Annotated in this window: 47 protein-coding genes and 1 tRNA gene (1 of these 48 running past the window's edge); 19 read left to right on the top strand and 29 right to left on the bottom strand. The window is 63.2% G+C overall.

Annotation, left to right across the window (positions count from 1 at the left end; all coding sequences use genetic code 11):
• Positions 1–64 precede the first annotated feature (64 nt).
• The 5 genes from OZ911_RS10070 to OZ911_RS10050 form a co-directional block, all read right to left on the bottom strand.
• Positions 65–547, bottom strand: a complete 483-nt coding sequence (locus OZ911_RS10070; protein WP_016485955.1) for a copper chaperone PCu(A)C — start codon at positions 545–547, stop codon at positions 65–67.
• Positions 548–1,156, bottom strand: coding sequence for an SCO family protein (locus tag OZ911_RS10065; protein WP_016485954.1), 609 nt, complete (start codon positions 1,154–1,156; stop codon positions 548–550).
• A gap of 221 nt (positions 1,157–1,377) precedes the next feature.
• Complete coding sequence (gene nfuA, locus OZ911_RS10060; protein ID WP_012271640.1) at positions 1,378–1,962, bottom strand: Fe-S biogenesis protein NfuA; 585 nt, start codon at positions 1,960–1,962, stop codon at positions 1,378–1,380.
• Between the two features lie 58 nt (positions 1,963–2,020).
• On the bottom strand, positions 2,021–3,055 hold the full coding sequence (locus OZ911_RS10055) for an acyltransferase family protein (protein WP_016485953.1): 1,035 nt from the start codon (positions 3,053–3,055) through the stop codon (positions 2,021–2,023).
• A 207-nt stretch (positions 3,056–3,262) separates the two neighbouring features.
• Entirely contained in the window at positions 3,263–5,563 is a 2,301-nt protein-coding gene (locus OZ911_RS10050) for a fatty acid cis/trans isomerase (RefSeq protein WP_016485952.1), read from the bottom strand.
• Positions 5,564–5,739: 176 nt separating this feature from the next.
• Between OZ911_RS10050 and metH the strand changes: the two genes are divergently transcribed.
• Together metH and OZ911_RS10040 are read left to right on the top strand one after the other, a co-directional pair.
• Positions 5,740–9,447, top strand: a complete 3,708-nt coding sequence (gene metH / locus OZ911_RS10045; RefSeq protein WP_016485951.1) for a methionine synthase — start codon at positions 5,740–5,742, stop codon at positions 9,445–9,447.
• A 167-nt stretch (positions 9,448–9,614) separates the two neighbouring features.
• Positions 9,615–9,830, top strand: coding sequence for a DUF2970 domain-containing protein (locus tag OZ911_RS10040; protein WP_016485950.1), 216 nt, complete (start codon positions 9,615–9,617; stop codon positions 9,828–9,830).
• Between the two features lie 377 nt (positions 9,831–10,207).
• On the opposite strand, the gene OZ911_RS10035 is transcribed toward OZ911_RS10040, so the two are convergent.
• Positions 10,208–11,284, bottom strand: a complete 1,077-nt coding sequence (locus tag OZ911_RS10035; protein WP_016485949.1) for an ABC transporter substrate-binding protein — start codon at positions 11,282–11,284, stop codon at positions 10,208–10,210.
• Between the two features lie 213 nt (positions 11,285–11,497).
• Between OZ911_RS10035 and OZ911_RS10030 the strand changes: the two genes are divergently transcribed.
• The 6 genes from OZ911_RS10030 to OZ911_RS10005 all read left to right on the top strand — a co-directional run bounded on the left by OZ911_RS10030 (position 11,498) and on the right by OZ911_RS10005 (position 17,549).
• The gene (locus tag OZ911_RS10030) at positions 11,498–13,150 is read left to right on the top strand and encodes a nitrite/sulfite reductase (RefSeq protein WP_016485948.1); all 1,653 of its coding nucleotides are present in this window, start codon (positions 11,498–11,500) and stop codon (positions 13,148–13,150) included.
• Entirely contained in the window at positions 13,134–13,628 is a 495-nt protein-coding gene (locus tag OZ911_RS10025; protein ID WP_016485947.1) for a DUF934 domain-containing protein, read from the top strand. The genes OZ911_RS10030 and OZ911_RS10025 overlap by 17 nt, the downstream gene beginning before the upstream one ends.
• A gap of 249 nt (positions 13,629–13,877) precedes the next feature.
• Positions 13,878–14,681: a 2,5-didehydrogluconate reductase DkgB gene (gene dkgB, locus OZ911_RS10020; RefSeq protein WP_023047804.1), complete on the top strand. Its 804-nt coding sequence runs from the start codon at positions 13,878–13,880 to the stop codon at positions 14,679–14,681.
• Between the two features lie 215 nt (positions 14,682–14,896).
• A complete protein-coding gene (locus tag OZ911_RS10015) occupies positions 14,897–15,361 on the top strand; it encodes a nuclear transport factor 2 family protein (protein WP_023047803.1) in 465 nt (154 codons plus the stop codon).
• Positions 15,362–15,509: 148 nt separating this feature from the next.
• Entirely contained in the window at positions 15,510–16,739 is a 1,230-nt protein-coding gene (locus tag OZ911_RS10010; protein ID WP_016485944.1) for an MFS transporter, read from the top strand.
• Between the two features lie 36 nt (positions 16,740–16,775).
• Positions 16,776–17,549: an AraC family transcriptional regulator gene (locus OZ911_RS10005; protein ID WP_016485943.1), complete on the top strand. Its 774-nt coding sequence runs from the start codon at positions 16,776–16,778 to the stop codon at positions 17,547–17,549.
• 45 nt (positions 17,550–17,594) lie between these two features.
• On the opposite strand, the gene OZ911_RS10000 is transcribed toward OZ911_RS10005, so the two are convergent.
• Together OZ911_RS10000 and OZ911_RS09995 are read right to left on the bottom strand one after the other, a co-directional pair.
• Positions 17,595–18,557: an aliphatic sulfonate ABC transporter substrate-binding protein gene (locus OZ911_RS10000; protein WP_060518820.1), complete on the bottom strand. Its 963-nt coding sequence runs from the start codon at positions 18,555–18,557 to the stop codon at positions 17,595–17,597.
• Positions 18,558–18,571: 14 nt separating this feature from the next.
• The gene (locus tag OZ911_RS09995) at positions 18,572–19,528 is read right to left on the bottom strand and encodes an ABC transporter substrate-binding protein (RefSeq protein WP_024717708.1); all 957 of its coding nucleotides are present in this window, start codon (positions 19,526–19,528) and stop codon (positions 18,572–18,574) included.
• Between the two features lie 324 nt (positions 19,529–19,852).
• Here OZ911_RS09995 and OZ911_RS09990 point away from each other — a divergent pair, with 324 nt between their 5' ends.
• Entirely contained in the window at positions 19,853–21,766 is a 1,914-nt protein-coding gene (locus tag OZ911_RS09990) for a tyrosine-protein phosphatase (protein ID WP_060518822.1), read from the top strand.
• A 58-nt stretch (positions 21,767–21,824) separates the two neighbouring features.
• Here OZ911_RS09990 and OZ911_RS09985 read toward each other — a convergent pair whose 3' ends face one another.
• A complete protein-coding gene (locus tag OZ911_RS09985; RefSeq protein ID WP_016485939.1) occupies positions 21,825–22,796 on the bottom strand; it encodes an AraC family transcriptional regulator in 972 nt (323 codons plus the stop codon).
• A 183-nt stretch (positions 22,797–22,979) separates the two neighbouring features.
• On the opposite strand from OZ911_RS09985, the gene OZ911_RS09980 reads away from it, so the two are divergent.
• Entirely contained in the window at positions 22,980–24,128 is a 1,149-nt protein-coding gene (locus OZ911_RS09980) for a M14 family metallopeptidase (protein WP_023049351.1), read from the top strand.
• A gap of 117 nt (positions 24,129–24,245) precedes the next feature.
• Here OZ911_RS09980 and OZ911_RS09975 read toward each other — a convergent pair whose 3' ends face one another.
• The 7 genes from OZ911_RS09975 to OZ911_RS09945 all read right to left on the bottom strand — a co-directional run bounded on the left by OZ911_RS09975 (position 24,246) and on the right by OZ911_RS09945 (position 30,587).
• Positions 24,246–25,220 (bottom strand): Csu type fimbrial protein, encoded by a 975-nt coding sequence (locus OZ911_RS09975; protein WP_023049350.1) that lies wholly within the window; start codon positions 25,218–25,220, stop codon positions 24,246–24,248.
• Positions 25,211–27,508: a fimbria/pilus outer membrane usher protein gene (locus tag OZ911_RS09970; RefSeq protein WP_070086771.1), complete on the bottom strand. Its 2,298-nt coding sequence runs from the start codon at positions 27,506–27,508 to the stop codon at positions 25,211–25,213. The genes OZ911_RS09975 and OZ911_RS09970 overlap by 10 nt, the downstream gene beginning before the upstream one ends.
• 108 nt (positions 27,509–27,616) lie before the next feature.
• Positions 27,617–28,393: a fimbrial biogenesis chaperone gene (locus OZ911_RS09965; RefSeq protein WP_016485935.1), complete on the bottom strand. Its 777-nt coding sequence runs from the start codon at positions 28,391–28,393 to the stop codon at positions 27,617–27,619.
• A gap of 40 nt (positions 28,394–28,433) precedes the next feature.
• Positions 28,434–28,937 carry a Csu type fimbrial protein gene (locus OZ911_RS09960; RefSeq protein ID WP_016485934.1) on the bottom strand — a complete coding sequence of 168 codons (504 nt, stop codon included), beginning with the start codon at positions 28,935–28,937 and terminating at the stop codon, positions 28,434–28,436.
• 3 nt (positions 28,938–28,940) lie between these two features.
• Positions 28,941–29,474, bottom strand: coding sequence for a Csu type fimbrial protein (locus OZ911_RS09955; RefSeq protein ID WP_016485933.1), 534 nt, complete (start codon positions 29,472–29,474; stop codon positions 28,941–28,943).
• 18 nt (positions 29,475–29,492) lie between these two features.
• Positions 29,493–30,029 carry a Csu type fimbrial protein gene (locus OZ911_RS09950; RefSeq protein WP_016485932.1) on the bottom strand — a complete coding sequence of 179 codons (537 nt, stop codon included), beginning with the start codon at positions 30,027–30,029 and terminating at the stop codon, positions 29,493–29,495.
• A 30-nt stretch (positions 30,030–30,059) separates the two neighbouring features.
• Complete coding sequence (locus OZ911_RS09945) at positions 30,060–30,587, bottom strand: Csu type fimbrial protein (RefSeq protein ID WP_016485931.1); 528 nt, start codon at positions 30,585–30,587, stop codon at positions 30,060–30,062.
• Between the two features lie 269 nt (positions 30,588–30,856).
• On the opposite strand from OZ911_RS09945, the gene OZ911_RS09940 reads away from it, so the two are divergent.
• From OZ911_RS09940 to OZ911_RS09930, 3 genes are read left to right on the top strand one after another with little or no spacing between them, the layout of a single operon-like run.
• On the top strand, positions 30,857–33,103 hold the full coding sequence (locus OZ911_RS09940) for an ATP-binding protein (RefSeq protein ID WP_060518826.1): 2,247 nt from the start codon (positions 30,857–30,859) through the stop codon (positions 33,101–33,103).
• A 15-nt stretch (positions 33,104–33,118) separates the two neighbouring features.
• The gene (locus tag OZ911_RS09935; RefSeq protein WP_016485929.1) at positions 33,119–33,580 is read left to right on the top strand and encodes a response regulator; all 462 of its coding nucleotides are present in this window, start codon (positions 33,119–33,121) and stop codon (positions 33,578–33,580) included.
• Positions 33,581–33,593: 13 nt separating this feature from the next.
• Positions 33,594–35,981: a hybrid sensor histidine kinase/response regulator gene (locus tag OZ911_RS09930; RefSeq protein WP_023048722.1), complete on the top strand. Its 2,388-nt coding sequence runs from the start codon at positions 33,594–33,596 to the stop codon at positions 35,979–35,981.
• Positions 35,982–36,198: 217 nt separating this feature from the next.
• Here the strand turns inward: OZ911_RS09930 and OZ911_RS09925 are convergent.
• Positions 36,199–36,273 (bottom strand) — tRNA-Gln (locus OZ911_RS09925).
• A 259-nt stretch (positions 36,274–36,532) separates the two neighbouring features.
• Between OZ911_RS09925 and OZ911_RS09920 the strand changes: the two genes are divergently transcribed.
• Together OZ911_RS09920 and zapE are read left to right on the top strand one after the other, a co-directional pair.
• Positions 36,533–36,775, top strand: a complete 243-nt coding sequence (locus tag OZ911_RS09920) for a hypothetical protein (protein WP_016485928.1) — start codon at positions 36,533–36,535, stop codon at positions 36,773–36,775.
• 127 nt (positions 36,776–36,902) lie between these two features.
• Positions 36,903–37,973, top strand: coding sequence for a cell division protein ZapE (gene zapE, locus OZ911_RS09915; protein WP_070086768.1), 1,071 nt, complete (start codon positions 36,903–36,905; stop codon positions 37,971–37,973).
• A 125-nt stretch (positions 37,974–38,098) separates the two neighbouring features.
• Here zapE and OZ911_RS09910 read toward each other — a convergent pair whose 3' ends face one another.
• Complete coding sequence (locus OZ911_RS09910) at positions 38,099–39,988, bottom strand: propionyl-CoA synthetase (protein WP_070086769.1); 1,890 nt, start codon at positions 39,986–39,988, stop codon at positions 38,099–38,101.
• Between the two features lie 178 nt (positions 39,989–40,166).
• Here OZ911_RS09910 and OZ911_RS09905 point away from each other — a divergent pair, with 178 nt between their 5' ends.
• Positions 40,167–41,033, top strand: a complete 867-nt coding sequence (locus OZ911_RS09905; protein ID WP_023049247.1) for a LysR family transcriptional regulator — start codon at positions 40,167–40,169, stop codon at positions 41,031–41,033.
• Here OZ911_RS09905 and OZ911_RS09900 read toward each other — a convergent pair.
• The 5 genes from OZ911_RS09900 to OZ911_RS09880 form a co-directional block, all read right to left on the bottom strand.
• Positions 41,007–42,161, bottom strand: a complete 1,155-nt coding sequence (locus OZ911_RS09900) for an HPP family protein (RefSeq protein WP_023049246.1) — start codon at positions 42,159–42,161, stop codon at positions 41,007–41,009. The two genes, OZ911_RS09905 and OZ911_RS09900, sit on opposite strands and share 27 nt — an antisense overlap.
• Before the next feature lie 270 nt (positions 42,162–42,431).
• Positions 42,432–43,751: an ATP-binding protein gene (locus tag OZ911_RS09895; RefSeq protein ID WP_016485923.1), complete on the bottom strand. Its 1,320-nt coding sequence runs from the start codon at positions 43,749–43,751 to the stop codon at positions 42,432–42,434.
• Positions 43,748–44,416, bottom strand: a complete 669-nt coding sequence (locus OZ911_RS09890) for a response regulator transcription factor (protein ID WP_016485922.1) — start codon at positions 44,414–44,416, stop codon at positions 43,748–43,750. The genes OZ911_RS09895 and OZ911_RS09890 overlap by 4 nt, the downstream gene beginning before the upstream one ends.
• Positions 44,417–44,731 carry a PepSY domain-containing protein gene (locus tag OZ911_RS09885; RefSeq protein ID WP_016485921.1) on the bottom strand — a complete coding sequence of 105 codons (315 nt, stop codon included), beginning with the start codon at positions 44,729–44,731 and terminating at the stop codon, positions 44,417–44,419.
• Positions 44,731–45,039: a PepSY domain-containing protein gene (locus OZ911_RS09880; RefSeq protein ID WP_016485920.1), complete on the bottom strand. Its 309-nt coding sequence runs from the start codon at positions 45,037–45,039 to the stop codon at positions 44,731–44,733. Before OZ911_RS09880 ends, OZ911_RS09885 begins: the two co-directional genes overlap by 1 nt.
• Before the next feature lie 193 nt (positions 45,040–45,232).
• Between OZ911_RS09880 and OZ911_RS09875 the strand changes: the two genes are divergently transcribed.
• Entirely contained in the window at positions 45,233–46,312 is a 1,080-nt protein-coding gene (locus OZ911_RS09875; protein ID WP_016485919.1) for a patatin-like phospholipase domain-containing protein, read from the top strand.
• Positions 46,313–46,365: 53 nt separating this feature from the next.
• Entirely contained in the window at positions 46,366–46,722 is a 357-nt protein-coding gene (gene queD, locus OZ911_RS09870; protein ID WP_012271598.1) for a 6-carboxytetrahydropterin synthase QueD, read from the top strand.
• 10 nt (positions 46,723–46,732) lie between these two features.
• Here the strand turns inward: queD and OZ911_RS09865 are convergent, their stop codons facing one another.
• Positions 46,733–47,215, bottom strand: coding sequence for a DUF1289 domain-containing protein (locus OZ911_RS09865; protein WP_161775554.1), 483 nt, complete (start codon positions 47,213–47,215; stop codon positions 46,733–46,735).
• Positions 47,216–47,621: 406 nt separating this feature from the next.
• Here OZ911_RS09865 and acnB point away from each other — a divergent pair, with 406 nt between their 5' ends.
• Positions 47,622–50,231, top strand: coding sequence for a bifunctional aconitate hydratase 2/2-methylisocitrate dehydratase (acnB, locus tag OZ911_RS09860; protein WP_016485917.1), 2,610 nt, complete (start codon positions 47,622–47,624; stop codon positions 50,229–50,231).
• 74 nt (positions 50,232–50,305) lie between these two features.
• Here acnB and prpD read toward each other — a convergent pair whose 3' ends face one another.
• From prpD to prpB, 5 genes are all read right to left on the bottom strand, one after another.
• Positions 50,306–51,790, bottom strand: coding sequence for a 2-methylcitrate dehydratase (gene prpD / locus OZ911_RS09855; RefSeq protein ID WP_016485916.1), 1,485 nt, complete (start codon positions 51,788–51,790; stop codon positions 50,306–50,308).
• Positions 51,791–51,862: 72 nt separating this feature from the next.
• Positions 51,863–53,053 (bottom strand): 2-methylaconitate cis-trans isomerase PrpF, encoded by a 1,191-nt coding sequence (prpF, locus tag OZ911_RS09850; protein ID WP_070086792.1) that lies wholly within the window; start codon positions 53,051–53,053, stop codon positions 51,863–51,865.
• A 150-nt stretch (positions 53,054–53,203) separates the two neighbouring features.
• On the bottom strand, positions 53,204–55,792 hold the full coding sequence (gene acnD, locus OZ911_RS09845; protein ID WP_060518837.1) for a Fe/S-dependent 2-methylisocitrate dehydratase AcnD: 2,589 nt from the start codon (positions 55,790–55,792) through the stop codon (positions 53,204–53,206).
• A 193-nt stretch (positions 55,793–55,985) separates the two neighbouring features.
• Positions 55,986–57,113 carry a bifunctional 2-methylcitrate synthase/citrate synthase gene (gene prpC, locus OZ911_RS09840; RefSeq protein WP_016485913.1) on the bottom strand — a complete coding sequence of 376 codons (1,128 nt, stop codon included), beginning with the start codon at positions 57,111–57,113 and terminating at the stop codon, positions 55,986–55,988.
• A 58-nt stretch (positions 57,114–57,171) separates the two neighbouring features.
• Positions 57,172–57,671, bottom strand: the 3' portion of a protein-coding gene (gene prpB / locus OZ911_RS09835) for a methylisocitrate lyase (RefSeq protein ID WP_016485912.1). It continues 391 nt past the right edge of the window; only the last 500 of its 891 coding nucleotides appear in the window; the start codon falls outside the window, past its right edge — the gene reads right to left on this strand; the stop codon is at positions 57,172–57,174.

Raw genomic sequence — 57,671 nt, 5'->3', positions numbered from 1 at the left:
GGCACCGGCTTTGCCGGTGTTCGCGGGGCAAGCCCGCTCCCACAGGCTGCCCCGTTCAACGTTATCAGTGCTTCATGTGCATGTGGTCATGCCCACCGCCGGCCTCGGCGTTGAGCGGACGCACTTCGGCCTGCACGTCGAGGGTTTCCTTGGCCCCTTTGGCATCCTCGATGGTAAGGGTCAGCGGCACTTTATCGCCTTCCTTCACCTGTTCGTTCAGGCCCATCAGCATCACATGCAGGCCATTGGGGTCCAGGGTCACGGCCTTGCCGGCCGGCAACTCGACAGCCTTCACCTCACGCATGCCCATCACGTCGCCGTTCATGGTCATTTCGTGCACCTGCACGGTCTTGGCCACGGGCGAAGCCACGCTCACCAGCTTGCTGTCGCTGCTGGCGGTCAGGGTCATGAAGGCACCGGTGGACTGCTGGTGCGGCACGCTGGCACGGACCCAGGCATCGCTCACGGTAGTCTGGGCCAGGGCCGGCAGGGCCAGACCCATCAGTGCCAGGGCAGCCAGGCCGCGTTTGATCGGTTGCATCGACATTCAGCAGATCTCCATCAGGGTAACCAGGTCTTCGGCGCATTCCTTGGCATTCAGGGAATGGCCCAGGCTCAGGCGCAGGGTGCCACGCGTATCGTAGACGTAGCTGGTGGACGAGTGAGAAATCGTATAGGTGTCACCGGCCGGGACCTTCTCGTAGAACACCTTGAACTCCTTGGCCACTGCGGCGATTTCTTCCGGGGTGCCGGTGAGCGCGGTGAACGTGGGGTCAAAGGCCTTGACATAGGCATCGAGCACCTCGGGGGTGTCGCGCTCCGGGTCCAGGGTGATGAACACTACCTGGAACAGGTCGCGGTCGCGGCCTCTGAGCAGCTTGCGGATTTGTGCCGCGCGCGCCAGGGTGGTCGGGCAAACCGCCGGGCATTGGGTGAACCCGAAGAAGATCATCGGCATGCTGCCGTAGAAGCTCGACAGGGTGCGCACGTTACCTTGCGGGTCTTTGAGGCTGAACTTGCGCCCGAGGATTTCGTTGCTCATGTTCTTGCCGTACTTGAACTCGAGCCCCCGGGCCGGGCTGCAGCCTGCCAGCAGGCCAAGCCCGAGAACGCCCATCCCGGCGACAACGGCGCGCCGGGTGTATAGATCATTCATGAAACCATCCTTTACAGGGAAGGTGCCGACCCTCGGGACGGGCCGGCTGAAAAACCGGGGCATTCTGGCATGACACCCCAAGGGGTTCTACCCGACGAAGGCGGGGATGGCCTGCAGCCCTTTGAAACCGGGCTGCGGCCTGTTGTCGCAGGGGTTGAAACCGTAACAGTTTGTTGCTAAGAGAGCCGCATTTACGCGAACCCTACAGGAGCGCGTCGACGTCAGTAGTAGGCGTTCTCTTTCTGGGTGTGGTCAGTCACGTCACGCACGCCCTTGAGCTCCGGAATACGCTCGAGCAGGGTGCGCTCGATGCCTTCCTTCAGGGTGACATCTGCCTGGCCACAACCCTGGCAGCCGCCACCGAACTGCAGCACGGCAATGCCATCGTCGACCACATCCACCAAACTGACCTGGCCACCGTGGCTGGCCAGCCCGGGGTTGATCTCGGTCTGCAGGTAATAGTTGATACGCTCGTTGATCGGGCTGTCTTCGTTGACCATCGGCACCTTGGCGTTAGGCGCCTTGATGGTCAGCTGGCCACCCATGCGGTCGGTGGCGTAGTCGACCAGTGCGTCTTCCAGGAACGGCACGCTGACTGCGTCCAGGTAAGCGGTGAAGCTCTTCAGACCCACGGCGGTGTCGTCAGGCTTCTCTTCGCCCGGCTTGCAGTAGGCAATGCACGTCTCTGCGTACTGGGTGCCAGGCTGGGTGATAAAAATGCGAATGCCGATGCCAGGCGTATTCTGCTTGGAAAGCAGATCGGCCAGGTAATCATGGGCGGCGTCGGTAATGGTTATAGCGCTCATGTAGGTTCCTCACAGACTTGCGGCCAAGTGTACGCCAACCCGGCCCTTGAACAAAGTCCTAGTAATTGACTCGGGAAAGCGCATATTCACGGGATGGCCCCCGTGGCGCCGCCAGCCAGGCCTGCATGCGCCGGTACAGGCCGCGCTCCAGCCACCGGTAGCTGAACCACGACATTAGTCCAATGGACGGCACGCACAGGGCAAATACCAGATACGGGTTCAGATGCAGGCGCTGGCTGGCGAACCAGCCGGCATACAGCACCAGGACATGAATCAGGTACACCGAGTACGAACAATCGCCAAGGGCCTTGAGCAGCCGATTGCCTTGGAACAGTGGCTCCAGGGCCACAAAGGCCAGCACGATCATCGCACTTGGCACCCCCCAATGCAGCAAGCGCTGGGAAGCGTCCAGGTGGTAGATCGCCAGGCTGGCCACGCCCAGCAAAGCCAGCGGCAACCACCTGCCCTGGCGGATCATCCCGCGACGGTACAGCACGCCCACACCGATGCCGAGCAGGAACTCGTAGATGATGTCGTTGTTGTAGAAGCGGCTGACCACACCCATGCGCCCCAGTACCTCGCTGACCAGTAGCAGAGCAACGGTAACCAACAGCAAGTGATGCCGTTGGCGTACCAGGAAGGCCAGGCCGAAAAGCAGGTAGAAAAACATCTCGAAGTTCAGCGTCCAGCCCACGTTCAGGGTCGGGTACAGGCCATAGCCTCCGGGGTTCTCCGCCGGGATGAACAACATTGACAAGAGCAGGTGATGCCAGGCGAATTCCTGATGCGGCATCCATTGGCTGAAGGCCAGCAGCAACGCGGCCATCAATGCGGTGTAGAACCAGTAGGCAGGAACAATACGCAGCACCCGATTGAGCAGGAACTGGCGCGGTTCGATGGTTTTGTCGCGGGTCGACAGGTAGATGACCAGCCCGCTGATGACGAAGAAGATGTCGACCCCCACGGCGCCACGGTCGGTGAGCAGTTGGCCGATGGGGCCGGTGGCGTGGAAGTCGAAGAAGATCTGCATGAAATGGTGGCAGACCACCACCCAGGCGGCGAACGCCCGCAGTGCCTGAAGCGAATACAGCATGAAATACCCTGCGCTTGCCGGTGTATTGAGGCCTTCGGGAGCGCTTTACGCTCCATCGCCGGCACGCCAGCTCCCACAAAAACCGCGCACGCCTGAGCACTACGCAGGCCTGTGGGAGCTGGCTTGCCGGCGATTGGGCTGCATAGCAGCCCCCGGACCACCCACCATTTCCGACCGCAGGGTACTCGGAAAGGTCAGCCTACCCGATCAGAGGTTCTCATAGCGGTTCATGTCCAGCACACCCGCCTCGACCGGCGTGGTCTCCTTGATGAAGCTGTTCAGGTCATGGAAGTAGCGCCAGAACTCAGGGTGACTGCGGCGCACGCCCCAGCGCATGACGATGCGCTCGAACCTGGCTGCATCGTCTTTCGCATATTCCAGGTCCTCGACAAACTCCGCCACATCCTTGGTCGGCACGTTGAAGATGAAGTTGGGATAGCTGCTGAGCACGCCCGGGTACAGGGTCAGGGTATCCAACCCGGGCTGGTAGCGGTACGCCTCACCCAGCAGGAACGCCACGTTGCTGTGCGCGCGGTTGCGCAGCAGGCTGTACACCTGGCGCTGGCCGCCCTGCCCTTCGATGCGCAGCATGGTCGCTTCGGGCAACTGGTTGATCACCTTCAGCCCCGCAGCCGGGCGCGACACCAGGCGGCTGAGCGACTGCTCGGCATTGCGGAACTCTTCGCTCACCTGCGGTCGTGAGCAGAAGGCGCCCTGGCAGCGGTTTATCGGGTCGGGCGCAGCATTCAGGCTGCCGGTGCGCTGCAGCAGTTTCAGGCCAAAATCGCGCTTGGGGTTACGCGCGTCCAGCGAGATGCCACTGGGCGTGTCGGTGTCGATGTCTTCATAATCCATCCACATCTTCACCTTGCCGCTGTTCTGGTACCAGTCGCCGAGGATGTCCTTGCGCTTTTCGGCCGGCATCAGGCGCAAGAAGTTGACTTCGGCGCCATTGCGGATCAAGTCAAAATAAAGGCGCGTCTGCAACTGGTGCGAAACATTGCCGTACACATCGAAGTTGACCGCCAGCTGGTAGTAGGTGCGCTCGAACAGCGGGTAGTCGAACAACCACATGGTCAGCGGCACATCACCGATCAGGCCCTTGGTCACCGAGGCACTGTCGAAATGGCGGAAGATACTGAGCAGCGCGTTGTCGTTACCGGCCCACAGCGTCGACCACCCTGGCGCCGGCATGTCGGCATAGGCGTCGCGACGCAGCTTTTCGTACTCGTTGCGCTTGTCGCGGTAGGCGTGCCACAGGCTCAGCACGCTGCCCACATCATCGATCTGCCCAGGCATGGCCAGCAGCGGGGTGGCCTCGCCACGGTACTTGGCATCCGTGATGTAGCGGTCGAAGGCGGGCTCCTGGAACAGTGCCCAGAAGTTGTCGCGGATCACGTCGGTAGCAATCTGCCCGCGGCACACCGGGCCACGGATGAACGTACGCACGAAGTACTCGGCGTTATCCAGCATGAACTGGTAGCGCGCCACTGCCGGGATTGCCTCGAACGTTTCAAACGGGTTGGCGCGGTGACGCGGGCCGTAGCCTGGCAGCGCGGTAGCATGCCAGTCACCGGCGTAGAACAGCTGCTTCACCCGCTTGAGCTTCTGCGGCCCCATCGGGTAGGTGATGTGCGTCTTGTGCACGATCACGCCCTGCACCGGGATCAGGCGGTAATAGAAGTCGGTGCCGGGTGGGTCGTTGGGGCGACGCGTGGCAATGATGTCGGCCGGCTGGCCGCTGGGCGTGCGTGACCGCACCCACTGGAAGAAGTGGCCCTGCTCGCCGCCGACGAAGTAGATGTGCGCCAGGAACAGGTGCTCGTAAAGCCAGCGGCCGACCAGGGCCTCGGTGGAACCCGGGCGGTTGAGCAGTTCTTCCCACTCGGCGATCTGCCTGGCTTCGGTTTCGCTTGGCTTGATCGGTTGATACTCAACAGGCGCCCCGGCCGCCAGCCAGCGGCGCATGGTGTCGTATTCCTTGTCGGTCAGCCCGGTAACGGCCAAGGGCATGCCCTCCTTGGGATGGGCACCGGCATAGGCGTCGAACTCATGGGGCAACGGGCACATGTTGTTGCGGCTCAGGCCCAGCACAATGTCCTCGGGCAGTTTGGCATTGGGCGTGAGTGGGGTCTTGTGCCCCAGCTCCAGCATGCGCGCCATCAGCGCGGCCTGGCTGCCCTGGTTGTCGAGCACCGAGTAAAAGCCTTTCTTGCGCCATTGCTCCTCGCTATGGGCGTCGTAGAACAGCCGCGTGGTAGGCACCGCCTTGCTGCGGTCGCCCTCGTAAACCGGGACCTTGCTGGCACCGCGTACCGCGCCTTCCGGGCTTTCCAGCTTCAGCTGGCAGGCGGCGTCGTTGCAGGCGTGGCAGGCCACGCATTTCTCGGTGAAGATCGGCTGAATGTCCCGGGTATAGGAAATGGCCGGGCTCGACTGGGGGGCTTGCCCGAACACCACGCTGCTGATGAGCAGAGCGAAGGCGCCGGCAAGAATACGATGCACCATGTGCGAAAAGTCCTGGGTCCTGAAAGCTGTCACTGTTGTTGCCTGGTCGTCTTTGGGTGCTGTTAATCGCGCCAGCAACATGAGCAGTTTTCATGCAAATGGGCGGTGCGCCTAAAAACCGCGCAACTTTGATATGATTCTGCACCTTCTGATATTTGCCCGACCAGGTAGTTCCTATGTCCGACCGCAGCGCTCGTCTCCAAGCACTCCAGAACGCCCTCAAAGAGCGCATCCTGATCCTCGACGGCGGCATGGGTACTATGATCCAAAGCTACCGTCTCGAGGAACACGACTATCGTGGCACGCGCTTCGCCGATTGGCCAAGCGATGTAAAGGGTAACAACGACCTGTTGCTGCTCAGCCGCCCGGACGTGATCGCCGCCATCGAGAAAGCCTACCTCGATGCCGGTGCGGATATTCTAGAAACCAACACCTTCAATGCCACGCAGATTTCCCAGGCCGACTACGGCATGGAGTCGCTGGTCTATGAGCTGAACGTGCAAGGCGCGCGCATTGCCCGCCAGGTAGCCGATGCCAAGACCCTGGAAACGCCCGACAAGCCGCGCTTCGTCGCAGGTGTACTGGGCCCTACCAGCCGCACCTGCTCGATTTCCCCGGACGTCAACGACCCCGGCTACCGCAACGTCACGTTCGATGAGCTGGTAGAGAACTACATCGAGGCCACCCGTGGCCTGATCGAGGGCGGCGCGGACCTGATCCTGATCGAAACCATTTTCGACACCCTCAACGCCAAGGCGGCCATTTTTGCCGTGCAGCAGGTGTTTGAAGACGACGCTATCGAACTGCCGATCATGATCTCCGGCACCATCACCGACGCCTCTGGCCGCACCCTGTCGGGCCAGACCACCGAAGCGTTCTGGAACTCGGTGCGCCACGCCAAGCCGATTTCCGTGGGCCTGAACTGCGCCCTCGGCGCCAAAGACCTGCGCCCTTACCTGGAAGAGTTGTCGACCAAAGCCGACACCCACGTTTCCGCCCACCCCAACGCCGGCCTGCCGAACGCCTTCGGCGAGTACGACGAAACCCCGGCCGAAATGGCTGCGGTGGTCGAAGAGTTCGCAGCCAGCGGCTTCCTCAACATCATCGGGGGTTGCTGCGGTACCACCCCGGGCCACATCCAGGCCATTGCCGAGGCCGTGGCCAAATACAAGCCACGCGAGATCCCGGAGATTGCCAAGGCCTGTCGCCTGTCCGGCCTGGAACCGTTCACCATTGATCGCCAGTCGCTGTTCGTCAACGTCGGCGAGCGCACCAACATCACCGGTTCGGCCAAATTCGCCCGGCTGATCCGTGAAGAAAACTACACCGAAGCCCTGGAAGTCGCCCTGCAGCAGGTCGAGGCCGGCGCCCAGGTGATCGACATCAACATGGACGAAGGGATGCTCGATTCCCAGGCGGCCATGGTCCGTTTCCTCAACATGATCGCTGGCGAGCCGGACATTTCCCGCGTGCCGATCATGATCGACTCCTCCAAGTGGGAAGTGATCGAAGCCGGCCTGAAGTGCATTCAGGGCAAAGGCATCGTCAACTCCATTTCCATGAAAGAAGGCGTCGAGCAGTTCAAGCACCATGCCCGCCTGTGCAAGCGCTACGGTGCCGCCGTGGTGGTCATGGCCTTCGACGAAGTCGGCCAGGCCGACACCGCCGCGCGCAAGAAGGAAATCTGCAAGCGCAGCTACGACATTCTGGTCAACGAAGTGGGCTTCCCGCCGGAAGACATCATCTTCGACCCGAACATCTTCGCCGTTGCCACGGGTATCGAAGAGCACAACAACTACGCCGTCGACTTCATCGAGGCCTGTGCCTATATCCGTGACCACCTGCCCCATGCGCTGAGCTCGGGCGGTGTGTCCAACGTGTCGTTCTCGTTCCGTGGCAACAACCCGGTGCGCGAGGCGATCCACTCGGTGTTCCTGTTCCACGCCATCCGCAACGGCCTGACCATGGGTATCGTCAACGCCGGCCAGCTGGAGATCTACGACGAGATCCCGGCCGAGCTGCGTGAAAAGGTCGAGGACGTGGTGCTCAACCGCACGCCGGAAGGGACCGATGCCCTGCTGGCCATTGCCGACGACTACAAAGGCGGCGGCGCCACCAAGGAAGTCGAAAACGAAGCCTGGCGTTCGCTGCCGGTCGGCAAGCGCCTGGAGCACGCACTGGTCAAAGGCATCACCGCGCACATCGTCGAGGACACCGAGGAGTGCCGCCAGCAATGCGCACGCCCCATCGAGGTCATCGAAGGCCCGCTGATGAGTGGCATGAACGTGGTTGGCGACCTGTTCGGTGCAGGCAAGATGTTCCTGCCCCAGGTGGTCAAATCGGCCCGCGTGATGAAGCAGGCGGTGGCGCACCTTATCCCGTTCATCGAAGCCGAAAAAGGTGACAAGCCAGAAGCCAAGGGCAAGATCCTGATGGCCACGGTAAAAGGTGACGTGCACGACATTGGCAAGAACATCGTCGGCGTGGTGTTGGGCTGCAACGGCTATGACATCGTCGACCTCGGCGTGATGGTGCCGGCCGAGAAAATCCTGCAAACCGCCCGCGACGAAAAATGCGACATCATCGGTCTGTCCGGCCTTATTACCCCGTCGCTTGACGAGATGGTCCACGTTGCCCGCGAAATGCAGCGCCAGGGCTTCGAACTGCCCCTGATGATCGGCGGCGCCACCACGTCCAAGGCGCACACCGCAGTCAAGATCGAACCCAAGTACAGCAACGACGCCGTCATCTACGTCACCGATGCCTCGCGGGCGGTCGGCGTGGCCACCCAGTTGCTGTCCAAAGAGCTCAAGCCGGGCTTCGTCGAGAAAACCCGCCTGGAATACGTGGATGTGCGCGAGCGCACCGCCAACCGCAGCGCCCGTACCGAGCGCCTGAGCTACGCCCAGGCCATCGCCGCCAAGCCGAAGTACGACTGGGCCGGTTACCAGCCAGCAGTGCCTTCCTTCACCGGCGTCAAGGTACTGGAAGACATCGACCTGCGCACCCTGGCCGAATACATCGACTGGACCCCGTTCTTCATTTCCTGGGACCTGGCCGGCAAGTTCCCGCGCATTCTCACCGACGAGGTGGTCGGTGAGGCTGCCACCGCGCTGTACAAGGATGCCCGCGAGATGCTCGACAAGCTGATCGACGAGCAGCTGATCAGCGCCCGCGCGGTGTTCGGCTTCTGGCCGGCCAACCAGGTGGCCGATGACGACATCGAGGTGTACGGCGAGGACGGCCAGGCGCTGGCCACGCTGCACCACCTGCGCCAGCAGACCATCAAGCCCGACGGCAAACCCAACTGGTCGCTGGCTGACTTTGTCGCGCCAAAAACCAGCGGCGTCACCGACTATGTGGGCGGGTTCATCACCACTGCCGGCATTGGTGCAGAGGAAGTGGCCAAGGCTTACCAGGACAAAGGCGACGACTACAGCTCGATCATGGTCAAGGCCCTGGCCGACCGCCTGGCCGAAGCCTGCGCCGAGTGGCTGCACGAGCAGGTGCGTAAAGAGCACTGGGGCTATGCCCGCGACGAACACCTGGACAACGAAGCGCTGATCAAGGAGCAGTACCGCGGCATCCGCCCGGCACCGGGCTACCCGGCCTGCCCCGACCACACCGAAAAAGAAACCCTGTTCCGCCTGCTCGACGGCACCGCCATCGGCGAAACCGGGCCGAGCGGTGTGTTCCTTACCGAGCACTTTGCCATGTTCCCGGCGGCGGCGGTGAGTGGCTGGTACTTTGCCCACCCGCAGGCGCAGTACTTTGCCGTTGGCAAGGTCGACAAGGACCAGATCGAGCGCTACAGCGCGCGCAAAGGGCAGGATGTGAGCGTAAGCGAGCGCTGGCTGGCACCGAATCTCGGGTACGACAGCTAAGACTGTGCCGGCTTCCTCGCGGGCAAGCCCCCCACAGGTAAATCACTGCCCTGGCGGTTTGTGCCGAACCTGTGGGAGCGGGCTTGCCCCGCGAAGAGGCCGGCACAAGCAACCTTAGCGCCATTGCCTACACTGTTCCTGATTGCCTCTGATCTTCAGGAGCTACCATGGATGATTCCAGCCAGGGCAAACCCCCAACCTTCTGGCAGATGCTGCACAGCATCCTCGCCGCCGCCTTCGGCGTGCAAAGCGGCAAGAACCGCACCCGCGACTTCACCCACGGCAAAGCCAGCCATTTCATTGCACTGGGGACGCTCTTCACCCTGATTTTCATCATGGTGCTGATCGGCCTGGTGCAACTGGCCCTGCACCTTACCCGCTAGCCTGTCCCGGCCTCATCGCCGGCAAGCCAGCTCCCACAGGTTTTCTGCAGCCTCAGGGCCTGCGCTGTACCTGTGGGAGCTGGCTTGCCGGCGATGAGGCCGGGACAGGCCACACAAAAACGCCCGCAGGACATCCCCCCGCAGGCGCTGTTGCTACATCACGGTCTGAAAGAGAAGTCTACTGGTGGCTGACCCAATACACGGCAGTGACCACCACCAGGACGATCAGGCAGAGGATCGCCCAGGCGTCGACACTGCTGTCAGCTTTGCGGACCTTGGTTGAGTTTCCCATTGCATTGCCTCTTGTAGTGGTTATGGGAATGCACTTCACAACCAGCAGTTAAGACGAGCAATGCCCTTCCCTCAAGCAGGGTCTTTCAATACTCGACCGGTGACGTCAGGAACGGGTACTGGTAACTGGCCGGCTGCCCTTCGGCGCTGTAATTCAGAAAATCGACGCCGTAGTCGTCCCGCTCCAGCAGTTTCAGCCACCGCCTGGCCTTGGCCTGATCGATCGCCTGCAACACCGGGGCACTGTGCACACGCTGGCCGTCGCGGTTCAGCGCCACCCCGTGGGCATCATCGTGCAGCATCACCATGGCCCAGCCACCCAGGGTGAAATGCCCACCCATCAGCACGCTCAAGCGCCCATCGATGCGCGCACGCAAGGCCTCAGGCGAACTGTTGACGACGCCGAACAGCACATCACGCCCCGGTGTGTGCCCTGCTTCCTCGAACGCCTGCATGGCGCCAAAGCCCATCTCGTCGTTGGCCGACCACACCAGGCGGGTGGCCGGGTAACGCTCCAGCAATTGCTGCGCCTGTTCATAGGCACGCTGGCGGCTCCAGCCGCCGTATACCACCTGACGCAGGCGCACCTGAGGGAAGTCGGCCAGGGCGCGGCGCATGCCCTCCTCGCGCAACTGCGAGGCCGGTGTGGTCTTGAGCCCGGCAAAGGCCACCAGGTCCACCGGCCCTGCGTCGCGAGGCAGTTGCGCGACCATCAGGCGCAACATCTGGAAGCCCGCCTGCTCATCGTTGCTCATCAGGGTACCCAGGGGCTCGGCGTACTTGTCCGGCTGGGCCTGTATGCTACGGGCCTGGCTGGCGGTCAGGCCGTTGTTGACCAGCAACAGCTTGACCCCGGTACCACGCGACAGGCGCAGGATTTCCGGTGCCACGTACTGCTCATTGACCAGCACCAGGTAGTCTGGCCGCTGCGCCCCACTCAAGATCGCGCGGGCCTGGGTCAGCACCCGGTCGGCTCGGCGCTCGCTGTACTCAACGCGCAGGGACATGCCCAGTTCGTCCGCAGCGGCCTGCATGAAGCGGGTGTAGCTGGTCCAGAATGTCTCGGTGGACAGCCCCGGATTGAGGAACACCACCGAGGCCGGCTGCGCATTTGCCGCCAGTGGCAGGGCAAGACACAAGCTTTGGCACAGGGCCTTGAGCATGGGGTCACATCTCTGCGAAGCAAACGCCGGATTATAACCGCCTGGCTGCGCCCGGCGTACAAATGGCAGTCAGTCTCACATAGTCCATTTGGTTCTTTTCATATGCAAAAACATCACTTTAGCGCATAACCGCAACCTGATATCGTTCCACGGCTCCGTACCGGAGTGCGCGGCCGTGCGCGCGAATAGCTGCATGCCTGAGACAGGACTTTTATGTACGTATACGACGAGTACGATCAGCGGATCATCGAGGACCGCGTCAAGCAGTTCCGTGATCAGACCCGCCGCTACCTGGCCGGTGAGCTGAGCGAAGAAGAATTCCGCCCTCTGCGCCTGCAGAACGGCCTATACATCCAACGTTTCGCACCAATGTTGCGTGTCGCCGTGCCGTACGGCCAGCTGAGCGCCCGCCAGGTCCGCACCCTGGCGAAGATCGCTCGCGACTACGACAAAGGCTACGCGCACATCTCCACGCGCCAGAACGTGCAGTACAACTGGCCGGCACTGGAAGACATTCCGGACATTCTCGCCGAGCTGGCTACCGTGCAGATGCATGCGATCCAGACCAGCGGCAACTGCCTGCGCAACACCACCACCGACCAGTTCGCCGGTGTGGCCGCAGACGAAATCATCGACCCGCGCCCATGGTGCGAGATCGTCCGCCAGTGGACCACCTTCCACCCGGAATTCGCCTACCTGCCGCGCAAGTTCAAGATCGCCATCAACGGCTCGCAGGAAGACCGCGCCGCCATCGAAGTGCACGACATCGGCCTGGAGCCGGTGCGCAACGCTGCTGGCGAACTGGGCTTCCGCGTGCTGGTTGGCGGCGGCCTGGGCCGTACCCCGGTGGTCGGCTCGTTCATCAACGAATTCCTGCCGTGGCAAGACCTGATCAGCTACCTGGACGCCATCCTGCGCGTGTACAACCGTTACGGTCGCCGTGACAACAAGTACAAGGCGCGGATCAAGATCCTGGTCAAGGCGCTCACACCTGAAGTGTTTGCCGAGAAGGTCGAGGCCGAAATGGTCCACCTGCGCGGCGGCAGTACCACCCTGACCGAAGACGAAGTACAACGCGTATCGCGCCACTTCGTCGACCCGGAGTACCTGGCCCTCGACAATGTCGACTACGCCGCCCAGGACGCAGAAAACCCAGGCTTCGCCCGCTGGCGCTCGCGCAATACCCGCGCCCACAAGCGCCCTGGCTACGTGGCCGTGACCTTGTCGCTCAAGCCTACCGGCGTTGCCCCGGGCGACCTGACCGACAAGCAGCTGGACGCCGTCGCCGACCTGGCCGAGCGCTACAGCTTCGGTTTCCTGCGCACCTCGCACGAGCAGAACATCATCCTCGCCGATGTCGAGCAGCGTCAGTTGCATGCGCTGTGGCTGGAGCTGCGCGAAAGCGGCTTCGCCACCCCGAACATCGGCCTGCTGACCGACATCATCTGCTGCCCGGGCGGTGACTACTGCTCGCTGGCCAACGCCAAGTCGATCCCGATCGCCGAGTCCATCCAGCGCCGTTTCGACGACCTGGACTACCTGTTCGACATCGGCGAAATCGACCTCAACATCTCTGGCTGCATGAACGCCTGCGGCCACCACCACGTGGGCCACATCGGCATCCTCGGCGTGGACAAGAAGGGTGAGGAGTTCTACCAGGTGTCGCTGGGCGGCAATGCTGCGCGCGGCGCAAGCCTGGGCAAGATCCTCGGCCCGTCCTTCGCCCAGGATGCCATGGCCGATGTGATCGAGAAGCTGATCGCCGTGTACGTCGAGCAACGTACCGAGGAAGAGCGTTTCATCGACACCTACCAGCGTATCGGCATCGACCCCTTCAAGGAACGCGTCTATGCAGCGAATCATTAAGAACAACCAGATCGTCGACGAAACCTGGCACTTGCTGCCCAAGGAAACCTCGTTCGACGAGCTGACCAACTGCGACGACTACATCGTGCCGCTGCAGCTGTGGCGTGACCACGCCCATGTGCTCAAGGCCCGCGACGGCGGCCTGGGCGTGTGGCTGGACAGCGACGAAGAAGCGGAAGAAATCGGCGAAGACGTGCAGTACTTCCAGGTGATCGCGCTCAACTTCCCGGCCTTCACCGACGGGCGCAGCTATTCCAATGCGCGCCTGTTGCGTGACCGCTACAAGTTCAAGGGCGAGCTGCGTGCCATCGGCGACGTACTGCGCGACCAGCTGTTCTTCATGGCCCGCTGCGGTTTCGATGCGTTCGCCATCCGGGCCGACAAGGACCCGGAAGACGCGCTGCAAAGCCTCAAGGACTTCTCGGTGACCTACCAGGCCGCCACCGACGAGCCGCTGCCGCTGTTCCGCCGCCGCTGATCGTCCCGCTCCAGCGAACAGCCCGCCACCCGGCGGGCTTTTTCGTTCCTGGCCCCTGGCGTTGAAGGGCCTTACGACTCGAATCAAGTTAAACCTGCCGTTGCGCTACCTCACGCTCTGAACAGATGTGCGCGGAATCATTCTTGCCTACAGTTCAAATGACTTTGACGCAGCAGCGGCTTATTCGCTGCCTTGCGAACCTGCACACTGGCCGTCACATGATTTCCCCCACTATTCAGGAGTAACTCAATGAGCGTTCCTTCCTTCGGGCTCGGCACCTTCCGCCTCACTGGCCAAACTGTCATCGACTCGGTCAAGTCGGCCCTGGCGCTGGGCTACCGCGCCATCGACACCGCACAGATCTACAAGAACGAAGCCGAAGTCGGCCAGGCCATCGCCGAAAGTGGCGTGCCGCGCAACGAGCTGTTCATCACCACCAAGATCTGGGTCGACAACTATGCCGCCGACAAGCTGATTGCCAGCCTGCGCGAGAGCCTGGAGAAGCTGCGCACCGACTACGTCGACCTGCTGCTGATCCACTGGCCGGCGCCGGGCAACGGCGTGGAACTGCGCGAATACATGACTGCGCTGGCCGAAGCGAAGAAGCTGGGGCTGACACGCCAGATCGGTGTGTCCAACTTCAATATCGAGCTGACCCGCCAGGCCATTGATGTAGTCGGCAAAGGCGAAATTGCCACCAACCAGATCGAGCTGAGCCCGTACTTGCAGAACAGCAAGCTGGCAGCATTTCTGAATGAACAGGGCATTACCGTGACTTCGTACATGACCCTGGCCTACGGCAAGGTTCTGAAAGACCCGCTACTGGCCGAAATAGCAGCCAAGCACAAGGCCACCGTCGCCCAGGTTGCGCTGGCCTGGGCCCTGCAGCTGGGCTACGCGGTCATCCCGTCTTCGACCAAACGCGAAAACCTGGCCAGCAACCTGCTTGCCCGTGACCTGAAGCTGGGCGCCGACGACATGGCACGCATCGCCACACTCGAACGCAATGGCCGAGAAGTCAGCCCTGACGGCCTGGCGCCGGTCTGGGACTGACACCCCAACTTTTCAGCCTTGATACAGGCATTGAGGGCCGCCTTGCGGCCCACTGCCGCACAGCCAGGCCCGACTGCGCGCGGCAAGGCCATGGCTTCGTTCACAAGCCTGTATTGTTCCACGCACCGCAATTATGAAGTGTCGCGCACATCCATTCTCTGTCCAGGCACCGGCAGCTAACCTGCTAAAAACCAAACGACCTGAGGAGTACGCCGATGTCCCGACCACCACTACCGCCCTTCACCCACGAAAGTGCCATCGAAAAGGTGCGCCTGGCCGAAGATGGCTGGAACGGCCGCGACCCGGCCAAAGTCGCCCTCGCGTATACCCCTGACACGGTCTGGCGCAACCGCGTCGAGTTCCCCCGTGGGCGTGCCGAGGTCGAGGCGTTCCTCACCCGCAAATGGGACCACGAACTGGAGTACCGCCTGATCAAGGAGCTGTGGGCCTTCACCGGCAACCGTATTGCCGTGCGCTATGCCTATGAGTACCACGACGACAGCGGACAATGGTTCCGCGCCTACGGCAACGAGAACTGGGAGTTCGCCGACGATGGGCTGATGCACAACCGCCACTCGAGCATTAACGAACACCCCATCAGCGAAGCCGAGCGCAAGTTCCACTGGCCGCTGGGGCGGCGCCCGGATGACCACCCCGGGTTGAGCGAGCTGGGTCTCTGAGCCACCCAGCGGGGGTTGGAACAGCGGTGCGGGCACGGATGCCCGAAACGCGACAGTGGCTGCCTGTTCGGCGGGAGACAGGCAACCTGGGTACTGGCTAACCTGCGGCGGCAATGCCTTGTTCCCTTGCCACAGAAGAACCTTGCCCATGACAACTTCCGCCGCCTTGGCCGCCGCCCCGCCTGCCGACCAACCTCAGGGCTTTGTAGTCCGTATCGTCGGTGCTGCCGCTTTCGCCCACCTGCTGAACGACCTGATCCAGGCCGTACTGCCGTCGATCTACCCGATGCTGAAAAGCGACTTCGCGTTGAGCTTTGCCCAGATCGGCTGGATCGCCCTCGTCTACCAGGTAACAGCCTCTCTGCTGCAACCCTGGGTCGGGATGTACACCGACAAGCACCCGCAACCGTACCTGTTGCCAGCCGGTATGCTGGTGACATTGGCGGGCATCGCCCTGCTCGCCTTCGCGGGCAGCTATGAAATGCTGCTGGTGGCTGCTGCGGTGGTCGGCGTAGGTTCGGCAACCTTCCACCCCGAAGCTTCGCGGGTGGCCCGCATGGCCTCAGGCGGGCGCTTCGGCACCGCCCAGTCGACCTTCCAGGTGGGTGGCAACACAGGCTCCGCCCTCGGCCCGCTGCTGACCGCTGCCATCGTCATACCACACGGCCAGCCGGCCATTGCCTGGTTCATGCTGGCGGCTGCGCTGGCCGTGCTGGTGCTGCTGCGGGTGACCGGCTGGAGCATGCGCCACGGCCAGGCCCGGCTCAAGCGTTTCGCCGGCCAGCAGGCCCCCGGGCTGTCGCGGGGCGCCATGTGGCGCGCCGTGGTGGTGGTCGCCGTACTGATGTTCGCCAAGTTTGTTTACATCGCCTCGTTCACCAACTACTTCACCTTCTACCTGATCGAGCACTTCGGCCTGAGCGTGCAACACAGCCAGCTGTATCTGTTCGTGTTCCTCGCAGCCGTGGCATTGGGCACTTTTGCCGGTGGCCCGGTGGGAGACCGCATCGGGCGCAAGGCGGTGATCTGGGTTTCGTTTCTTGGCGTGGCACCCTTTGCCCTCGCCCTGCCCCACGCCAACCTGGCCTGGACAGCGATACTGGCGGTGGCCATCGGCCTGGTAATGTCCTCGGCTTTCGCGGCGCTGGTGGTGTATGCCCAGGAAGCGGTGCCGGGCCGGGTCGGCATGGTTTCGGGGGTAATGTTCGGGCTGATGTTCGGCATCAGCGGCATTGGTGCCGCCGGCCTGGGTGAGCTGGCCGACCGCCATGGCATCGAGTGGGTATACCAGGCGATCGCGTTCCTGCCGCTGCTGGGCCTGGTAACCGCGCTGTTGCCAGCAACCCGTTCGAAGGCCCCGCCCAGCCGCTGCTGCTAAAGTGGCGCTGCCAGGCTGCATCTATACGAGGTCACGATGGTAAAACCGCAGCGCGAATTGCTGGTGGAGGTCGATCAGTGGACCTGGGAAGTGGGTAGCCGTGCAACGGACTACCCCAGCGACTGGTTCATCGAGCCCCATACCCATGCCAAGCATCAACTGATCTATGCCATCAAAGGGCTGATGATCGTCGAGTCCGGCAACGAATGCTGGACAGTGCCACCCAGCCGCGGGGTGTGGATGCCTTGCGGCCAGGTGCATGCCATCCGCTGCGTGGGCGATGTGAAGATGCGCAGTGTGTTCGTGCGCACCGATGCGGCAGCGGGCCTGCCCCTGCAGAGCAAGGCCATCAGCATCTCGCCGCTGCTCAGCGAATTGATCAAGGCTTCGGTGGGCTTTACCGCACCCTTTGCCGAGGACTCGCGCGAAGCCCGGGTAATGCGCCTGATCCTCGACGAGATCAGCGTACTGCCGACCTTGCCGCTTAAGCTCTCGCAACCCAGCGACAAGCGCCTGCGGGTGATTTGCACGGGATTGCAAGAGCGGCCCGACGATAACGCCACTGTGGCCGACTGGGGCCAGCAACTGGGGGTGGACGAGAAGACCATCCAGCGGTTGTTCCGCAGCGAAACCGGCATGACCTTCGGCCAGTGGCGCCAACAGGCGCGGCTGATGCAGGCACTGGAGCGGATTGCCCTGGGCGAGCGGATCATCGACGTGGCGGGGGCACTGGGGTATGACAGCCCCAGTGCCTTTGCCAGCATGTTCAAGCGCCACTTCGGTACTACGCCCAGTCAGTTCTTCAAGTAGCCCTCAGTTTACAGACTGTCGGCACCGGCCTCTTCGCGCGTATCCTCAGTCAGCAGCGTGCGGCTCGAACACCGTCACCGCACGCGCATCCACCGGTTTGGGCAGCAGCCCTTCGCGGTAGAAGGCATCGGCAATACGCTGTTGCTCACCCAGGTTGCCCAGTTGCACCGGCTGCACGTCATAGCTGCGTCGGCCATTGGCCTGCTGCACCGTCGCGCTGTCCAGGTTGCCCCACAGCGGCCCCAGTACCCGGGCAGCCGCTGCAGGGTTGGCCTTGGTCCAGGCCCCGATCTCGCGCAGCGCCTGGTACACCTGCTGCAGCACTTCAGGATGCGCCTTGGCGTAATCGCTACCGGCCAGGTAGTAGCGCTGGTAACTCGCCAGCTCGCTGCCATCGGCCAGGATGCGCGCGTTCTGCTGGCGCTGGGCGCTGGCCACATACGGGTCCCAGGTGACCCAGGCATCGACCTTGCCGTTCTCGAACGCCGCCCGGCCGTCGGCGGGAATCAGGTACGCCGGGGTAATGTCCTTGAAACCAAGACCGGCCTTGGCCAAGGCCTGGATCAACAGGTAATGGCTGCCCGCCGCCTTGGTCACCGCCACACGCTTGCCCTTGAGGTCGGCCAGGGTCTTGAGCGGCGAGTCGGCTGGCACCAGGATGGCCTGGGCCGAGGGGGATGGCGCCTCACGAGCAAAATAGGTGAGCTTGGCGCCAGCTGCCTGGGTGAATACAGGCACGGTGTCGGCCACATCCGCCGACAGGTCTATATTGCCCAGGTTCAGCGCCTCCAGCAGCGGCAGGCCACTGGGGAACTCGTGCCAGCTGACGCGGATACCTTCGGCCTGCAGGCGCTGCTCCAGGGTGCCACGGGCCTTGAGCAAGGTCAGCAGGGTTGAGGACTTCTGGTAACCGATGCGCAGGGTCTGATCGGCGCTGGCGAGCGACGGCAGCAGGCAGCCGAGCAGCAGGCCCAGGGCCAGGTGGCGCAGGCGTTTGCGGTGCAGCATGGGACGTCTCCGGGTCAATGTTGGGCCAGTGAGTCAGGGGCGGGCACGCTAAAGCCACTGGCAAAGGTTGGGGCCACGTCCAGGCGTTGATTCATCAGGCCGTGGGCGTGGTAAAAGTCGGCGGTTTCCTGCTGTTCGCCGATGGTCTTCGCGTCAATCGCCTGCCAAACCAGTTGGCGCCGCTCGAACTGCAGGCGGGCAGCATCCTGCGGAAAGCCGATGATCGCAGCCAGGGTTTGTGAATAGCTGTCCAGATGCTGGTAAGCCCAGACCTGGGCGCCGGCCAGGCGCACAAGGTAGTCCTGCAATGCGGCCTTGCGAGCCGGATCACCCAGCGCCTTGTCGGTGGCGGCCAGGAAACTGTTGCCACTGGACAACCCCCGACCGTTGACCAGCACTTTGCCCTGGCCGCTCTGCTCGGCCAGCGCGGTGTAGGGTTCCCAGGTCGACCAGGCGTCCACCGAGCCATTGGCCAGGGCGATCTTGGCGTCGACGGGGCCGAGGAAGCGAAACTCCACGTCCTTTTCGCTGAGCCCGACCTGATCCAGCGCCTTCAATGCAAGGTGGTGGCCTATAGAGCCACGGCCCGTGGCGATCCGCTTGCCCTTGAGGTCGGCAGCGCTGTGCAGCGCTGCGTCGGGGCGCACCAGCAGCGCCGTGCCATACGGGTCGGACTTGTCCACGGCAATGGCCTTGACCGGCGCACCAGAGGCCAGCACGAAGAGCAATGGTGCATCGCCAATGATGCCAGCATCGATCGCGCCGGCATTCAGTGCCTCGGCCAAAGGCGCGGCGGCGGGGAATTCGGCCCAGCGGATGTCGTAAGGCAAGTCACGCAGGGCATCGGCTGCCTCCAGCTGGGCGCGCATGTTGCCTTTTTGGTCACCGATGCGCAGGGTCAGGCGGTCACTGGCAAATGCCTGAGTAGCCAGCAGTGTGGCAGCCGCGAAAAGCAGCAGGCGAGATCGAATGGACATCCGCAGTTCCTTGCAGGTTGAAGAAACTGCGAATGTAGCCGGCTAGATCAAATAAATAAAAGTAATTAAATTCATAAGCTAATATGCAAAAAACAAAAACAGGCAAACCCTCGCCTCAGCCGAAATGAAAGCAACCCTGCGTTCCAGGTCTGGCCAGTGTGTGATTAACGGGGCGCTTTGCGCCCCAGTCGCCGGGACAGAAGACGCAAAACAAGGACAGATCGCGCAAGCCTTTGCACATCACCGCAAAATGTAACATTCAGTTTCATGTTGCCCCAGGACAGTAGACAGCCTAACCCACTGCCTGAGGCCTGATCCGTGCTGCAACGTGTGCTCTGCTCCCTGTCCCTGCTTACCCTTGCCATTTCCACCGCCCATGCCGCCGAAGCGCTCGCCACCCCACGCCTGGCCGGTATGGATAATTTCCGCGACCTCGCCGGCACCACCAGCGCCTACCCGACCAGCCATGACGGCACAATGCGGGCGGGTGTGTTCTACCGTGCCAACGCCCTTACCCCGACCGCCGCCGACCTGGCCACCCTCAATGGCCTGGGTATCAGCAATGTGTACGACCTGCGCACCCCAAGCGAAATCGCCAGCACGCCCGATACGCTGCCGGGCGGCGCCAGCTACACCAACATCGACATCATTGGCAGCACCACATCGGGCTCCAACATCACCAACATTTCCTTCAGCAGCGCAGAACAGGCGCGGGCGATGATGCAGGAGACCAACCGCGCCTTCGTCAGCGACGCCGGCATGCGTGGCCAGTTTGCCGTGCTGTTCAACGAACTGGCGGCTGCCGATGGCGCCGCGCTGTTTCATTGCACCGCGGGCAAGGACCGCACCGGCTGGACGGCAGCGGTGCTGCTGAGCATCGCCGGGGTGGACGAGGCCAGCATCATGAGTAACTACCTGGCCACCAACGGCTACACCGCCGCCCGCGTGGCTGCCACGCTGGCGGCGATGCCGGCGAGCATGGCCGAAATCTATGCACCGCTGCTGGGGGTCGAAGCCAGCTACCTGCAGGCTGGCCTCGATGAAATCAGCGCCAACTACGGCAACATGGACAACTACCTCAAGCAGGGCCTGGGCCTGAGCCAGGAAACGATCTACGTGCTGCGCGGCAAGATGGTGCGCTATGGTTCCCTGCCCGGCGAGGCAGGCCTGCTGGGCAACGGCGCCGCCGGCGCGCAATTGTTGCGCGAGCTGCAGGACACCTCGCTGTCGGGCAGCTACAGCGCCTACAACTACTACCTGCAATCGGCCATCGATGCCGGCAGCTTGGGCGGCGTGACCTCGACCGTTGGCGGCCAGGTGCACGCGGATGCCGCCAGCTACCTGCTGCGCCAGGGCGCCATGGTCGAGCGTGCGGCTTCGCCCTTTGCCGACAGCAGCGGCCTCAAGGCCGGCCAGGCGCGCCTGTGGAGCACGGCGCTGGCCGGCTACCTCGGCACTGACGGCTCAGCCCATGCGGCCAGCAGCAACGCGCATAGCCAGGGGTTGATGGTGGGCATGACCCAGCGCTTTTCCGAGCAGCTCAGCGGCCATGCCGGTTTTGGCTATAACCGTGGCAAGGTGGGCGGGGCCGGTGGCGAGGCCGATACCGACCTGACCTTCCTCAGCCTGGGCGCACGCTTCGCCCCTGGCGGCCTGGAGCACGGACTGTTCATCGATGCCGACATCAGGGGTGGCTGGCTCGACTACTCCAGCAAACGCGAACTGGGCGGCGGCCTGGGCACGGCCAAGGGTGACAGCCACGGTACGCTGGCTGGCGCCAGCCTGGCGCTGGGTTATCGCCTGCCCACCCATGGCGTGGTGCTGGAGCCGAGCATTGGCGTGCGGGCCAGCCACGTCGACCTGAACGGCTTTACCGAGAAAGGCAGCGAACTGGCCCTGCAAGTGGACGACCTCAAGGCAACCCGCCGCAGTGCAGGGGCCAACCTGAATGCGTCTTTCGCGCCCATCCCCGTCGGCAGCTGGCAGTGGGTGCCTGGGGTGGAAGTGGGTTACGAACATGCCCTGGGGGATCAGCAAGTGGACAGCCAGGGGCATCTGCTGGGGCTGGATATCGAGCAACGTGCGGCGTTCGACAACCGCGACCAGTTTACTGGCGGGGTGAGCCTGATGGCCAACCTGGGTGCGTTGAGTGTGGGCGGCGAAGTGGCGGCGATGGGCGCAGGCGACAGCCACGGGGTGAGTGGCAGCCTCAAGGCCAGCTACGCGTTCTAAACCATATCATTGGGGCCGCTTTGCAGCCCCGATTGGCTTTACTGACTGGTATCAGGCCTTACCTGCCGCGCCTCAACTCAGCCGGGCTTACCCCGAACGCCTGCTGGAAGTACTGGGCAAAACGCCCCGCGTTGCTGAACCCATGGCGCAAGGCTACTTCGGCCACCGACCCGCCCTCCCCGCGCGCCAGTACCTGGCGCGCGCTCTCCAGCCGTACCTGCCGCTGATAACCCACAATCGATGTGCCAGCAAAACGGCGAAAGCCATCCTGCAAGGCGCGCAGGCTGACATTGACCAACCTCGCCAGCTCAGTGCCACTGACCAAGCGCGCCGGGTGCTCGTGCAGATAGGCCATCGCCAGCTTCACATGGCGCGGCGCCAACGCAGGTGCGGGGCTGCGCAAAGCATCGCTATAGGTGTGCGGCCACGCCTCCAGCACCGCATCCACCACCATTTCCTGCAGCCGGGTGGGCATCAGCATGCCGGTATTGATCAGTTGGTCGAACTGCGTACCGGTGGCCATTTCCAGCAACGCACGTATGCCCTGGAACACCGGCAACGCCAGGTCGACCACTGGAGCAAAACACACCGGTGCCGCCAAAGGCTGGCCCAACAACAGTGACAAGCGCTCAGCAAACAACGCGCGCCGTATCGACATGCCGCACTGGGCATGGTTTTCGGCAAAACGCACGGTGCGAATGTCGCGCTTGTCGACCGCCAGCCCCACGTGGGCACCACCAATCGACTCGCCCCGGTGATCGAAAATGATCTTGCCAGCGGTGGGCAGCACGAAGGTGATCTCATCCTGTGGTGTGGGCAGGGTGATGCTGAAATCGCCGCCGTACTGCATGCGGCGCACGCTCATGCCTTCGAAGCGCCCATACACGCCCCCAATGCTGATGCCTTGGGCCAGCGGCGGCATGTCGGCATACAAGCTACCGAACATCTGGGTGAACAGGGCACCGAAATCATCGCTGCGCATGTCGCTTGTGCGAAGCATGAAGGGCTTGCGGGTCAGGCCGGAGTGCACTGTGGTTTCACCTGTGCGAAGGGGGACCCGGATGCTGCCATGGCCGTATGACAGTGACGTTAAAGCGCATTCAGCCCAGCGAGCGTACCCGCGCAGGGCCCGCGTATCACCTGATCGCGCGCAGTAACCCTGCCAAGCCGTGTACAGTACCCCTACAACAACGCCCGCAAAGGAGCCCGGCACATGACCGTGACGCTGTCCCCCCTGCAGATCGACTGCGCTTTCGATTCCGGCAACATCCAGGTACTGGATGCCAGCAACCCTGCCCAGGTGCACCTGGCCATCCGGCCGGATACCCACAGCGGCCACTATCAGTGGTTCCACTTCAAGGTCAGTGGACTGACGCCGGGCCAGGTCTATCGCTTCAGCCTCGACAACGCTTCCGGCTCCTCGTACAAAAACGCCTGGAGCGGTTACAACGCGGTGGCCTCCTACGACCAGCAAACCTGGTTCCGCGTGCCCAGCCAGTTCGACGGCACAGCGCTGTCGTTCGAAGTAACAGCGGAGCAGGACCAGATCTGGTTCGCCTACTTCGAACCCTACCCACGCGCGCGTCACAACCAGCTGATCGAGCGTGCTCGCCAAATCCCTGGGGTCGAGTTGCTGGCCAGCGGTCGCAGTGTGCAGGGCCGCGATATTCCCCTGCTGCGAGCCGGCGATGGCGCGGCAGGCAAGCGCAAGCTGTGGCTGATTGCCCAGCAGCACCCGGGTGAGCACATGGCCGAATGGTTCATGGAAGGCGTGATCGACCGCCTGCAAGCCAACGACGAGGTGCTCCAGGGCTTGCTGGCCAAGGCCGACCTGTACCTGATCCCCAACATGAACCCCGACGGCACGTTCCTCGGTCACCTGCGCACCAATTTCAAGGGCAAGGACCTCAACCGTGCCTGGCAGGACGCCAGCGTCGAGCTGACGCCGGAGGTATTCTTCGCCCAGGCGCAGATGAAGCGGTACGGCGTGGATGCGTTCATTGACGTGCATGGTGACGAAGAAATTCCGCACGTATTCACCGCCGCCTGTGAGGGCAACCCGGGCTACACCCCACGGCTGGCAAAACTCGAAGAGCAGTTCCGCAGCCTTTTGTGCAGCGTGACCCGCGACTTCCAGACCGTGCACGGCTATACCCGCGACGAGCCCGGGCAGGCGAATACCACGTTGGCCTGCAATGCCGTGGGCATGGCCCATGACTGCCTGTCGCTGACGCTGGAGATGCCGTTCAAGGACCACGACGACGCGCCCGATGCGGTTGCCGGCTGGTCGGGGGCGCGCTCGAAGGCACTGGCCGGAGCGGTGCTGAAGACCCTGGCGGAGATGGTTGGCGACTTGCGCTAGCCTTGCCTCACGCGGCCCCGGCAATCGGTGCTGGGTCTGCCATCTCGGGGCTGCTGCGCAGCCCTGTCGCGACACAAGGCCGTTCCTACAGGGAACCGAGGCAGGAATGGGATTCAGTCAAAACTGCACATCCAGTATCACGCTGTCGGAATAGGTGGCTGCCGGCGGTGTAGCCTGGTCGGTATAGACCTTGGCGTTGTAGTTGAACACCTGGCTACCCGTGCCTGTACCCGCGCCGGGGTTTACGTCGGCATCCGTGCTGGAGCGTCTGGCGGCACCCGATGAACCCCAGCGCACCGTCCCGGAACTTTTGAAGATGTCATACGCCAGGTAGTTGTTGGCCGCCGACTTCATTCGCCGGCGACCATTGGCCACGTTCTGCCCATCATTCAAGCCCACCGTATAGCTGCTGCCCTTGGTGCACGAAACGCTCAGGCTCTGGCTTACTGTGCCGAACCCGGCCACCACCGGGGCGCTGGCGAAATTGATGTCAGGCGTGGTGATCTGGCAGTCGTTCGTCACGGTCAGGCTCACGGTAAGGCTTGCAGAGCCAGCGCTATTGTCACGCCCGATGCAAAGCCCACCGATGGCAATCCCTTCGCAATAGTTCCATGCCCACCCCAGCGACAGGGTTTCCTGGTACAACCCCGCTGCAACGTTACTGCCAATCTGTGTGCGGATATAGAGCGGCACCGCCTTGGGCGTGCCGTTGAGCAGGCCGAGCAGGTCGAGAATACCGGTGCGACCAAACTCGAAGGCTACATTCCGGGTAATCGGGAAGTTGGTGGTGGCATCGGCATACAGGGTGTAAGGGATAACATCACCAGTAGGCCCTACCAACCCGCCAGTGGCCGGGGTCACGGTCAGCTTGAACGAGTCACTGCTGCTGAGCACACTCAGCACCGTTCCGTTGCACTGCAAGCCCGCGTTGCTGGTAGAGGCGGCTTGGCTGGCCAGGCGTACCTGGGTCGAATTGACTGCGCCGAACAGCACCGGCAAGGTCGACACTACCGTGCACTTGGCCCAGGCCGAGCCAGCCCACAGCAGCAGTATAACGGCCGACAACATGCGCCAACCCGTCTTCATCTGCATACCAACGGGCCAATCAGGGGGATCGAACCTTCAGCCTTGGGCAGGTCGAAGGCCACCTCACACTGTCCACCACCCTCAACCTCTACCTGCAGGCTGTTATGCGGCGAGAGGTTCTCCAGGTACACCAGCCCATCCCAACCGACCACCGCCTGGCTGCCGCTTTCAGCATGGGTAACGCGGCTACCCAGCTTGAGCGCCTGCTGGTTGCTGTCCACCAGTTCGACACTGGCCGCCATCACACGCTTGAGCGGGAACTCCAGCAGGTAGCCACTGCCCCGTCGTACCGCCACCCGCTGCTCGACGCTTGGCGCGAGGACGTCCGGCGGCAGGTCCATGGGGTCGATTTCATATTTGCCACGGTAGTAACCGCTGCTGTACGGCACCAGCAAGTGCCCATTGCCATCGGTACGGCCGATCTCCTGGTTTTCATAGCGCACCGGCACATCGGCGTAGCCTGCGGTACTGACCACCACGAAGGCATCGTCGATGCGGTTGGCGGCGAACACCCCGGCATCCATCCACACCAGGGAGCCACTGGCATCGGCCCAGCGTGTCATCTCGCCGCTGCTGCCATACACACCGGCTTGCAACTGCACCGACTGCAAGCGCCAGGTGACGTCTGCCTGCCGGTAGGCATCACGGTCGCTGCCTGCCGCATAGCCCAGGTTGTAGCCGACGCCGACACCCGCCGGCACCGCATGGCTGTAGTTCACCCGTTGCAGGGTCTCGCCTTCTTTGCTGCGCTCCATGCCCAGCGCCAGGGTGCCGTGCAGGTCGAACGGGATCACCAGTTGCGCCTGCACGGCCCACTGGCTGTCACCCACTTCACGGTTGGCAGACAGGTACACACTGCTGCTGCCCCATAGCGGCCTGCTGTAGCTCAGGTTGATCAGCCGGGTACGCGTGCCATCCCCGGCGCGCACGTCGAAGTAACCGGCGCCAATGCTGCCGTACTCGTTCAGGTTGAGGCTGAGGGTGACCTGTTCGCTGCTTTTGCTCAGTTGCATGTCCTGGGAGTCGACCCGGGTCAGGTCGGCATAGTCGCCGCGGCGTTGCAGGCGCTGGTAGCTGAAGCCGATGCGCTGGCTGTTGTACTGGTAACCGAGGGCAACCTGGTGGCCTGTGTCACCGTCGAAGCGGCTTTGCGCCAAGGCGGCGTTGAGCACGCCGAAGGTGCCCAGGCGCATGTTGCCGCCCAAGCCGCCAAGCATTAGCGACTCGGCTGTTTCGGCGTGGGTTTCCAGGGTGAAGGTGTCGCTGAGCCCGTAGCGCAGGCTGCCCGAGGCAACACCCGGCCCGTAGCTGAAATCGCGCACGGCGTAATCACGCCGCAGGCTACCGGCGGCCACCGAGTAGTCAGAAAGGCCCTTCTGCAGCAAGCTGCTGGTGACATAGAACGGCAAGGTGGTCGACACCTGCCGGCCCAGGGCGTCCGTGGTGACCACCACCGCCTCCCCGGCACCATTGATGAACGGCACGTTGGTCAGGGTGTACGGGCCCGGCTGCAGCTCGGTGGTGCTGGACTTGAACCCGTTTATGAACAGGTCGAGCGATGTCGGCACCGCTGCTTCGCCTGCGAACGCCGGCAACGGGTAAGTGACCAGATCGGGGCGCGCAGCGAAGTCGCGCGACAGCTGCACGCCGCCTACCCGCACAGAACTGCTCCATGGCAAGGCCCCGGTCACGAAATCACCGGCTTCGTAAGTGAGCAGGCGCTGTTCGTCGGTGAAGCGCCAGGTGGTGTCGTAACGCATGAAGCCTTGGCGGGTATCGTCCGCCTGCGCGCCATTGAATGACTGGCGCCATTGCCCGGTACTGGAAAAGGTCCCCCAACTGTCGAACAGGCGCAGCTCGTTCCAGGCTGCCAGGTAGGTGCCGCCTTCATCGGTGTCGTTCAGGTAGAGGTCGTAATTGAACAGGGCGCCGAAACTGCTGCGCGCGTCGCTGGCCGGGTACAGGTTGCGATCACCCACCTGCTGGTCTGGCAACCAGGCCGGTGGTACCTGCAACAGCAAACGCTGGTTCTGGCTGTCATAGTCGGTGTGTAGCCCCGCGATGCTTTCCAGGGCTACCTCGCCTTGGGGGTTGCCCGGTAACGAGATACCGGCTGCCCGCAATACCTCGCTGCCCAGGTACAACTGCCCGGCCCGCTGCTGCACCGGCACCAGTTCAGCCCTTGGCATCTGGTTCACCACCAGGTCGAGGTACAGGGTAGCGTCGGCGATGGCGGACATCTCCGTGGGTGGCGGGGGCAGGTCGTCGGCCAGCGCCAGCACCGGGCTGGCCATGGCCAGCAACAGGCACCTGCGGCGCGTCGTCGCCAAGAGCCATTTCACACACGGTTTCCAACCATTGCCGGGTCCTCCCTGGCCCCTGCACTGCATTCAATCGTTGACTCATTGGCCTTGGCGGATGGCGTCCGCTGCGCTCTGGCCATTGACCCTGCCCTTCAGCACGCTGCCGCTGGAGGCCGCCATGGGAGCAGGCCAGCGCATGCTGGCGCCCGGTAGCACATAGCCCAACAGGCCTTCAGCCAGTGGCTTGCTCTGGCTGCCTTGCTGCACCACTACATCGGTCAGCCGCGCATGCACGGGGCCGGTGTTACGCAGTTCAACGTAAGGTTTGCCCTGCACCGTCACCGGCCGCCAGCTGACCTGCGGCTTGCCCACGCCCTCGGCATTGCGTTTGCCTTCAGGGTCGGCCTTACCCCAAAGCCCTTCGCCATAAACGAACAGCGGCACCGAATAACGCATCTGCAAACGAATCGCCGCCGTGGCACCGGGCTCGGCCTTGTCGACCGGGATGGCGGGCGGGATCTCGTCGATGATGATGCGGTAGGCCTGCTCCTGGCCGGCAGGTGAAGGGCCAGTTCGGGTCAGGCGGATCAGCTGCTTTTGCCCGGGGGCAATGTTCGCGACAGGCGGGCTGCCGATGATCTCGCGCTGCGCCTGGAACTGCTCCTGATAATCACCCTGGCGCCAGGCGAATACCCGCACCTGCAGGTTGGCCGGCGCAGTGCCCCGGTTTTCCAGCCACAGTGCACCGGCCTTCTGGTCGGCCTCCAGCACCGGGTCGATCGGCCAGATCAGCACCGAGGTGGCTGCCCCGGCCGGCAGGCTCGCCAGCCAGAACAAGCCTATCAATCCACGCGCCCACTTCGCGCCTGCCCGCATGCAGCTCTCCTTAAACACTTGTCGTTGGTGGCGCTGGCGATTACCAGGTCACCGTCACTTGCACCACATCGGTGTAGGTCCCAGCCGGCAGCACGCCGGTCAGCTGGACCCGCCCGTAGACCGGCAGCTTGATCGCCGTCGGGTCGGAATAGCTCACGGCCACGCTTTGGCCGATGCCCAGGCTCTGGCTGTAGGCCGCGTCCCGGTACAACTGGTAAGCCAGCACTTGCGTGCCGGAGGTGCGCTTCAAATTGCGTGTGCCACTGGCACTGTTCTGCCCACCGTCCAGGCTCATGCTCATGGCCACGCCCGGCGTGCACTGGAAGGTCACTGTAGTGCCACCCAGCGACGTGCTGAGCAACCCCTTGGAAAGCGCCGACTGTGAGCCATAATCGAGCGTGCCGTAACTGGTGACACCGCCCACCACCAGGCACCCGGCAACCACCTGCGCTGTGACTGTGAAGGTACTGGTGGTCACCGCCCCCAACGGGGCGGCCAACAGCATGCCGACTCCGGTCATGCCACCTGCCAGCCAGCCGCGCATGGCTCAGAACGACAGTTCGACCGAGATGGTGTCGCTGTAGACTCCTGCAGGCAGGCCCGCCTTGCCCACGGCCTTGCCGTAGAGGTTGACGGTCTGGGCCACGCCCGTGCTGGTCGGCAGGGTGATGGTGCCGTCAATGGCCAGTAAGGTCGTGCGCCCGGTGTCGGTGTACAGGTCATACGGCACAAAGTTGCCGGCCCCATCGGCGAGCGCACGCGTGCCACCGCTCGACTGGCCGTCATGCAGGCCTGCGCGCACCTTGATCGCAGGCACCGTACCCGCCGAGCACAGGATGCTCATGGCACCGCCGCCGCCGCCGAGCACCTGGGCATTGGCGGTGACGAACAAGGCATCCTGGGTACCGAAGTTCAAGGCACCGAAGTTGAGCCCCGACGTCCCCGAACTACCATTTACCTGGCACGCCGAAATAAGCGTCAGGGTCGAGTTGATGCTGCCGGTCACCGTGGCGGCCTGGGCCTGTGAAGCCAAGGCCAGGCCCAGGCCTGCGAGCATGCAGCATGTAAGGTTCGTTCGCATCGGAGTCTCCTTGCGTGGTTACCAGTCCAGGGTCACTCTGAGGGTGTCGCGGTACAGCCCGGCCGGCAGTGCACGCGCTGGTGCCACTACCACGCCATAAATCGGGATTGGCACCTGCTGGGTGCTGTTGATGGTAAAAGCACGCGCTTGGCCGATGGCGTAGCGGCTATTACCGCCTGGGTCGACCGCCAGTTGATAAGGGATGAGTTCTCGGCCATTACTCAACCGGCGCACCCCGTCGTCGCCATTCAGTCCACCATTGATCCGTACATTAAAGGCCCGCACTTCGGGCGTGCAGCTGATCTGCAGGGTGCCCGCGCCGCCCGCCTCATCAACCCGGCTGCGCAGGGGCTGGTCCCAGTTCGGGCCGCGCTCGCCAAAATCCAGCACCCCTGGGTTGCCCAGCACAGCCGGTTGCGTGTCGTTGCTGCTGATCTGGCAGGCTGCACTGATCACCAACCGCGCCTGGATGAAACCGGTGGTGCTGCCGTGCACCTCACCGCCGGGAACCAGCAGCGGGCCAAGGGTTAGCAACAAGATCGAGATGCGGTTCATGGCGTGGCGTCCTTGAGCATGGCGGCGTCCCTACCAGGTGACCGTGACTTTAAGCAGGTCGGCGTAAACCCCTGCATTCGGCACCCACGCCAGTTTGTCGATGCGTGCGTACAACGGCAGCTCCACCGAGCCACTGCCCGGCACCCTTGCCGACTGGGCGACCCCTACCGCAAGCGGCTCACGCCAGGCAGCGTCGCGGTACAAGCGATAGGGGATGGGCCGAGCCGTGCGGTCGTCGCTGGCCAGGTAGCGCAGCTCGCCGGCGCCACCATGCTGGCCACCATCGACACGCACCTGATACGGCGTGTCCGGATTGCATTCAAGGCGCGGGGGACGCTGGCTGAGCAAAACACCGCTCATCGGCGCGCCGGGGCCGTCCAGGCGTGCCGACGAGCCCAGGTCAATGCGCCCGAGGGCCTGGGCACCCGCGTCGCGGGGCTGGTTGACCAGCATGCAACCGCGCTGCACCAGCACACGCACTTCCACAAGAAAATCCGCTGCTACGGTACTGCCGCTGAACAACAGGCCCAATACCGCTGCCATTAAGCGCTCCGTCACCTTGTTATCCTTGTCGAAACGTCCTGAACAGAGCGTAGCAGTGAGGCAGGGCAACGACGGTGGCACCCAACCGTTTTTTGGTATTAGCGATAAAGCGATAGCGCCCCGTTAAAAAAAACCCGAAACGGCGCAGAACCACAGGCGAACTCCATGTCTCCAATGGCCGAGGGCCGGTAAATGTGCCTGGTTTCTGGTAGGCTGAAGAGCGTTCATCCAGCGCCAGGCGCCTATGCCATACATGGACGGACATGACAGGAGCGTTTTCATTGATGACTGCAGACACCACGCTGGCAGAAGCCATGGAGCGCTGTGCCCGGGAACCTATCCACGTGCCGAGCAGCGTCCAGCCCCACGGTTTTCTGCTGGTGCTGGACCCCATCGACCTGTGCGTGCTGCAGGCCAGTGAAAACGTCGAGCACTGGCTGGGCTTGCCGGCCCGTGAACTGATCGGTTGCCCTTTCGCCAACCTGGTCAACGATGGCTTTGACCTGCACACGCAACTGGCACGGCTGCCTGAAGATGAAATCTTCCCCTTTCACATCGGGGATGTGCGCTTGTCCCAAGGTGCGCCTTACGGCACCCCGCTGCATTTGCTGGTGCACGGCCACGACGACGTACTGATTGCCGAATTCGAACCTCCGTGTTTATCGCCGGAACTGGCGGGGCAAGGCGACTATTACCCGCTGGTGCGCAACTTTGTCGGCAGCCTGCAATTGGCCAGCAGCCTCGAAGACCTGCTGCAGCAAACGGTGTTGCAGCTCAAGCGCATTACCGGCTTTGGCCGGGTCAAGGCGTACCGTTTCGATGCCGAGGGCAACGGCCAGGTACTGGCCGAGGCGGTTGACCCAAGTTACCCCGCTTACCTGGGGTTGTGCTTCCCGGCTGCAGACATCCCGCGCCAGGCGCGCGAACTGTACCGGGTCAACCGCATCCGCGTGATCGAGGATGCCAACTATCAACCCTCGCCCCTGCTCCCGGCGCTCAACCCACGCACCGGCAAGGCACTGGACATGAGTTTTGCCGCGCTGCGCAGTGTCTCGCCGGTGCACCTGCAATACATGCGCAACATGGGTACGCTGGCTTCGATGTCGCTGTCGATCGTGGTCGACGGCGAGCTGTGGGGGCTGGTGTCCTGCCACCATCAACAGCCGCGCGCGGTGGACCTGCGTACCCGCACAGCCTGCGAGTTGCTGGCCAGTGTGCTGTCGCTGCAGATCGAATCGCGCGAGTCCCATGCCAACACGCGCAAGCTGCTGGCATTGCGCCAACACATCGTGCGCATGATTTCGTCCATGGCCGACCACGACAGCGTCAGTGATGGCCTGCGTGACCTGCCCCAGGTGTTGCTGGCTTTTGCCGATGCCCAGGGCGCCGCCGTCATCTCGGCCGAACGCTGTGACCTGATCGGCCAGACGCCGCCTGAAGCCCAGGTGACCGCGCTGGTGCACTGGCTTGGCCAGCGCGGCGAAGACACTGTATTCCACAGTGACAACGTGCGCCGCGACATCACTGACCTGCCCGAGCTCGCTGCCCATGCCGGCGGCGTACTGGCGGTGGCCATCTCGCAGATCCACTCGCACTACCTGCTGTGGTTCCGGCCAGAGCAAGTGCGCACGGTGAACTGGGCGGGCCAGCCGATCAAGCAGGTCGGGCCGCAGGGCAACCTCGACCCGCGGCACAGTTTCGAACGCTGGCAGGAAGAACTGCGCGGCTACAGCGAGCCTTGGGACCCGCTGGTGATCGAGGGCGTACTGGAACTGCGCACCGCCGTGCTTGGCATCGTCCTGCGTAAAGCAGAAGAACTGGCCCAGCTGGCGGGTGACCTGCGCCGTTCGAACAAGGAACTCGAAGCGTTTTCCTACAGTGTTTCCCACGACCTGCGCGCCCCCCTGCGGCACATCGCGGGCTACACCGAACTGCTGGGCGAACTGGAAGGCCAGGGCCTGAGCGAGCGCGGCAAGCGCTTCCTGAATCATATCGGCGAAGCGGCGAACTTCGCCGGTAGCCTGGTCGACAACTTGCTCAACTTCTCGCAGATGGGCCGCTCGGCCCTGCGCCTGTCCGACGTGGACCTCAATACGCTGGTCGATGCCATTCGCAGCGAGCTGGCCCCCGATTACGAAGGCCGCGCAATCGTTTGGGACATCGCTCCGCTACCCAAGGTAATTGGCGATCCGGCCTTCATCAACCTGGCGCTGCGCAACCTGATCGCCAATGCAATCAAGTACACGCGCGGCCGTTCACCTGCACACATCGCGATCAGTGCGGTGCTGCATCCGGGCGAAACCGAGATCTGCATTCGCGACAATGGCGTGGGCTTCGACATGGCCTATGCAAGCAAGCTGTTCGGTGTATTCCAGCGCCTGCACCGCATGGAAGACTTCGAGGGCACAGGGATTGGCCTTGCCAGTGTGCGCCGCATCATCGAGCGCCATGATGGCCGGGTCTGGGCAGAAGGCCAGACCGACCAGGGCGCAAGCTTCCACTTTACCCTCCCCCGAAACACTGCTACCTGAGGCACCGCTACTATCATGCTCAAACCCATCCTGCTGGTCGAAGACAACCCCCGGGACCTGGAACTGACCCTGCTGGCCCTGGAACGCAGCCAGTTGGCCAACGAGGTCATCGTGCTGCGCGATGGCGCCGACGCACTCGACTACCTGCTGCGCCGCAACAGCTATGCCACACGCGATGACGGCAACCCTGCCGTGCTGTTGCTGGACCTGAAACTGCCCAAGGTCGATGGCCTGGAAGTGCTGAAGGAAGTACGCGCCACTGCCGAACTGCGCAGCATCCCCACGGTAATGCTGACCTCCTCGCGGGAGGAGCCCGACCTGTTGCGTGCCTATGAACTTGGGGTCAACGCCTACGTGGTCAAACCGGTAGATTTCAAGGAATTCGTCGCCGCCATTTCCGACCTCGGGATATTCTGGGCAGTGCTTAACGAACCGCCACCCGGCTCACTGCGGCTGAATCGTCGCGGTAGCAATTGAGGCCGCCGCAACGATGCAGCAAACACCATTGAAACTGCTGATGGTCGAAGACAGCTCGATGGACGCCGAGCTTACCCTGATGCGTCTGGAGCGCAGCGGGCTGCATGTGCAGTCACAGCTTGTGTTCGACCATGTGGGGGTTGAACATGCCCTGCGTGAGGCACGCTACGATCTGATCCTGTGCGACTGCGTCCTGCCGGGGTCGTCTGGCACCGAGGTGCTGGCCATCTCGCAGCGTTTGGCACCGGACACTCCGTTCATCTTCTTGTCTGGCATCTACGGCGAAGAGCACGCGGTGGAAATGATCCGCCTGGGCGCCACTGACTATGTGCTGAAGAAGAACCTGCCACTGCTGCCCAAGGCGGTACGCCGGGCCCTGACCGAAGTGCAGGAACGCCAGCGCCGGCGCCGCGCCGAAGAGGCCCTGGTCGACGTCGAAGCACGTGCGCGGATTGCCATCGATGCCGCCGGCATGGGCACCTGGGACCTGCGCCCACAAGAGCACCTGTTGCTGTGGGACGACCGCTGCAAGATCCTGTTCGGCCTGCCTGTCAGCACCGAAATGAGCCTTGAAGTGTTCTACGACGGCATCTACCCGGACGACCTGCCAATGGTACGTGAGGCCGTGGAACACGCCATGCGCCCGGAGAGCGGCGGCCGCTATCGGGTCGAATTTCGCATCGCGCAACCCAACGGCCTGGAACCACGCTGGTTGCTCAGCAGCGGCCAGAGCCAGTTCGTCGATGGCCAGTGCGTGCGTTTTTCCGGCGTGCTGCAGGACGTCAACACGCAACGCCTGGCCACCCAGGCGCTGCGTCAGCTCAACGAGATGCTGGGAGAAAGGGTCGAGCGCCGCACCCGCGAACGCGACCGTGCCTGGGAGCTGTCGCAGGACCTGCTGGCAGTGTTGAACAAAGACCTGACCCCAGTCGCACTGAACCCTGCATGGGAAGCCAGCCTGGGCTTCTCCCGCGAGCGCCTGAGCCAAACGTCATTGCTGCACCTGCTGCCCGAGCCCGACCAGGAACTGCTGCTGACCGAATTGGCCGCCCTCGCCCATGGCCGTACCAGCGTACGTTTCGTCGGCCGCATCCTGCACGCCGGCGGCCAGCAACGCTGGCTGTCGTGGGTGGTGGTGCCTGAAGACACCCTGCTGTACGTGGTGGCACGCGACATCACCAGCGAGCGCGAAGCCGCCTTGGGCCTTGCAGAGGCCAACGCCCGCCTGCGTGAACAGATCAACGAACGCGAGCGCATCGAGGCGGCGCTGCAGCAGATGCAGCGGCTCGAAGCAGTCGGCCAGCTGACCGCTGGCGTGGCCCACGACTTCAACAACCTGCTGACGGTGATCCTCACCGGCGCCAGCTTCCTTGAGCGCGACCTGGCCAAGGCCGACCTGGACAAGGCCCGCACGCGCCTCACCCACATCCGCGAAGCGGGCGAGCGTGGCGCCAAATTGACGTCGCAGTTGCTGGCTTTCTCGCGCCGCCAGCGCCTGGAGCCGGTAGCACTTAACCTCAACCAGACCCTGACCGGCCTGGAAGAACTGTTGCGCCGCACATTGGGGGGCAACGTCTCAGTGCGCCTGGACCTGGACCAGGCCCTGTGGCAGGCACTGACCGACCCCACCCAGACAGAGATGATCATCCTGAACCTGGCGATCAATGCCCGCGATGCCATGCCTGACGGCGGCCAACTGACCCTGACTACCCGCAACACCCGCATCGACACCCGCCCGCAACGCCCGGAAGATCCGGATCCCGGCGAGTATGTAATGCTGAGCATCCGCGATACCGGCTGCGGCATGAACGAAGAGGTGCTGACCAAGGTATTCGAGCCGTTTTTCACCACCAAAGACATCGGCAAGGGTTCGGGCCTGGGTCTGGCCCAAGTGTTCGGCTTCGCCAAACAGTCCGGGGGAGGCGTGCACATCGACACCGCGCCTGGCCAGGGCACCCAGGTGGCGGTGTACCTGCCAGCAGTAAAGGACCAGGCCGTCAGTGAGCCCGTGGTACCGATGCTCAACCAGCCAGTCAGCGAAAGTGGCCGCAACCGCACGGTGTTGCTGGTGGACGATGACCATCTGGTGCGTGACATGCTTGGCGATGTGCTGCGCCAGTATGGCTACCAGGTACGTCAGGCGCACAGCGGCGAGCAGGCATTGGCGTTGCTGGACGATGAAATCGATCTGCTGCTTACCGATTTCGCAATGCCCGAATTCAACGGCGCACAATTGGCGTTGGCTGCGCGCGAAGGGTACCCCCAGTTGCCGGTGGTGTTCCTGACTGGCTATGCAGAGCTGCAAGGGCTGGAGCTACCGGGCAGCGTGGTGATCCAGAAGCCTGTGCAGAGTGATCAGCTGGCCAGGGTGCTGAACGAGATGCTGGGCATTACCGGGTAAGCCGCGGCTGTAAGAGCGGCCTTGCCGGGGCGCCGGACCGGTCGGATGGGCTGCATGGCAGCCCCAAGGATTGCAGATCCCCGGGGCTGCTGCGCAGCCCATCGCAACACAAGGCCGCTTCTGCAGGGACTGCGGATCGATGAGAACACTGCGGAAACGACAAAACCCAGCGCCTATTTTTCTAAGCACCGGGTGACATACGTTTTAATCTGAAAAATGGCAGGGGCGGCTGGATTCGAACCAACGCATGGCAGGATCAAAACCTGCTGCCTTACCGCTTGGCGACGCCCCTGTATCGGATGCAGCATTCGCTGCTCTGACAATTCCAACTGAGTGACAACTGGGTTGTTGTCTTGGAATGCGCGGCACTTTAACAACAAACTTTCGGTCTGTGAACCCCCTGATGAAAAAAAATTACCAAAAAACAGCGGGTTAGTCATTTCAGTGGTGCGAGAACGACCATCCGTCGCTTTCCTTCCGCTTCGCTTCAACACAATCGCATTCCTCCCTTCCAATCAGATAAGCCCATTGCATTGACCAAGGAGGACCTCATGCCTGTCTCCCACGACCTCTACCAGGACCTGCACTACCCGCGTGAAATCGTCCAGCAACGCCGCCAGCAGGACAAGGCGCTTGACCGGCTGCTGGACGAGTATGTGGACATCGACAACCAGGTACTGGCCGCCGAATCGATCTCGGCGGGCAACTTCGTCGACGAAGACCTGCGCCACCTCAAGGAGCGCCGCCTGGCAGTGAAGTACATGATTGAGCGCCAGCTGGAGCGCAAGGGCTAGGCAAAGCGGGTGTGCGGCCCGACCTATCGCATGAAGTGATCATTGCCGGTCACTTTCTGTATTAGTCAAAACGGCCGCCCTCGGGCAAGCTGCACGCTGCCCCGCCATCGCCCAAGGAGCGTTGCCTGTGTCTGCCTGGATCCCTGCCCCACTGCGCCAGCTTGGCCAGCGCCTGCGCGGCGCCCCCGTCAACCAGAGCGAACTGCTTGACGGGTTCGAGGACAAAGCCCGAAGCCGGGGTTACCAGCTCAGTGACGGCCAGCGACAGGTGATCCACTGCATGGCCGAACAACTGGTACTGCTTGAACACGGCCAGCCGCGCAGCCTGTACCTCTATGGGGCGGTGGGGCGCGGCAAGAGCTGGCTACTGGACGGCTTCTTCCAGGCGGTGCCGGTCGAGGCCAAGCGCCGCCTGCATTTTCATGACTTCTTTGCCCGCCTTCATCAGGGCATGCACCGCCATCGAGCCCTGGACGATGCGTTGGGCGCGACCCTCGACGAACTGGTGGGCGGCTGCCAGGTGTTGTGCTTCGACGAATTTCACGTGCATGACATCGGCGATGCCATGCTGCTTACCCGCTTGTTCAACGCGCTGTTCGCCCGCGGCGTGTTCCTGCTGGTGACCTCCAACTATGCGCCCGAAGGGCTATTGCCCAACCCGCTGTACCACGAGCGCTTCCTGCCGGTAATCCGTCTGATCAACGGGCGCATGCAAGTGCTGGAGGTGGGTGGCGACACCGACTTCCGTAGCTTGCCAGCCAATCGCGAGCACCAGCGTTTTACCCAGGGCCACTATGTATGGCCAGGGACGGCAGCACAGCGCCAGGTGCTGAGCGTGCCGCACGAGCAGCCGGTCATGCTTGAAGTGAACAAACGCCCGCTGCGTGCGCTGGCTATCGATGGCCGGCGGGTGGTACTTGGCTTTGACGATTTGTGTGAAAAGGCCACCGCGGTGATCGACTACCTGGCGCTGGCGCAGCAGTACGATGAATGGATCATCGATGGGCTGGATGACCTGGCGCAGTGCTCGCTGGCGGCCCAGCAGCGCTTCGTCAACCTGGTGGATGTGTTGTATGACCAGGACCGACAGGTGACGGTGATTGGCAAACGGCCGCTGGAAGAGAGCCTGGGCGGCCCACTCGCCGACCTGATGCGTACCCGCAGCCGGCTGGGGCAACTGCACCAGGTAGCCCCCTAGACCTGAATTGCCCGCACCGGCCTCATCGCCGGCAAGCCGGCTCCCACAGGTACCGCGCAGGCTTCAGGGTCTGTGACCAACCTGTGGGGGCTGGCTTGCCGGCGATGAGGCCCTGAGGTCAAGCATCAACCCGCCCTGGGCAAATCCGCCAGCACCGCCTCGATCTCCCCAAGCACCGCCGGGTCGTCCAGGGTAGAAGGCGGTACGTAATCCTGCCCATCGGCAATCTTGCGCAGCACCGCGCGCAAGATTTTCCCCGAGCGGGTCTTGGGCAGCCGCTTCACCAGCCGAACCCGGTTGAAACAGGCCAGCGGGCCAATAGACTCGCGCACGCTACCCACCAGGTCCACCAGCAACTGCGCCTCGGCAATGCCCTCGCCGTCCTTGAGGACAACCAGCGCCAACGGCACTTGCCCCTTGATTTCATCATGAACGCCAATCACCGCACACTCGGCCACTGCCGGGTGGCAGGCCACCAGGTCCTCCATTTCGCCGGTAGACAGCCGGTGCCCGGACACGTTGATCACGTCATCCGTGCGCCCCATGATGTAGACAAAACCGTCATCATCCAGAAAGCCGCCGTCGCCCGTGTGGTAATACCCCGGGTAGGTGCGCAGGTAAGCCTGCAAGTAACGCTCGTGGTCGCCCCACAGGGTCTGGCTGCACCCAGGCGGCAGTGGCAAGGCAATGACGATCGAGCCCTGGTGGTTGGGGCCCAGCAAGTGGCCCTCGTCATCCAGCACACGCACGTGATAACCCGGCACCGCCCGGTTGCTTGAGCCCGGCTTCGCCGCACTGCCTTCCAGCCCCACACAGGGCGCGGTGACCGGCCAGCCGGTCTCGGTCTGCCACCAGTGGTCGTGCACCGGTTTGCCAGTGACCCGCTCCAGCCATTCATGGGTGCTGGAATCGAGCTTCTCACCCGCCAGGAACAGCTGGCGCAGCGAGCTGAGGTCGTGCCTGCGGATCAACTCGCCCTCCGGATCTTCCTTGCGGATGGCACGCATGGCGGTAGGCGCACAGAACAGCGCGTTGACCTTGTACTGCTCCACCACCCGCCAGTAGGCCGAAGCATCCGGGGTGCGGATCGGCTTGCCTTCGTAAAACACGGTGGTGCAGCCGCTCATCAGCGGCCCATAGACGATCAGCGAATGGCCGACCACCCACCCTACATCGGAAATGCCCCACCACACGTCGCCGGCCTGCATGCCATAGATATGGCGCATGGCATAGCACAGCGCCACGGCATTGCCGCCATTTTCCCGGACGATGCCCTTGGGTTTGCCGGTGGTACCCGAGGTGTACATGATGTACAGCGGGTCGCCGGCATCCAGCTCGACCGGTGCCACCGGCTGGGCGCCGGCCAACGCTGCCTGCCAGTCCAGGTCGCGGCCTGGGTGCAGTGCAGCCTGCGCCTGCGGTCGTTGCAGCACCAGCACATTGCGCGGCTGGTGCCGGGCCAGCTGCAGGGCGCGGTCGACCAGCGGCTTATAGGCAATCACCTTGTCGAATTCCAGCCCGCAAGATGCCGTCAACAGCAGCGTGGGCCGGGCGTCATCGATGCGCAAAGCCAGCTCGTTGGCGGCAAAGCCGCCGAACACCACCGAATGCACTGCACCGATCCGCGCGCAGGCCAGCATGGCCATGGCCGCTTGCGGCACCATGGGCATATAGATGATCACCCCGTCGCCCTTTGTCACCCCTAGCTGGCGCAGCAAACCGGCCAGTTGCGCCACTTCATCGCGCAGCTGGTTGTAGGTGTAGGCCTGCTGCACGCCGGTGACTGGCGAATCGTAGACCAGCGCCAACTGCTCGCCACGGCCCTGCTCGATCTGGTGATCGAGGGCCAGGTAGCAACTGTTCAGGCGGCCGTCGGCGAACCAGCGGTGGGTACCGTCAGGGTTGTCTTGCAGGATGACGGCAGGCTTGCGGTGCCAGGCCAGGTGCGCGGCCTGTTCCGCCCAGAAAGCGGCAGGGTCGGAAATGGAATGGGCGTAGCTGTGCTGATAGCTCATATCGAAGGGAACCCGGTACTTGTTGTTATTGAAGGGCGAACCCTGAGTATGGACCGCTACACCCGCGCCGCCAGGGGACTAAAGTCACAACCGACCTGCAAATTTGCAGACAACGCAAAAACGCCCCATAACGGTGCAAAGCCTCTAGAATAGGCCACCCTCAGCCACCGAGCAGCCCATGGACATCGATCAGGCCCGAACCTTCCTGGAAATCGTGCGTTGCGGCAGCCTGGTCGCCGCCGCCGAACGCCTGTTCGTGTCACAAACGGCCATAACCGCCAGGGTTCAGCGCCTGGAGCAGCAACTGGGCTGCCAGCTGTTCGTGCGCAGCCGCAACGGCGCCAGCCTGACCAGCGATGGCGAGGCATTCGTCAGTTATGCCAACCAGCTGGTACAAACCTGGGAAGCGGCGCGACGTGACCTGCCGCTACCTGAGGGCTGCCAGCAAGTGCTGCATGTGGGGGGAGAAGTGAGCCTGGGCAACCCGATGCTGCTCGACTGGGTCAGCGCCCTGCACCGTGAGCTGCCCAGCCATGCCATCCGCAGCGAGGTGAGCGACGGCGAGTCGCTGCTGCGCAAGGTCGAGATGGGTTTGCTGGACGCTGCGCTGGTGTACCAGCCGACCTACGGGCCGGGCCTGCAGGTGGAACAGTTGATGGAAGAGAAGCTGATCCGCGTGCGCCGGGTCGACCGGCCAGAGCCCTATGTGTACATCGACTGGGGCGAGGCCTTCCGCCGCCAGCACGATGCCGCCCTGCCCGACTGCGCCCGCCCGGCGCTCAGCTTCAACCTGGGCCCACTGGCCTTGCAGTTCATCCTCGATCAGGGCGGCAGCGGTTATTTTCGTACGCGGGTGGTGCAGGCTTACCTGGACAGTGGCGTGTTCGAGCGGGTACCGCAGGCACCGGAATTCACCTACCCGACCTTTCTGGTGTACCCACGCAAGCGCGACAGCGAGGCCCTGCAACAGGCCTTCGCCATCCTGCGCCGGCTGGTCGCCGCCGGCGCCAGCGACTGGTCACAACGCTGGGACCCGGTTATCTGAGGCCACGGCTTTGCTGAGCAGTTGCCGCTTGAGGCCGGCGATGAGGTCGGTCTGGGTGATTACCCCCACCAACTGGTCGCCATCGAGCACCGGCAGGCAGTGCAGACCTTGCTCGCACAGCAACGGCAGCAGGCACTCAAGCGGGTGCTGACTGCTGACACTGACCACCCGCCGGCTCATCACCTGCTCCATGCGTACCGCCTTGCGGCCGAACAGCCCCCGCCAGCTGAAGCGGCCATGCTGCATCGCCGGGCCCACCAGGTCGCTAAGGCTGACGATGCCCACCAGCCTGCCCTGTTGCAACACCGGCAGGGTTTTCAGGTGGTGGCTGGCCAGCATTTTCCAGGCCTGCTCGAGGGTAGTCTGGGGCGTGGCAAACTGAACATCGCGCGACATTACCGAGGCCGCGGTAATACCGCCAAGGCTGCGCTGCAGGGCGTGCTGCTCGGTGGCCAGGATGATGCGCTCCAGCTCGTCACGGGTAACGTCGACGAACTCACCCAACTCTTCGAGGGCCTGGTCCAGGTCCTCGCCACGGATGCCGACCCGTTCACTGGGCTGTCGGTCGTGGGTGTGGTGCGAGTCTTTGCGTACCGCGACGCCTTTCGGGTAGCGCACCCCGGTGAGGCGGTTGTAGAGCACCGCCACGCTCACCAGGATCAGTGCATTGAGCAGGATCGGCTCAAGCAGGTGATCACCCATGGCGGTCAGCCCTGTGTCGGCCAGCACTGCACTCACCGCCACCCCGCCACCCGGCGGGTGCAGGCAGCGCAGCAGGCACATGACCAGGATCGAGATACCCAGGGCCGCAGCGGCCACCCACAGTTCCGGGCCAAAGCCTTGGCGCAGGGCCAGGCCGACCGCGCCAGCCAGCGCGTAGCTACCCAGCACCGGCCAAGGTTGGGCCAATGGGCCGGAATGCACGGCGAATACCAGCACTGCCGAGGCAGCCAGCGGGCCCAGCAGGTGCAAGGCGATGTCGGGACCGTAGGCCATGCTGGTCAGCCAGCCCGCAAGGAACAAACCGAACACCGCACCGATACCGGCACGCAACCATTCTTTTGGAGGGGTATTCAGAGGCGCCGGCAACAGGCGCTGCAGACGGTTTTCGGAACGCGAGGCAGACATTTAGGTAATCGGGATCTTTGCTATTTCTGATTAAAAAGAAAGCCCAGCCGAGCTGGCCTGGGCCTCGTATTGCGCGTGCAATACCACAAGGGGCTCCGTCCGTGGAGAGATGGAAACCGCAGGGTTTCGTGAGGGGGATTTTGCCGGGTGGAGGGAAATTGGGCTAATTCAAAAAACTGCGGCTGTACTGCAGTTTTTTTGCAGTACTGATAGGGCCAAAGGGGCGCTGCGCGGCCTTGTGTCGCGATGGGCCGCACAGCGGCCCCTGCATTACCGGGCCTTGCGCGGCAGGTCAATGCTCACGCGCAATCCGCCCAGCGGGCTCTCTTCCAAGGCCAGTTGCCCGCCCCAGGCGTCGACGATATCGCGCACGATGCCCAAGCCCAGGCCATGCCCGTCCACCTGCTCGTCCAACCGCGAACCACGCTCCAGCACTTGCTGGCGCTGGCCCTCAGGGATGCCGGGACCGTCGTCATCGACCCACAGCTGATAACCCTCGGCACTAGGCGCAATACCCAGTCGCACCTCGCTGTCAGCCCACTTGCAGGCGTTATCCAGCAGGTTGCCCAGCAGCTCCAGGAAGTCTTCACGGTCCCATGGCAATAACAGCCCGGGCGGCACATCACTTGCCAACAGCAGGCCTTCTCCGTGAATCATGCCCAACGTGCCCAGCAACCCCGGTAGCTCGGCGTCACAATCGAACTGCGCGCCTGGCAACGCGTCACCCGCCAGCCGCGCACGGTTCAGCTCGCGCGCCAGCCGCTGCTGAATCTGCTCCAGCTGCTCGCGCATCTGCGCGCGGACTTCGGGCAAATCCTTCAGACGCTCGCTGGAGGCCAGGCTCAGCAGCACTGCCAACGGCGTCTTCAGCGCATGCCCCAGGTTGCCCAAGGCATTGCGCGAACGGCGCAGGCTATCTTCGGTATGGCTGAGCAGGTGGTTGACCTGCCCCACCAGTGGCGCCAATTCGCTGGGCACCTCCTCATCCAGCTGCGAGCGCTGGCCCTGCTGCAGTTGGGCGATTTGCTGGCGTGCCCGCTCCAGCGGCCGCAGCGAGCGGGTAACCGTGATGCGCTGCAGCACCAGGACCAGGATCAGGGCCACCAACCCCATGCCCAGGCCGATCTGCTGCAAGCGCCGGAAGCCTTCGCGCACCGGCGAATAGTCCTGCGCCACGCTGATCGAGATGTCCTGGCCCAGGCGCCGGTAGTCGGCGCGCAGGGCCAACAGTTGCTGGCCTTCCGGGCCGAGTTCATGACTGTCGGAGAGCCCGGGCGCCGAAGGTTTCGGCATGTCCAGATCCCACAGCGAACGGGACCTCCAGGTACCTTTGTCGAAATCGATGCGGAAGTAGTAACCGGAAAAGGGCCGCTGGTAGGCAGCCGAAATACGGCGCTCATCCAGCTGCAGGCCGGACGGGCCACGCACCAATGCCACCAGCAGGTTCTCGCTTTCCTTGCGCAGGCCGTTTTCCAGATAGCGCTGCAGGCCGGCTTCGAACAGCCACAAAGTCAGTTGCGCCAGCACCACGCCCACCACCACCAGCACCGCCACCAGGCCAAGGCTCAGGCGGGCCTGGATCGACTTCACTCAGCGCTCCCGGCATAGATATAGCCCTGCCCGCGACGGGTCTCGATCACGCTACGGCCCAGCTTGCGCCGCAAGTGATTGACGTGCACTTCCAACACGTTGGAGTCACGCTCGGTTTCACCATCGTAAAGGTGCTCGGCCAAGTGGCTCTTGGACAGGATCTGCTGCGGGTGCAGCATGAAGTAACGCAGCAGCCGGAACTCCGCAGCAGTCAGCTGCACATCCACGCCATCACGGCTCACGCACTGACGGCTTTCATCCAGGTGCAGCCCGGCCGCCTCCAGTTTCGGCTGGTTGGCCAGGCCCCGGGCACGCCGCAGCAACGCCTGGATACGCAATTGCAGCTCCTCCGGGTGAAACGGTTTGCTCAGGTAGTCATCGGCCCCGGCCTTCAACCCTTCGATGCGCTCGGCCCAGGAGCCACGGGCGGTGAGGATCAGCACCGGGGTGGCCAGGCCGGCAGCGCGCCACTGGGCCAGTACGTCCAGGCCCGGCAAGCCAGGCAGGCCAAGGTCGAGAATGATCAGGTCGTAGGGTTCGCTCTGGCCTTGGTAGACCGCGTCTCGGCCGTCGGCCAGCCAGTCCACGGCATAGCCCTGGCGCTGCAGGCCAGCAGTCAGTTCGTCAGCCAGCGGGACATTGTCCTCGACAAGCAACAGGCGCATTCAGTCGTCTTCCTCGTCTTTGAGCAGGGCACCGGTGCTGGCATCGAGCTTGATCTCGCGCACCACACCTTCAGCCGTCAGCAGCTCGACTTCATATTCGTAGCGATCGTCGTCTTCTTCCAGCTCGGCTTCCAGCAGGCGCGCCCCGGGGTAACGCCCCAAGGCGGTTTCCAGCAATTGCTCAAGCGGCAGGATGACGCCCTTCTGGCGAAGCTTCAGGGCTTCGTCCTGGTCAAGGTCGCGGGCAGCGGCCAGAGAGCATACGGCCAACAGCGCCAGCGCGAGGTAGCGCGCTGGCCGCGGTAAGTGAATCATCAGCTGTCCCGCTCGTCCTTCAGCACTTCACCGGTCTTGGCGTCCAGGTCGACGTCCCATTCGACGTTCTGGGTGTCACGCATCTCTACCTTGTAGATGTAGCGACCGTATTCGTTTTCCAGCTCCGAGTCGGTGACGGTGGCACCGGGGTGCTTGGCCACGGCGGCGGCTTTGAGCTCATCCAGCGACTTGATGGTCTTGGCGTTGACCAGCTTGACCACTTCGTCAGGCTGTACATCCTTGGCGAAAGCAGCATTGGCCCCCAGGGCGAGGGCGGTGGCGGCGAACAGGGCAGTCAAGGTTTTCATCGTTCTTCTCTCCTGAGAACTGTGTAAGTTGTCTACGCAATCAAGACTAACCACCGGTCCTTAATTGAACCTGAAAACAGCTGGCGGCATGATAGCGCAGTTACACCTTCAGACAGACTCGGTCTGCAGCTGGTGCAGCCAGTTGTGTAGGCTATGACGGCCCTTTCGCACCGACATGCCCGAGAGATCCGTCATGAGCGCCATCCACATCAAGTACCCTGCCCTCACCTTCAAGGCCGGCCAGCGTGCCCTGCAACACATCCGCGAGCGCGGCCTGCAAGCCGCCGATGTCGGGGTGCTGCCGGGTGCAGCCGGTGGGCCCAAGCCGCTGGGTATCCAGGGGCTGGACCTGGCACTGTTCGGCGAGTGGCTGCCTTCGGCACCCCGCCAGCGCGCCCTGATAGGCGCTTCGATCGGTGCCTGGCGCTTCGCCAGCGCCTGCCTCGAGGACCCCATCGCCGGTATCCGTCGGCTGGGCGAGCTGTACACCGAACTGGATTTTGCCAAGGGCGCCACCCCGGCCGAAATCAGCCACAGTTGCCAACGCATGCTCGACGACCTGCTGCAGGGCCGTGACGCCCAACTGCTGGCCAACCCGCACTATCACCTGAATATCCTGGTAGTGAAAAGCCACGGCCAGCTTGCCCACGACCATCGCGGCCGGCTGGGCCTGGGCCTGGGCTCGGTAGTTGCCAGCAACCTGCTTGGCCGTTCGCGGCTGGCGCGCCACTTCGAGCGCATCATCCTGCATGACGGGCGCGCCGCGCCGCCGCTCGACGCACTGACCGACTTCCCCTCACGCTACCTGCCGCTGGACCTGACCAACCTGCGCCACGCCCTGCTGGCCTCGGGTTCGATCCCCATGGTCATGCACGGCGTGAAAGACATCCCCGGTGCTGGCGCCGGCACCTACCGCGACGGCGGCCTGCTCGACTACCACCTCGACCTGCCCTACCGTGGCGACGATCTGGTGCTGTACCCGCACTTCACCGACAAGGTGGTACCGGGCTGGTTCGACAAAGCCTTGCCTTGGCGCAAGGGCGATGCCACCCGCCTGCAGAACGTGCTGCTGATGACCCCTTCGCCGCAATACCTGGCCGCCTTGCCCTACGGCAAGCTGCCCGACCGCAACGACTTCAAGCGCTTCCTGGGCGATGCACCAGGCCGCAAGCGCTATTGGTACAAGGCCATCGCTGAAAGCCAGCGCCTGGGCGACGAGCTGCTGGAGCTGGTCGCCACCGGGCGGCTGCATGAACGCCTGCAAGCCTTGTAACGGCCATGCTGGTAGACTGCGCGCATTATTGATTCACACAGAGTTATGACAGCGTGGAAATTTTCAAAGAATTCACATTCGAATCGGCCCATCGCCTGCCCCACGTCCCTGAAGGGCACAAATGCGGCCGCCTGCATGGCCACTCGTTCAAGGTCGGCCTGCACCTGACCGGCCCGCTCGACCCGCACACGGGCTGGATCCGCGACTTCGCCGAGGTCAAGGCGATCTTCAAGCCCATTTACGAGCAACTGGACCACAATTACCTGAACGACATCCCTGGCCTGGAAAACCCGACCAGCGAAGTGATCGCCAAGTGGATCTGGGACCAGGTCAAGCCGCTGATGCCAGAGCTGTCGAAGGTGCGCATCCACGAAACCTGCACCAGTGGTTGCGAATATACCGGCGACTGATTCGCCCTGCTCACTGGCCCTGCGCGCTGCCCATGGCATCGCGCAGGAAGCTGGGAGCGATGTAGCGCTGGTAATGCGCTTCTGAAAGCAGGAAGAACTCGCGATCGATGGCGTCGCGCAGTTGCGGCAGTTCCCAGCCACGGAACTCCGGCAGCAACACCATGCCGTAGGCCTCCAGGTCACGGATCATCCGCGCCCCGCGGGCTATCAGCTGGTAAGCCCAGCAATATTCCGACTGCTGATCGACAAAGCGGATGGAGCGCTGCTCCAGTTGCTGGCGCAACAGGCTTTTGTCGAACACTTCCAGCTTGGCCATCATCACCTGTACCAGCAACTGCTCAAGGCGCAGCCACACCGCACGCTTCTGCGCGTCGTCGTAGCCGTTCCAGTTGATCACTTCGTGGTGAAAACGCTTGCAGCCACGGCACACCGTGTCTCCGTACACCGTGGAGCACAGGCCGACGCAAGGGGTTTTGATGGACTTGTTGGACATGAAAAACAACAGCTTGGCGGTGGAACACCGGCCCATGTTAGCCCTTTGTCTAACCAGGGTCACTCGTTAAAGTCATGTTCACCGCCTTACCTTCGGGCTTTTTTTGCCGTAGAATCATCCGGCCTTTTCGAAGGCAACAATGTCCGTTGGAAGCTGTTTTCAAAGCGTCACGAGCACAGTTAATCCGGTAGAACGGCGTTGGCCCGGGCCATGCACCCCTCGCATGCCCGTGCCAGCCCTCATCAGCTCCCCGTTCTGCAGGCGTAAAACTTTGAAAGCAGCTTCTGTAAGGATTCTTTGCGACTCTGGCTGGGCGGCCCACAAAGCCGGCGCAGCGCATGGGTGCATTGAATGCTGGATAAGCGTCCCGGACCCCCTTTAGGGACCACTGATGAGGGAAATAACTGTGCTTGAAGCCTACCGCAAACACATCGAAGAGCGTGCCGCCCTGGGTATCGTGCCCCAGCCGCTGAACGCCGAACAAACTGCAGGCCTGGTCGAGCTGCTGAAAAACCCGCCGGCCGGCGAAGAAGCCTTCCTCGTAGACCTGATCACCAACCGCGTACCGCCAGGGGTCGACGAAGCTGCCTACGTCAAGGCCGCTTTCCTCTCTGCTGTTGCCAAGGGCGAAGCCAAGTCGCCACTGATCGACCGCAAGCACGCCACCGAACTGCTGGGCACCATGCAGGGCGGCTACAACATCGAAACGCTGGTCGCACTGCTGGATGACGCCGAACTGGGCGCCGTCGCGGCCGAACAGCTCAAGCACACCCTGCTGATGTTCGATGCCTTCCACGACGTGGCCGAAAAAGCCAAGGCCGGCAACGCTCACGCCAAGGCCGTGCTGGACTCCTGGGCTGCCGGCGAGTGGTTCACCGCCCGCCCGGCCATCGCCGAGAAGTACACCCTGACCGTGTTCAAGGTGCCTGGCGAAACCAACACCGACGACCTGTCGCCTGCTCCGGACGCCTGGTCGCGCCCTGACATCCCGCTGCACGCCCTGGCCATGCTGAAAATGGCCCGCGACGGCATCGAGCCGCAGCAGCCTGGTTCGGTCGGCCCGCTGGCACAGATCGAAGCCGTCAAGGCCAAGGGCTTCCCGGTTGCCTATGTAGGTGACGTGGTCGGTACCGGCTCCTCGCGTAAATCCGCTACCAACTCGGTACTGTGGTTCTTCGGCGACGACATTCCGTACGTGCCGAACAAGCGCGCCGGTGGCTTCTGCTTCGGCACCAAGATCGCCCCGATCTTCTACAACACCATGGAAGACGCCGGCGCCCTGCCGATCGAATTCGACTGCACCAACCTGGGCATGGGCGACGTCATCGACGTTTACCCTTACAAAGGTGAAGTACGCCGTCACGGCAGCGACGAACTGGTCACCAACTTCGAGCTGAAAACCGAAGTGCTGCTGGACGAAGTCCGCGCTGGCGGCCGTATCCCGCTGATCGTTGGCCGTGGCCTGACCGAAAAAGCCCGCGCCGAGCTGGGCCTGGGTGCTTCCGACCTGTTCAAGAAACCCGAGCAGCCTGCCGATTCCGGCAAGGGCTTCACTCTGGCGCAAAAAATGGTTGGCCGTGCCTGTGGCCTGCCAGAAGGCCAGGGCGTGCGCCCAGGTGCTTACTGCGAGCCGAAGATGACCACCGTCGGTTCCCAGGACACCACTGGCCCGATGACCCGCGACGAGCTGAAAGACCTGGCGTGCCTGGGCTTCTCCGCTGACCTGGTCATGCAGTCGTTCTGCCACACCGCGGCCTATCCGAAGCCGATCGACGTCACCACCCACCACACCCTGCCAGACTTCATCCGCACCCGTGGCGGCGTGTCGTTGCGCCCAGGCGACGGTATCATCCACAGCTGGCTGAACCGCATGCTGATGCCTGACACCGTCGGTACCGGCGGCGACTCGCACACCCGCTTCCCGATCGGCATCTCGTTCCCGGCCGGTTCCGGCCTGGTGGCCTTCGCCGCCGCCACCGGCGTCATGCCGCTGGACATGCCAGAGTCGATCCTGGTGCGCTTCAAGGGCAAACTGCAACCCGGCATCACCCTGCGTGACCTGGTGCATGCCATCCCTTACTACGCCATCCAGAAAGGCCTGCTGACCGTCGAGAAGAAAGGCAAGAAAAACGCCTTCTCCGGCCGCATCCTGGAAATCGAAGGCCTGGACGAACTCACCGTCGAGCAAGCCTTCGAGCTGTCCGACGCCTCGGCCGAGCGTTCCGCTGCCGGTTGCACCATCAAGCTGCCAGAGAAGGCCATTGCCGAGTACCTGACGTCCAACATCACCCTGCTGCGCTGGATGATCGGCGAAGGCTACGGCGATGCCCGCACCCTGGAACGCCGCGCCCAGGCCATGGAAGCCTGGCTGGCCAACCCTGAGCTGCTGTCGGCCGACGCCGATGCCGAGTACGCCGAAATCATCGAAATTGACCTGGCCGACGTCAAAGAGCCCGTGCTCTGCGCGCCGAACGACCCGGACGACGCCCGCCTGCTGTCTTCGGTACAGGGCGAGAAGATCGACGAAGTGTTCATCGGTTCGTGCATGACCAACATCGGCCACTTCCGCGCTGCCGGCAAGCTGCTGGAGAAGGTCAAGGGCGGTATCCCGACCCGCCTGTGGCTGGCTCCGCCAACCAAGATGGATGCTCACCAGCTGACCGAAGAAGGCTACTACGGCATCTACGGCAAGGCCGGTGCGCGCATGGAAATGCCAGGCTGCTCGCTGTGCATGGGTAACCAGGCGCGTGTGCAGACCGGTTCGACCGTGGTCTCCACTTCGACCCGTAACTTCCCGAACCGTCTGGGCGATGCTACCAACGTGTACCTGGCATCGGCCGAGCTGGCTGCTGTCGCTTCGATCATCGGCAAGCTGCCGACCGTCGAAGAGTACATGCAGTACGCGAAAGACATCGACAGCATGGCTGCCGATGTATACCGCTACCTGAGCTTCGACCAGATCGCCGAGTTCCGCGAAGCGGCAGCCAACGCCAAGATCCCGGTGGTTCAGGCCTAAGCTGAGTTACAGGTTGTAAAGAAAGCCCCGGCAGCGATGCCGGGGCTTTTTTGTTTCAGGCTGTACTGGCAACCTCAGATCACAAACAAATCCACAAACCTGTGCACCGCCATCCCCTCCAGCCGCTGCTGGTCCTTGCACACATTCACAATCTGCGCACACCGCTGACGGGCAAATCGCGTCCCCAGGTTTGCCCTGAACTTGGCCTCCAGCAGCGGTATGCCCTCCCCGCGCCGCCGCCGGTGCCCGATCGGGTACTCCACCACGACCTGCGCGGTACTGCTGCCATCCTTGAAAAACACCTGCAGCGCGTTGGCAATCGAGCGCTTGTCCGGCTCCAGATACTCGCGACTGAAGCGCGGGTCTTCGACCACCTCCATCTTCTCGCGCAGGCGGTCGATGCTCGGGTGGTTGGCATGGAAGGCATCCTCATAATGCTCGGCCATCAAATGACCAAAGATCAGCGGTATCGCCACCATGTACTGCAGGCAGTGGTCACGATCGGCAGCATTGGCCAGCGGGCCACTCTTGGAAATGATGCGGATCGCCGACTCCTGAGTGGTGATGACGATACGGTCGATTTCATGCAGGCGGTTGCGTACCAGTGGATGCAGGGTTACCGCCGCCTCGCAGGCGGTCTGGGCGTGGAATTCGGCAGGGAAACTGACCTTGAACAGCACGTTTTCCATCACGTAGCTGCCCAAGGCCTGCGACACACGCAGCGCCTGCTGCCCGGCAGGTTTGAGTGCCAGATCTTTGTTGGTATGGCTGAACAACACGTCGTAGAAGCCCCACTGCGGGGCCGTGAGCACGCTCGGCACGCCCATCTCCCCGCGCAGGGCGATATCGGCCAGGCGCACGCCCCGGCTGGAAGCATCACCAGCGGCCCAGGACTTGCGCGAACCTGCATTGGGCGCGTGGCGATAGGTACGCAGGGCCTGACCGTCGACAAAGGCGTGGGACAAGGCCGAGAGCATCTGCTCGCGATTGGCCCCCATCAGCCTGGCACACACGGCGGTTGAAGCCACCTTCACCAGAATCACATGATCGAGGCCGACGCGGTTGAATGAATTTTCCAGTGCCAGCACACCCTGGATCTCATGCGCCATGACCATGGCCTCAAGCACATCACGCATCAGCAGCGGTGCCTCACCTGCGGCTACATGTTTCTGGGACAGGTGATCAGCAACAGCCAGGATACCGCCAAGGTTATCCGAGGGATGAGCCCATTCAGCGGCCAGCCAGGTGTCGTTGTAGTCCAGCCAGCGCACCGTGCAGCCGATGTCCCAGGCAGCCTTGACCGGGTCCAGACGGTAGGCGGTGCCGGGGACGCGGGCACCATTGGGGACCAGCGTGCCTTCCACCTGAGGGCCGAGGAGCTTGGTGCATTCAGGGAAGCGCAGGGCCAGCAGGCCGCAGCCAAGGGTGTCCATCAGGCAATTGCGCGCGGTGTCCAGGGCCTCGAGGGACTCGACCCGGTAACCGAGGGCGTAGTCGGCCAGGGTTTGCAGCACCCGGTCGTAGTCCGGGCGGTCGTTGAGGTCTACGTTGGCGCTCATATCCAGCTCCCTTCAGAATTGCCGGGGCCGCTATGCGGCCCCAACGAACTAAAGCCGAGCGCCAGTGGTGCTTTAGAAGCTGTCGCCAGGCACGCGAACCCAGCCCTCCATCAGCACGCGAGCACTGCGGCTCATGATTGCCTTGGTTACTGTCCACTCCCCCCCCACCTGCCGCGCCTCGGCCCCGACCCGCAGGGTGCCCGAAGGGTGGCCAAAACGCACAGCGCTACGCTCGCCCCCACCAGCGGCGAGGTTGACCAGCGTGCCCGGAATGGCCGCCGCAGTGCCGATCGCCACCGCCGCCGTCCCCATCATGGCATGGTGCAGCTTGCCCATCGACAAGGCCCGCACCAGCAGGTCGATATCACTTGCCTGCACCGACTTGCCACTGGACGCAGTGTAGGTGCTCGGTGGCGCAACGAACGCCACTTTTGGTGTGTGCTGACGCCCGGCAGCCTGTTCAACGTTGTCGATCAGCCCCATGCGCACGGCGCCATGGGCGCGAATGGTCTCGAACCGCAGCAGCGCCTGAGGGTCGCCGTTGATGGCGTCCTGCAGTTCGGTACCGGTGTAGCCGAGATCGGCAGCGTTGATAAAAATGGTCGGGATACCAGCATTGATCAAGGTCGCCTTGAAGGTGCCGACACCCGGCACTTCCAGGTCATCAATCAGCTGGCCGGTAGGGAACATGGCGCCGCCGTCGCCGTCTTCATCGGCTGCCGGGTCAAGAAACGCCAGTTGCACCTCGGCGGCCGGGAAGGTCACGCCGTCGAGCTCGAAATCGCCGGTCTCCTGGACTTCACCTTCGGTGATCGGGACGTGGGCGATGATGGTCTTGCCGATATTCGCCTGCCAGATACGCACCGTGGCGATGCCGTTGCGCGGAATGCGCGCCGGGTCGACCAGGCCGCTGCTGATGGCGAACGAACCCACTGCGGCGGACAGGTTGCCGCAGTTGCCGCTCCAGTCGACGAAAGCCTTGTCGATGCTGACCTGGCCGAACAGGTAGTCGACATCGTGCTCAGGCTTGATGCTTTGCGACAGGATCACGGTCTTGCTGGTGCTCGACGTCGCGCCGCCCATGCCGTCGATCTGCTTGCCGTAAGGGTCAGGGCTGCCAATGACCCGCAGCAGCAGTGCGTCGCGCGCGGGGCCGGGGATTTGCGCCTGTTCGGGCAGGTCTTGCAGGCGGAAGAACACGCCCTTGCTGGTGCCGCCACGGATATAGGTAGCGGGGATTTTGATCTGGGGTACATGTGCCATTGTCTTGGGCATCCTGATAGTCCGGTGAAATACCCTGGGGCTGCTATGCAGCCCTTTCGCGACACAAGGCCGCTCCCACAGGTACTGCGCCGCCCGTTGTGGGAGCGGCCTTGTGTCGCGATGGGCCGCAATGCGGCCCCCGATTCATGTTCAGGCGGTCGCTTCGAGGAAGTCCTGGGCAAAGCGCTGCAGCACGCCGCCCGCTTCGTAGATCGACACCTCCTCTGCAGTGTCCAGGCGGCAGGTCACCGGCACTTCCAGGCGCTCGCCAGTGGCGCGGGTAACCACCAACGTCAGGGTCGCCCGTGGCGTACGCGCGCCAATCACGTCATAGGTCTCGCTGCCGTCCAGGCCCAGAGTCTTGCGGTCGGTGCCTGGCTTGAACTCCAGCGGCAATACACCCATGCCCACCAGGTTGGTGCGGTGTATGCGTTCGAAGCCCTCGGCGACAATGGCCTCGACACCCGCCAGGCGCACGCCCTTGGCCGCCCAGTCACGGGACGAACCCTGGCCGTAGTCGGCGCCGGCAACAATGATCAGCGGCTGTTTACGCTGCATGTAGGTCTCGATTGCCTCCCACATGCGGGTGACCTTGCCTTCCGGCTCGATACGCGCCAGCGAGCCCTGCTTCACGCTACCGTCTTCCTTGCGCACCATTTCATTGAACAGCTTGGGGTTGGCGAAGGTGGCACGCTGAGCGGTCAGGTGGTCGCCACGGTGAGTGGCGTAGGAGTTGAAGTCCTCTTCCGGCAAGCCCATCTTCGCCAGGTACTCACCGGCGGCGCTGTCGAGCATGATGGCGTTGGACGGCGACAGGTGGTCGGTGGTGATGTTGTCCGGCAGTACCGCCAGCGGGCGCATGCCGCGCAGGGTACGCTCACCCGCCAATGCGCCTTCCCAGTACGGGGGGCGACGGATGTAGGTGCTCATCGGGCGCCAGTCATACAGCGGCGCCACCTTCGGCCCACGGTCTTCCTCGATGGCGAACATCGGGATATACACCTTGCGGAACTGTTCTGGCTTCACCGCAGCACGCACCACGGCATCAATCTCTTCATCACTCGGCCAGATGTCCTTGAGGCGGATTTCCTTGCCATCGACCACGCCCAGCACATCCTTTTCGATGTCGAAGCGGATGGTACCGGCAATGGCATAGGCCACCACCAGCGGCGGCGAGGCCAGGAAGGCCTGCTTGGCATACGGGTGGATACGCCCGTCGAAGTTGCGGTTGCCCGACAGCACGGCGGTGGCGTACAGGTCTCGGTCGATGATTTCTTGCTGGATCGCCGGGTCCAGGGCACCGGACATCCCGTTGCAGGTGGTGCAGGCGAAGGCGACGATGCCGAAACCGAGTTGCTCCAGCTCCTTCTCCAGCCCCGCTTCTTCCAGGTACAGCTGCACAGCCTTGGAACCTGGCGCCAGCGACGACTTGACCCACGGTTTGCGGGCCAGCCCCAGCCTGTTGGCATTGCGTGCAATCAGGCCAGCGGCGATCACGTTACGCGGGTTGCTGGTGTTGGTGCAGCTGGTGATCGCGGCAATGATTACCGCGCCGTCCGGCATCTGCCCAGGCACCTCTTCCCAGCTACCGGCAATGCCTTTGGCTGCCAGGTCGCTGGTAGCCACGCGAGCGTGCGGGTTGGACGGGCCGGCCATATTGCGCACCACGCTCGCCAGGTCGAAGCGCAGGGTGCGCTCGTAGACGGCGCCGCCCAGGCTGTCAGCCCACAGGCCGGTGGCCTTGGCATAGGTTTCCACCAGCTTGACCTGCTGCTCTTCACGGCCGGTCAGGCGCAGGTAGTCGATGGTCTGCTGGTCGATGGCGAACATCGCTGCGGTGGCGCCGTATTCCGGCGCCATGTTGGAAATGGTGGCGCGGTCGCCCAGGGTCAGGGCCCGGGCACCTTCACCGTGAAACTCCAGATAGGCGCCAACTACCTTCTGTTTGCGCAGGAATTCGGTCAAGGCCAGCACCAGGTCGGTGGCGGTGATGTTCGGTGCCAGCTTGCCGGTCAGCTCGACGCCGACGATTTCCGGCAGGCGCATCCAGGAGGCGCGGCCGAGCATCACGTTCTCTGCTTCCAGGCCGCCCACGCCGATGGCGATCACGCCCAAGGCATCAACATGCGGGGTGTGGCTATCGGTGCCGACGCAGGTGTCCGGGTAGGCCACGCCGCGGTCGTTGTGGATGACAGGCGACATCTTCTCCAGGTTGATCTGGTGCATGATGCCGTTGCCCGGCTGGATCACGTCGACATTCTTGAACGCCTTCTTGGTCCAGTTGATGAAGTGAAAGCGGTCTTCGTTGCGGCGGTCTTCAATGGCGCGGTTCTTCTCGAAGGCCTGCGGGTCGAAGCCACCGCACTCCACTGCCAGCGAGTGGTCGACGATCAGTTGCACCGGTACCACCGGGTTGACGGCAGCTGGGTCGCCACCCTTGTCGGCAATGGCATCGCGCAGGCCGGCGAGGTCGACCAGCGCGGTCTGGCCGAGGATGTCGTGGCACACCACGCGGGCCGGGAACCATGGGAAGTCGAGGTCGCGCTGGCGCTCGATCAGCTGGCCCAGCGAGGCGTCGAGGGTTGCCGGGTCGCAGCGGCGCACCAGGTTCTCGGCGAGCACGCGGGACGTGTAAGGCAGGCCGTCGTAGGCGCCGGGCTTGATCGCCTCGACCGCCGCACGGGCATCGAAGTAGTCCAGGTCGGTGCCTGGCAGGTGCTTGCGAAATGCTGTGTTCATATCGTTATCAGGCTCGGTCACGGTACGGTCGTGGATAGCTTTCTAATTGCTGTCCTGTGTTGGCTGGTCCGGCTTCATCGCCGGCAAGCCAGCTGCTACAGGTGCAGCGCAAGCCTCAAGGGCGGTGCAACACCTGTAGGCGCTGGCTTGCCGGCGATGAGGCCGGACCAGGCCACCCCACAGGTTCGGTCTGTCAGCGCTGCTCGATGGGCACGAACTGACGCTGCTCGACGCCGACATACTCGGCGCTCGGGCGGATGATGCGGTTGTTGGCGCGCTGCTCGAAGACGTGCGCCGCCCAGCCGGTCAGGCGCGAACAGACGAAGATCGGGGTGAACAGCTTGGTCGGAATGCCCATGAAGTGATACGCCGACGCATGGTAGAAGTCAGCGTTGGGGAACAGGCGCTTCTGCTCCCACATGGTCTTGTCGATGGCTTCGGAAACCGGGTACAGCACGGTGTCGCCCACTTCGTCAGCCAACTGCTTCGACCAGCCCTTGATCACCTCGTTGCGCGGGTCGGACTCTTTGTAGATGGCGTGGCCAAAGCCCATGATCTTGTCCTTGCGCTCCAGCATGCGCAGCAGCTCGGCAGTGGCTTCCTGCGGGCTCTGGAAACGCTCGATCAACTCCATCGCTGCCTCGTTGGCCCCCCCGTGCAGCGGGCCGCGCAGCGAACCGATGGCGGCCGTGACGCAGGAGTACAGGTCGGACAAGGTCGACGCGCAGACGCGGGCGGTGAAGGTCGAGGCGTTGAACTCGTGCTCGGCGTAGAGGATCAGCGACACATTCATGACCTTGACGTGCAGCTCGCTCGGCTTCTTGCCGTGCAGCAGATGCAGGAAGTGGCCGCCGAGCGTGTCTTCGTCACTGGTGCAGTCGATGCGTACGCCATGGTGGGTAAAGCGGTACCAGTAGCACATCACTGCCGGGAACAGCGCCAGCAAGCGGTCGGTCTTGTCACGCTGGGCTTCAAAGGTCAGCTCTGGCTCCAGGGTGCCCAACACCGAGCAACCGGTGCGCATCACGTCCATCGGGTGAGCGTCACGCGGGATACGTTCCAGTACTTCTTTCAAGGCTTGCGGCAGGTCACGCAGGCCCTTGAGCTTGCGCTTGTAGTCATCCAGCTCGGCCTGGGAGGGTAGTTCGCCGTACAGCAGCAGGTAAGCGACTTCTTCGAATTCGGCACCTGCTGCCAGGTCACGTACGTCGTAACCGCGATAGGTCAGCCCGGCACCGGCCTGGCCCACGGTCGACAGTGCGGTCTGGCCGGCCACCTGACCGCGCAGACCTGCGCCACTGAGTACTTTCGCTTCGGCCATGGTGTTTCTCCTTTCTTGAACTTGTTATGGATTTGCTCTGGCTAATTCGGGGTGTTGCTCAGCCCTTTTTCTGGGCAAACAGCGCGTCGAGGCTCTGCTCGAAGGCGTGATAACCAATGGCATCGTAGAGCTCCATGCGGGTCTGCATGGTGTCAATCACATTTTTCTGGGTGCCGTCGCGGCGCAGCGCGGTGTATACGTTCTCGGCCGCCTTGTTCATGGCTCGGAACGCCGACAGCGGGTACAGCACCAGAGACACGTCGACCGAGGCCAGCTCTTCGGTGGTATACAGCGGCGTGGCGCCGAATTCGGTGATATTGGCCAGAATCGGTGCCTTCACCCGATCAGCGAACGTCTTGTACATCTGCAACTCGGTGATGGCCTCCGGGAAGATCATGTCGGCGCCAGCCTCGATGCACGCCTCGGCGCGATCAAGGGCTGCGTTCAGGCCTTCGACGGCCAGGGCATCGGTACGCGCCATGATCACGAAGCTGTCGTCGCTGCGGGCATCGACGGCCGCCTTGATGCGGTCGACCATTTCCTGCTGGCTGACGATTT

It is taken from the genome of Pseudomonas fortuita (assembly GCF_026898135.2).
Classification (GTDB): Bacteria; Pseudomonadota; Gammaproteobacteria; order Pseudomonadales; family Pseudomonadaceae; genus Aquipseudomonas; species Aquipseudomonas fortuita.
The sequence above is the reverse complement of the archived record's forward strand: the minus strand, read 5'-3'. Positions and strand labels throughout refer to the sequence as shown.

Excerpts from the sequence above, each read along its gene's own strand:
- OZ911_RS09885 (WP_016485921.1), bottom strand. The coding sequence starts at position 44,731 with ATGATTCACTTACCGCGGCCAGCGCGCTACCTCGCGCTGGCGCTGTTG.
- OZ911_RS09865 (WP_161775554.1), bottom strand. The coding sequence starts at position 47,215 with ATGTCCAACAAGTCCATCAAAACCCCTTGCGTCGGCCTGTGCTCCACG.
- OZ911_RS09930 (WP_023048722.1), top strand. The coding sequence starts at position 33,594 with ATGCAGCAAACACCATTGAAACTGCTGATGGTCGAAGACAGCTCGATG.
- OZ911_RS09875 (WP_016485919.1), top strand. The coding sequence starts at position 45,233 with ATGAGCGCCATCCACATCAAGTACCCTGCCCTCACCTTCAAGGCCGGC.
- OZ911_RS10050 (WP_016485952.1), bottom strand. The coding sequence starts at position 5,563 with ATGGTGCATCGTATTCTTGCCGGCGCCTTCGCTCTGCTCATCAGCAGC.
- OZ911_RS09880 (WP_016485920.1), bottom strand. The coding sequence starts at position 45,039 with ATGAAAACCTTGACTGCCCTGTTCGCCGCCACCGCCCTCGCCCTGGGG.
- prpF (WP_070086792.1), bottom strand. The coding sequence starts at position 53,053 with ATGGCACATGTACCCCAGATCAAAATCCCCGCTACCTATATCCGTGGC.
- prpD (WP_016485916.1), bottom strand. The coding sequence starts at position 51,790 with ATGAGCGCCAACGTAGACCTCAACGACCGCCCGGACTACGACCGGGTG.
- OZ911_RS10010 (WP_016485944.1), top strand. The coding sequence starts at position 15,510 with ATGACAACTTCCGCCGCCTTGGCCGCCGCCCCGCCTGCCGACCAACCT.
- OZ911_RS09900 (WP_023049246.1), bottom strand. The coding sequence starts at position 42,161 with ATGTCTGCCTCGCGTTCCGAAAACCGTCTGCAGCGCCTGTTGCCGGCG.
- OZ911_RS09955 (WP_016485933.1), bottom strand. The coding sequence starts at position 29,474 with ATGCGAACGAACCTTACATGCTGCATGCTCGCAGGCCTGGGCCTGGCC.
- OZ911_RS09975 (WP_023049350.1), bottom strand. The coding sequence starts at position 25,220 with ATGCAGATGAAGACGGGTTGGCGCATGTTGTCGGCCGTTATACTGCTG.
- OZ911_RS09935 (WP_016485929.1), top strand. The coding sequence starts at position 33,119 with ATGCTCAAACCCATCCTGCTGGTCGAAGACAACCCCCGGGACCTGGAA.
- OZ911_RS10015 (WP_023047803.1), top strand. The coding sequence starts at position 14,897 with ATGTCCCGACCACCACTACCGCCCTTCACCCACGAAAGTGCCATCGAA.
- acnD (WP_060518837.1), bottom strand. The coding sequence starts at position 55,792 with ATGAACACAGCATTTCGCAAGCACCTGCCAGGCACCGACCTGGACTAC.
- OZ911_RS09950 (WP_016485932.1), bottom strand. The coding sequence starts at position 30,029 with ATGAACCGCATCTCGATCTTGTTGCTAACCCTTGGCCCGCTGCTGGTT.
- OZ911_RS10000 (WP_060518820.1), bottom strand. The coding sequence starts at position 18,557 with ATGCTGCACCGCAAACGCCTGCGCCACCTGGCCCTGGGCCTGCTGCTC.
- OZ911_RS10040 (WP_016485950.1), top strand. The coding sequence starts at position 9,615 with ATGGATGATTCCAGCCAGGGCAAACCCCCAACCTTCTGGCAGATGCTG.
- OZ911_RS09940 (WP_060518826.1), top strand. The coding sequence starts at position 30,857 with ATGACTGCAGACACCACGCTGGCAGAAGCCATGGAGCGCTGTGCCCGG.
- dkgB (WP_023047804.1), top strand. The coding sequence starts at position 13,878 with ATGAGCGTTCCTTCCTTCGGGCTCGGCACCTTCCGCCTCACTGGCCAA.
- OZ911_RS10065 (WP_016485954.1), bottom strand. The coding sequence starts at position 1,156 with ATGAATGATCTATACACCCGGCGCGCCGTTGTCGCCGGGATGGGCGTT.
- OZ911_RS09890 (WP_016485922.1), bottom strand. The coding sequence starts at position 44,416 with ATGCGCCTGTTGCTTGTCGAGGACAATGTCCCGCTGGCTGACGAACTG.
- prpC (WP_016485913.1), bottom strand. The coding sequence starts at position 57,113 with ATGGCCGAAGCGAAAGTACTCAGTGGCGCAGGTCTGCGCGGTCAGGTG.
- OZ911_RS10025 (WP_016485947.1), top strand. The coding sequence starts at position 13,134 with ATGCAGCGAATCATTAAGAACAACCAGATCGTCGACGAAACCTGGCAC.
- OZ911_RS10055 (WP_016485953.1), bottom strand. The coding sequence starts at position 3,055 with ATGCTGTATTCGCTTCAGGCACTGCGGGCGTTCGCCGCCTGGGTGGTG.
- OZ911_RS09905 (WP_023049247.1), top strand. The coding sequence starts at position 40,167 with ATGGACATCGATCAGGCCCGAACCTTCCTGGAAATCGTGCGTTGCGGC.
- metH (WP_016485951.1), top strand. The coding sequence starts at position 5,740 with ATGTCCGACCGCAGCGCTCGTCTCCAAGCACTCCAGAACGCCCTCAAA.
- OZ911_RS10030 (WP_016485948.1), top strand. The coding sequence starts at position 11,498 with ATGTACGTATACGACGAGTACGATCAGCGGATCATCGAGGACCGCGTC.
- OZ911_RS09965 (WP_016485935.1), bottom strand. The coding sequence starts at position 28,393 with ATGCGGGCAGGCGCGAAGTGGGCGCGTGGATTGATAGGCTTGTTCTGG.
- OZ911_RS10070 (WP_016485955.1), bottom strand. The coding sequence starts at position 547 with ATGTCGATGCAACCGATCAAACGCGGCCTGGCTGCCCTGGCACTGATG.
- OZ911_RS09960 (WP_016485934.1), bottom strand. The coding sequence starts at position 28,937 with ATGCGCGGCTGGCTGGCAGGTGGCATGACCGGAGTCGGCATGCTGTTG.
- OZ911_RS09910 (WP_070086769.1), bottom strand. The coding sequence starts at position 39,988 with ATGAGCTATCAGCACAGCTACGCCCATTCCATTTCCGACCCTGCCGCT.
- OZ911_RS10035 (WP_016485949.1), bottom strand. The coding sequence starts at position 11,284 with ATGCTCAAGGCCCTGTGCCAAAGCTTGTGTCTTGCCCTGCCACTGGCG.
- OZ911_RS10005 (WP_016485943.1), top strand. The coding sequence starts at position 16,776 with ATGGTAAAACCGCAGCGCGAATTGCTGGTGGAGGTCGATCAGTGGACC.
- nfuA (WP_012271640.1), bottom strand. The coding sequence starts at position 1,962 with ATGAGCGCTATAACCATTACCGACGCCGCCCATGATTACCTGGCCGAT.
- OZ911_RS09980 (WP_023049351.1), top strand. The coding sequence starts at position 22,980 with ATGACCGTGACGCTGTCCCCCCTGCAGATCGACTGCGCTTTCGATTCC.
- OZ911_RS09920 (WP_016485928.1), top strand. The coding sequence starts at position 36,533 with ATGCCTGTCTCCCACGACCTCTACCAGGACCTGCACTACCCGCGTGAA.
- OZ911_RS09970 (WP_070086771.1), bottom strand. The coding sequence starts at position 27,508 with ATGGCCAGCCCGGTGCTGGCGCTGGCCGACGACCTGCCCCCGCCACCC.